The 57,671-nt window shown below is 60.0% G+C and carries 52 protein-coding genes, 1 tRNA gene and 1 riboswitch (1 of these 54 running past the window's edge); of the genes, 13 read left to right on the forward strand and 40 right to left on the reverse strand.

Translation table 11 applies throughout. The features are described from left to right. Window positions 1-161: 161 nt before the first annotated feature. Entirely contained in the window at window positions 162-1,634 is a 1,473-nt protein-coding gene (gene guaB, locus CMG77_RS02305) for an IMP dehydrogenase (RefSeq protein WP_286903546.1), read from the reverse strand. A gap of 144 nt (window positions 1,635-1,778) precedes the next feature. On the opposite strand from guaB, the gene xseA reads away from it, so the two are divergent. The 4 genes from xseA (at window position 1,779) to CMG77_RS02320 (ending at window position 5,501) form a co-directional block, all read left to right on the forward strand. Continuing rightward, window positions 1,779-3,122, forward strand: a complete 1,344-nt coding sequence (gene xseA, locus CMG77_RS02310; protein ID WP_286903547.1) for an exodeoxyribonuclease VII large subunit — start codon at window positions 1,779-1,781, stop codon at window positions 3,120-3,122. A gap of 112 nt (window positions 3,123-3,234) precedes the next feature. Continuing rightward, a riboswitch (TPP riboswitch) is annotated at window positions 3,235-3,340 on the forward strand. Window positions 3,341-3,407: 67 nt separating this feature from the next. Then, window positions 3,408-4,538, forward strand: a complete 1,131-nt coding sequence (locus tag CMG77_RS15725) for an FAD-dependent oxidoreductase (RefSeq protein ID WP_353743442.1) — start codon at window positions 3,408-3,410, stop codon at window positions 4,536-4,538. Further along, the gene (thiS, locus tag CMG77_RS02315) at window positions 4,504-4,707 is read left to right on the forward strand and encodes a sulfur carrier protein ThiS (protein ID WP_286903548.1); all 204 of its coding nucleotides are present in this window, start codon (window positions 4,504-4,506) and stop codon (window positions 4,705-4,707) included. Before CMG77_RS15725 ends, thiS begins: the two co-directional genes overlap by 35 nt. Before the next feature lie 2 nt (window positions 4,708-4,709). Continuing rightward, window positions 4,710-5,501, forward strand: coding sequence for a thiazole synthase (locus tag CMG77_RS02320; RefSeq protein ID WP_286903549.1), 792 nt, complete (start codon window positions 4,710-4,712; stop codon window positions 5,499-5,501). A gap of 141 nt (window positions 5,502-5,642) precedes the next feature. Here CMG77_RS02320 and CMG77_RS02325 read toward each other — a convergent pair whose 3' ends face one another. The 20 genes from CMG77_RS02325 to trmJ form a co-directional block, all read right to left on the reverse strand. Next, a complete protein-coding gene (locus tag CMG77_RS02325) occupies window positions 5,643-6,536 on the reverse strand; it encodes an AEC family transporter (protein WP_286903550.1) in 894 nt (297 codons plus the stop codon). Window positions 6,537-6,571: 35 nt separating this feature from the next. Next, window positions 6,572-8,020 (reverse strand): ribosome biogenesis GTPase Der, encoded by a 1,449-nt coding sequence (gene der / locus CMG77_RS02330; protein WP_024459867.1) that lies wholly within the window; start codon window positions 8,018-8,020, stop codon window positions 6,572-6,574. A gap of 137 nt (window positions 8,021-8,157) precedes the next feature. Continuing rightward, window positions 8,158-9,303: an outer membrane protein assembly factor BamB gene (bamB, locus tag CMG77_RS02335; RefSeq protein WP_286806692.1), complete on the reverse strand. Its 1,146-nt coding sequence runs from the start codon at window positions 9,301-9,303 to the stop codon at window positions 8,158-8,160. Then, a complete protein-coding gene (locus CMG77_RS02340; RefSeq protein ID WP_024459865.1) occupies window positions 9,300-10,001 on the reverse strand; it encodes a YfgM family protein in 702 nt (233 codons plus the stop codon). The genes bamB and CMG77_RS02340 overlap by 4 nt, the downstream gene beginning before the upstream one ends. A 30-nt stretch (window positions 10,002-10,031) precedes the next feature. Continuing rightward, window positions 10,032-11,321 (reverse strand): histidine--tRNA ligase, encoded by a 1,290-nt coding sequence (gene hisS, locus CMG77_RS02345; RefSeq protein ID WP_123637127.1) that lies wholly within the window; start codon window positions 11,319-11,321, stop codon window positions 10,032-10,034. A 181-nt stretch (window positions 11,322-11,502) separates the two neighbouring features. Continuing rightward, entirely contained in the window at window positions 11,503-12,627 is a 1,125-nt protein-coding gene (gene ispG, locus CMG77_RS02350; RefSeq protein ID WP_024459863.1) for a flavodoxin-dependent (E)-4-hydroxy-3-methylbut-2-enyl-diphosphate synthase, read from the reverse strand. A gap of 33 nt (window positions 12,628-12,660) precedes the next feature. Next, window positions 12,661-13,617, reverse strand: a complete 957-nt coding sequence (locus tag CMG77_RS02355) for a RodZ domain-containing protein (protein WP_286804552.1) — start codon at window positions 13,615-13,617, stop codon at window positions 12,661-12,663. Window positions 13,618-13,624: 7 nt separating this feature from the next. Next, entirely contained in the window at window positions 13,625-14,368 is a 744-nt protein-coding gene (gene pilW / locus CMG77_RS02360; protein WP_123637125.1) for a type IV pilus biogenesis/stability protein PilW, read from the reverse strand. Between the two features lie 71 nt (window positions 14,369-14,439). After that, complete coding sequence (rlmN, locus tag CMG77_RS02365) at window positions 14,440-15,612, reverse strand: dual-specificity RNA methyltransferase RlmN (RefSeq protein WP_123637124.1); 1,173 nt, start codon at window positions 15,610-15,612, stop codon at window positions 14,440-14,442. Window positions 15,613-15,660: 48 nt separating this feature from the next. After that, window positions 15,661-16,089, reverse strand: coding sequence for a nucleoside-diphosphate kinase (gene ndk, locus CMG77_RS02370; protein ID WP_123637123.1), 429 nt, complete (start codon window positions 16,087-16,089; stop codon window positions 15,661-15,663). Between the two features lie 185 nt (window positions 16,090-16,274). Next, entirely contained in the window at window positions 16,275-16,694 is a 420-nt protein-coding gene (locus CMG77_RS02375; RefSeq protein ID WP_123637122.1) for a SufE family protein, read from the reverse strand. A 25-nt stretch (window positions 16,695-16,719) separates the two neighbouring features. Continuing rightward, complete coding sequence (sufT, locus tag CMG77_RS02380) at window positions 16,720-17,256, reverse strand: putative Fe-S cluster assembly protein SufT (RefSeq protein WP_024459857.1); 537 nt, start codon at window positions 17,254-17,256, stop codon at window positions 16,720-16,722. A 15-nt stretch (window positions 17,257-17,271) separates the two neighbouring features. Continuing rightward, complete coding sequence (locus CMG77_RS02385) at window positions 17,272-17,643, reverse strand: HesB/IscA family protein (protein ID WP_024459856.1); 372 nt, start codon at window positions 17,641-17,643, stop codon at window positions 17,272-17,274. A gap of 21 nt (window positions 17,644-17,664) precedes the next feature. Beyond that, the gene (locus CMG77_RS02390) at window positions 17,665-18,915 is read right to left on the reverse strand and encodes a SufS family cysteine desulfurase (RefSeq protein ID WP_286804553.1); all 1,251 of its coding nucleotides are present in this window, start codon (window positions 18,913-18,915) and stop codon (window positions 17,665-17,667) included. An 8-nt stretch (window positions 18,916-18,923) separates the two neighbouring features. Next, window positions 18,924-20,237, reverse strand: coding sequence for a Fe-S cluster assembly protein SufD (sufD, locus tag CMG77_RS02395; RefSeq protein ID WP_286804554.1), 1,314 nt, complete (start codon window positions 20,235-20,237; stop codon window positions 18,924-18,926). Between the two features lie 3 nt (window positions 20,238-20,240). Next, entirely contained in the window at window positions 20,241-20,990 is a 750-nt protein-coding gene (gene sufC, locus CMG77_RS02400) for a Fe-S cluster assembly ATPase SufC (protein WP_024459853.1), read from the reverse strand. 155 nt (window positions 20,991-21,145) lie between these two features. Then, entirely contained in the window at window positions 21,146-22,585 is a 1,440-nt protein-coding gene (gene sufB / locus CMG77_RS02405) for a Fe-S cluster assembly protein SufB (protein WP_024459852.1), read from the reverse strand. Window positions 22,586-22,839: 254 nt separating this feature from the next. Next, window positions 22,840-24,024 carry an IscS subfamily cysteine desulfurase gene (locus CMG77_RS02410; protein WP_286903551.1) on the reverse strand — a complete coding sequence of 395 codons (1,185 nt, stop codon included), beginning with the start codon at window positions 24,022-24,024 and terminating at the stop codon, window positions 22,840-22,842. 42 nt (window positions 24,025-24,066) lie between these two features. Next, a complete protein-coding gene (gene iscR, locus CMG77_RS02415) occupies window positions 24,067-24,543 on the reverse strand; it encodes a Fe-S cluster assembly transcriptional regulator IscR (protein WP_286903552.1) in 477 nt (158 codons plus the stop codon). An 86-nt stretch (window positions 24,544-24,629) separates the two neighbouring features. Next, window positions 24,630-25,439 (reverse strand): tRNA (cytosine(32)/uridine(32)-2'-O)-methyltransferase TrmJ, encoded by an 810-nt coding sequence (gene trmJ / locus CMG77_RS02420; protein WP_286903553.1) that lies wholly within the window; start codon window positions 25,437-25,439, stop codon window positions 24,630-24,632. A gap of 227 nt (window positions 25,440-25,666) precedes the next feature. Between trmJ and CMG77_RS02425 the strand changes: the two genes are divergently transcribed. Next, window positions 25,667-26,467 (forward strand): inositol monophosphatase family protein, encoded by an 801-nt coding sequence (locus CMG77_RS02425; RefSeq protein WP_286903554.1) that lies wholly within the window; start codon window positions 25,667-25,669, stop codon window positions 26,465-26,467. A gap of 127 nt (window positions 26,468-26,594) precedes the next feature. On the opposite strand, the gene CMG77_RS02430 is transcribed toward CMG77_RS02425, so the two are convergent. From CMG77_RS02430 to queA, 5 genes are all read right to left on the reverse strand, one after another. Next, window positions 26,595-28,607: a PAS domain-containing protein gene (locus CMG77_RS02430; protein ID WP_286903555.1), complete on the reverse strand. Its 2,013-nt coding sequence runs from the start codon at window positions 28,605-28,607 to the stop codon at window positions 26,595-26,597. 70 nt (window positions 28,608-28,677) lie between these two features. Continuing rightward, entirely contained in the window at window positions 28,678-29,841 is a 1,164-nt protein-coding gene (gene secF / locus CMG77_RS02435) for a protein translocase subunit SecF (protein ID WP_286903556.1), read from the reverse strand. A 12-nt stretch (window positions 29,842-29,853) separates the two neighbouring features. After that, a complete protein-coding gene (secD, locus tag CMG77_RS02440; RefSeq protein WP_286903557.1) occupies window positions 29,854-31,731 on the reverse strand; it encodes a protein translocase subunit SecD in 1,878 nt (625 codons plus the stop codon). Between the two features lie 125 nt (window positions 31,732-31,856). After that, window positions 31,857-32,975, reverse strand: coding sequence for a tRNA guanosine(34) transglycosylase Tgt (gene tgt / locus CMG77_RS02445; protein ID WP_123638825.1), 1,119 nt, complete (start codon window positions 32,973-32,975; stop codon window positions 31,857-31,859). Window positions 32,976-32,990: 15 nt separating this feature from the next. Beyond that, the gene (gene queA, locus CMG77_RS02450) at window positions 32,991-34,070 is read right to left on the reverse strand and encodes a tRNA preQ1(34) S-adenosylmethionine ribosyltransferase-isomerase QueA (protein ID WP_286804560.1); all 1,080 of its coding nucleotides are present in this window, start codon (window positions 34,068-34,070) and stop codon (window positions 32,991-32,993) included. Between the two features lie 411 nt (window positions 34,071-34,481). Between queA and CMG77_RS02455 the strand changes: the two genes are divergently transcribed. Further along, window positions 34,482-34,568: transfer RNA gene (locus CMG77_RS02455), tRNA-Leu, on the forward strand. A gap of 241 nt (window positions 34,569-34,809) precedes the next feature. Here CMG77_RS02455 and CMG77_RS02460 read toward each other — a convergent pair. The 6 genes from CMG77_RS02460 to CMG77_RS02485 all read right to left on the reverse strand — a co-directional run bounded on the left by CMG77_RS02460 (window position 34,810) and on the right by CMG77_RS02485 (window position 40,218). Continuing rightward, on the reverse strand, window positions 34,810-35,760 hold the full coding sequence (locus CMG77_RS02460; protein ID WP_286804561.1) for a DUF2931 family protein: 951 nt from the start codon (window positions 35,758-35,760) through the stop codon (window positions 34,810-34,812). 61 nt (window positions 35,761-35,821) lie between these two features. Further along, window positions 35,822-37,141 (reverse strand): phospholipase effector Tle1 domain-containing protein, encoded by a 1,320-nt coding sequence (locus CMG77_RS02465; protein WP_286804562.1) that lies wholly within the window; start codon window positions 37,139-37,141, stop codon window positions 35,822-35,824. Continuing rightward, window positions 37,138-38,238, reverse strand: a complete 1,101-nt coding sequence (locus CMG77_RS02470; protein ID WP_286804563.1) for a hypothetical protein — start codon at window positions 38,236-38,238, stop codon at window positions 37,138-37,140. Before CMG77_RS02470 ends, CMG77_RS02465 begins: the two co-directional genes overlap by 4 nt. Window positions 38,239-38,452: 214 nt before the next feature. Next, window positions 38,453-38,959, reverse strand: coding sequence for a CC0125/CC1285 family lipoprotein (locus CMG77_RS02475; RefSeq protein WP_286804564.1), 507 nt, complete (start codon window positions 38,957-38,959; stop codon window positions 38,453-38,455). Between the two features lie 39 nt (window positions 38,960-38,998). Continuing rightward, window positions 38,999-39,730 carry an anti-sigma factor family protein gene (locus CMG77_RS02480; protein ID WP_286804565.1) on the reverse strand — a complete coding sequence of 244 codons (732 nt, stop codon included), beginning with the start codon at window positions 39,728-39,730 and terminating at the stop codon, window positions 38,999-39,001. Then, window positions 39,727-40,218, reverse strand: a complete 492-nt coding sequence (locus CMG77_RS02485; RefSeq protein ID WP_286804566.1) for an RNA polymerase sigma factor — start codon at window positions 40,216-40,218, stop codon at window positions 39,727-39,729. Before CMG77_RS02485 ends, CMG77_RS02480 begins: the two co-directional genes overlap by 4 nt. Window positions 40,219-40,349: 131 nt before the next feature. On the opposite strand from CMG77_RS02485, the gene CMG77_RS02490 reads away from it, so the two are divergent. Then, the gene (locus CMG77_RS02490) at window positions 40,350-41,714 is read left to right on the forward strand and encodes a S8 family serine peptidase (protein ID WP_286875460.1); all 1,365 of its coding nucleotides are present in this window, start codon (window positions 40,350-40,352) and stop codon (window positions 41,712-41,714) included. 6 nt (window positions 41,715-41,720) lie between these two features. Here CMG77_RS02490 and CMG77_RS02495 read toward each other — a convergent pair whose 3' ends face one another. The 6 genes from CMG77_RS02495 to CMG77_RS02520 all read right to left on the reverse strand — a co-directional run bounded on the left by CMG77_RS02495 (window position 41,721) and on the right by CMG77_RS02520 (window position 49,617). After that, the gene (locus CMG77_RS02495; protein ID WP_286804569.1) at window positions 41,721-42,716 is read right to left on the reverse strand and encodes a hypothetical protein; all 996 of its coding nucleotides are present in this window, start codon (window positions 42,714-42,716) and stop codon (window positions 41,721-41,723) included. A gap of 65 nt (window positions 42,717-42,781) precedes the next feature. Beyond that, window positions 42,782-43,579, reverse strand: coding sequence for a hypothetical protein (locus CMG77_RS02500; protein ID WP_286804570.1), 798 nt, complete (start codon window positions 43,577-43,579; stop codon window positions 42,782-42,784). 167 nt (window positions 43,580-43,746) lie between these two features. Continuing rightward, window positions 43,747-44,151: an FAD-binding oxidoreductase gene (locus tag CMG77_RS02505; protein WP_286804571.1), complete on the reverse strand. Its 405-nt coding sequence runs from the start codon at window positions 44,149-44,151 to the stop codon at window positions 43,747-43,749. A 19-nt stretch (window positions 44,152-44,170) separates the two neighbouring features. Continuing rightward, on the reverse strand, window positions 44,171-45,730 hold the full coding sequence (locus tag CMG77_RS02510; protein WP_286804572.1) for a DUF6351 family protein: 1,560 nt from the start codon (window positions 45,728-45,730) through the stop codon (window positions 44,171-44,173). A gap of 102 nt (window positions 45,731-45,832) precedes the next feature. Further along, a complete protein-coding gene (locus CMG77_RS02515) occupies window positions 45,833-48,472 on the reverse strand; it encodes an AAA family ATPase (RefSeq protein ID WP_286804573.1) in 2,640 nt (879 codons plus the stop codon). Next, the gene (locus tag CMG77_RS02520; RefSeq protein WP_286804574.1) at window positions 48,469-49,617 is read right to left on the reverse strand and encodes a metallophosphoesterase family protein; all 1,149 of its coding nucleotides are present in this window, start codon (window positions 49,615-49,617) and stop codon (window positions 48,469-48,471) included. The genes CMG77_RS02515 and CMG77_RS02520 overlap by 4 nt, the downstream gene beginning before the upstream one ends. Window positions 49,618-49,957: 340 nt before the next feature. On the opposite strand from CMG77_RS02520, the gene CMG77_RS02525 reads away from it, so the two are divergent. The 5 genes from CMG77_RS02525 to CMG77_RS02545 all read left to right on the forward strand — a co-directional run bounded on the left by CMG77_RS02525 (window position 49,958) and on the right by CMG77_RS02545 (window position 53,964). Then, window positions 49,958-50,926 carry a DUF2157 domain-containing protein gene (locus tag CMG77_RS02525; RefSeq protein WP_286804575.1) on the forward strand — a complete coding sequence of 323 codons (969 nt, stop codon included), beginning with the start codon at window positions 49,958-49,960 and terminating at the stop codon, window positions 50,924-50,926. Then, a complete protein-coding gene (locus CMG77_RS02530) occupies window positions 50,910-51,962 on the forward strand; it encodes a DUF4401 domain-containing protein (protein ID WP_286804576.1) in 1,053 nt (350 codons plus the stop codon). Before CMG77_RS02525 ends, CMG77_RS02530 begins: the two co-directional genes overlap by 17 nt. After that, window positions 51,955-52,476, forward strand: a complete 522-nt coding sequence (locus CMG77_RS02535) for a GDYXXLXY domain-containing protein (RefSeq protein ID WP_286903558.1) — start codon at window positions 51,955-51,957, stop codon at window positions 52,474-52,476. The genes CMG77_RS02530 and CMG77_RS02535 overlap by 8 nt, the downstream gene beginning before the upstream one ends. 84 nt (window positions 52,477-52,560) lie before the next feature. Beyond that, a complete protein-coding gene (locus CMG77_RS02540) occupies window positions 52,561-53,445 on the forward strand; it encodes an adenylate/guanylate cyclase domain-containing protein (RefSeq protein WP_286875166.1) in 885 nt (294 codons plus the stop codon). Between the two features lie 42 nt (window positions 53,446-53,487). Then, a complete protein-coding gene (locus CMG77_RS02545; RefSeq protein ID WP_286804579.1) occupies window positions 53,488-53,964 on the forward strand; it encodes an RDD family protein in 477 nt (158 codons plus the stop codon). A gap of 114 nt (window positions 53,965-54,078) precedes the next feature. On the opposite strand, the gene lptG is transcribed toward CMG77_RS02545, so the two are convergent. Together lptG and lptF are read right to left on the reverse strand one after the other, a co-directional pair. Then, on the reverse strand, window positions 54,079-55,140 hold the full coding sequence (gene lptG / locus CMG77_RS02550; protein ID WP_123637086.1) for an LPS export ABC transporter permease LptG: 1,062 nt from the start codon (window positions 55,138-55,140) through the stop codon (window positions 54,079-54,081). Next, window positions 55,133-56,248: an LPS export ABC transporter permease LptF gene (lptF, locus tag CMG77_RS02555; protein WP_286804582.1), complete on the reverse strand. Its 1,116-nt coding sequence runs from the start codon at window positions 56,246-56,248 to the stop codon at window positions 55,133-55,135. The genes lptG and lptF overlap by 8 nt, the downstream gene beginning before the upstream one ends. A 202-nt stretch (window positions 56,249-56,450) precedes the next feature. Here lptF and CMG77_RS02560 point away from each other — a divergent pair, with 202 nt between their 5' ends. Then, window positions 56,451-57,671 carry the 5' portion of a leucyl aminopeptidase gene (locus CMG77_RS02560; RefSeq protein ID WP_286903559.1) on the forward strand. The gene runs 267 nt beyond the window's last position, so only the first 1,221 of its 1,488 coding nucleotides appear in the window; its start codon is at window positions 56,451-56,453; the stop codon falls past the right edge of the window.

Raw genomic sequence — 57,671 nt, forward strand, 5'->3', positions numbered from 1 at the left:
GGGGTATGGCCTTTAAAGACCCGCCGTGAACCCATCCCTGGGGGCTTCTCGTCGGCTCCCTGCCTCCGAGAGTCTTTAAAGGCCATACCCCGCATCGGCCCTTGGTGTTGCGCAAGATTCACTGGCGACACCAGTAAGAACCTGAACCAGAATAATCTGTGTTACCGCCCTACCGGATAGTTCGGGGCTTCTTTGGTGATCTGTACGTCGTGGACGTGGCTTTCACCCATGCCGGCAGAGGTGACGCGGACGAATTGCGGCTGGGTGCGCATTTCGTCGATGTTGTGGCTGCCGGTGTAGCCCATGGCCGCGCGCAGGCCGCCCATCAGTTGATGGACGATGGCGTTGAGCGGGCCTTTGTAGGGTACGCGGCCTTCGATGCCTTCCGGAACGAGTTTTTCAGCACCCTGGCTGGCGTCCTGGAAGTAGCGGTCGCTGGAGCCCTGGGTCTGGGACATGGCGCCCATGGAGCCCATGCCGCGGTAGGCTTTGTAGGTGCGGCCCTGGAACAGTTCCACTTCGCCCGGGGCTTCTTCGGTGCCGGCGAACATGGAGCCCATCATGACGGTGTGGGCGCCGGCGACGATGGCTTTGGCCAGGTCGCCGGAGAAGCGTACGCCACCGTCGGCGATGATGGGGATGTCAATGCCTTTCAGGCCGTCCACGACATTGGCAATGGCGCTGATCTGCGGTACGCCCACGCCACTGACGATGCGGGTGGTGCAGATGGAGCCGGGGCCGATGCCCACTTTGACCGCGTCGGCGCCGGCTTCAACCAGGGCTTTGGCGGCGTCGCCGGTGGCGATGTTGCCGCCGATGACCTGCAGCTCCGGATAATCTTTCTTGATGCGACGGACGCCCTCGATCACGTTTTTGGAGTGGCCGTGGGCAGTGTCCACCACGATCACGTCCACACCGGCCTGAACCAGAGCGGCGACCCGGTCAGGGGTGTCCGGGCTGGTGCCGACNCTGGCGCCCACGCGCAGGCGACCTTCCGGGTCTTTNCAGGCGTTGGGGTATTTTTCGGCTTTGTTGATGTCCTTGACGGTAATCAGGCCCTTCAGCTCGAAGTTGTCATTGACCACCAGGACTTTTTCGATACGGTGCTTGTGCAACAGGCTGCGCACTTCGTCGTTGCTGGCACCTTCTTTGACGGTCACCAGCTTTTCTTTCGGCGTCATGATGCTGGAGACCTTGGCCTCCAGGTTGGTTTCAAACCGCACGTCGCGACCGGTGACGATACCCACCAGGTCACCGTTGTCCAGCACCGGCAAGCCGGAGAAGTTGTTCTGCCGGGTCAGGGCCAGCAGGTCGCTGATGGTGGCGTTCGAGTCGATGGTGATCGGATCTTTGACCACGCCGGCCTCGAACTTCTTGACCAGGCGGACTTCCTGAGCCTGCTTTTCGATNCTCATGCTTTTATGGATGATACCGATGCCACCTTCCTGGGCCATGGCAATGGCCAGGCGCGCTTCGGTGACGGTATCCATGGCGGAGGAAATCAGCGGAATATTCAGTTGAATGCCGCGGGTCAGCCGGGTTTTCAGTGAGACGTCTTTGGGCGTGACGTCTGAATAGCCCGGCAGGAGCAAAACGTCGTCGAACGTGAGGGCTTCTTCAGCAATACGCAACATACAGCCAACCTTTATCCTGAGATAAGTAAACCGTCAATTATACCGCCCACACGGCTGTGGGTAAACTGCCATCACCGGTTAAAAGTCATTGTTTTNCCAGTCATTTTCGACATAAGCCCTGTCCGGTTTGGGTATAATGCCAGCATGTTTGAAAATGACCCCACAACCACCTCCGAACGGCCGATTTTCTCTGTCAGCCAACTCAACCGGCGCGCCAAGCAGTTGCTGGAAACCCACCTGCCCCTGATCTGGGTGGAGGGGGAGATCTCCAACTTTGCCCGCCCCTCCTCCGGCCACTGGTACTTCACTCTGAAGGACGATCAGGCCCAGGTGCGCTGTGCCATGTTTCGCGGCCGCAACCAGCAGGTGCGCTTCAATCCACAGCAGGGCCAGCAAGTACTGTTACGGGCCCGGGTCAGCCTGTANGAGAACCGCGGCGATTATCAGCTGATTGCCGAGCACATGGAGGAGGCCGGCGCCGGCGCCCTGCANCGNGCCTTTGAGGCNCTCAAACANAAGCTCGCGCAGGAGGGCCTGTTCGACCCGGCCCGCAAGCGGCCCATTCCCGCCCTGCCCCGTCATATTGGCGTGATCACCTCGGCCAGNGGCGCNGCGGTNCGGGATATTCTCACCGTGCTGCAGCGCCGCNTCCCGAGCATTCCGGTCACCCTGGTGCCGGTACCCGTGCAGGGCAAAGAGGCCGCTCCCGCGATTGTTGAGGCCCTGTCGTTGGCNAACCGATCGGGGCTGTTTGATGTACTGATTCTGGGCCGGGGTGGTGGTTCCNTGGAGGACCTGTGGCCGTTTAACGAGGAAGTGGTGGCCCGGGCCATTGCCGCCAGCGACCTACCGGTGATCAGCGCCGTGGGTCACGAAGTGGATNTCACCATCGCCGATTTTGTCGCCGACCTGCGCGCGCCGACCCCCTCCGCTGCTGCGGAGTTGGTGGTGCCCGACGCCAGCGAATGGTTGGTCAGGTTTCGCNGCTACGAGCAGCGCCTGACCCAACTGACGCGTCGCCGCCTNCAGGCCGAGCAACANCATCTGCAACATCTCAGNAAGCGCCTGCGTCATCCCGGGGAGCGTTTGCAGCAACAAAGCCAGCGTNTGGACAGCCTGGAGCTGCGTTTGCGTCGCGTCATGCAGCAGCGATTGGGGCAGGCACGCCAGCGCCTGGACAATCTCGCGGCTCGCCAGAAAGCGCANCGGCCGGAGCCACAACTTCGCCAATGGCAAACCCGCATCGAGCAGCTTCGCCAGCGGCTGAACCGACAGATGCAACAGACCTTGAAGCAGCAGCGCCAGCGACTGAGCGAAGCCGGGCGATTGTTGCACGGGGTGAGTCCGCTGAACACGCTGGAGCGCGGTTATGCCATCGTGCACAACGACGCCGGTGAGGTGATTCGGGATGCGGCGCAGGTGAAGCCCGGGGAGCGGATCCGAACGCGGGTGGCGGCCGGGGAGATTCTCAGTCGGGTGGAGGAGTAGNGGTTTGNTTTNCGGCGGATGCGCCTTCGGCTTATCCGCCCTACGCGGNCTTGTACGCNCTNCGCATCCGCCGTAACCGTTGATTCTGGCTTTCGCTCTGGTTACTATAAATACGAACTTGTCGGGGTGCCCTGCGTAAGGGGCTGAGATCGGTCANACCGAAACCCGTTGAACCTGATCAGGTTGATGCCTGCGGAGGAAACAAGCGAGCCTGGCCCTGTCTGGCCCCCTTCCCCTGCTTCAAACTCCTGATCTCACACGCTNTACCTTTGTGTTTGAGGTCTTATGAGTCATGCAAAACTTTCCATCGGTATTGCCGGTGCGGGCCTGCTCGGGCGNNTGATCGCCTGGCAGNTGCTCCGCAAAGGGCACCGCGTCATGCTGTTTGANCGCGGCCCGGAACACGGCACCCAGGCCGCCGCCTGGACNGCGGCGGGNATGGTCGCGCCGCTTAGCGAAGCGGTCGTCTCCGACCGGTTTATCTACGATATGGGCCGCTACGCCCTGCGTCAGTGGCCNCAGTGGGTNAANCAGTTACCNGCGCACCGNCGNCCGCTGTGGCAATTCAANGGCAGCCTGGTGGTGGCCCATCCCCAGGANCAGTCNGAACTGACCCAGTTTTACCGGGACCTGTACCACGTCACCGGCGACACCCAGGGTTACCAGTGGTTGACCCGCCCNGCGCTTCACTCGTTGGAGCCAGATCTGAACGACCAGTTCCAGCATGGGCTTCTCCTGGAAAACGAAGGGCATCTGGACAATCNCACCCTGTTCACCGCGCTCGGGAATGCCCTGCGGGAGTTGGGCGGTCACTGCGTNTTTGATTGCGAGGTGGAGCTGGAGTCCGGCCTGATACACACNCCGTCGGGCCCNCGCCGTTTCGATCAGGTGATTGANTGCCGGGGCANGGGCGCCAAGTCCGGNTTCCCGGAATTGCGCGGNGTNCGCGGTGAAATATTACAGGTGCAGACNCGGGACCTGACNNTGAACCGGCCANTTCGGTTGATGCACCCGCGCTANCAGCTCTACGTCGTNCCCAANCCCGACCATCACTTTGTGATNGGCGCCACNCAGATAGAAAGTGAAGANCGCTCGCCCATGTCGNTGCAATCGTCACTGGAATTGAGCAGCGCGCTGTANACNNTGGCGCCGGCCTTTTCCGAAGCNCGAATCGTCGAGCAGTCCGTCAATCTGCGNCCCGCNNTGCCGGACAANAANCCNNGGATCACNCGNGAAGATCGCCTGCTACGNGTGAACGGCCTNTTCCGGCACGGNTATCTGCTGGCACCGGCGGTGGTCGATCAGGTGNTGGCGATGATCGACGNAGGCGCCGACACCGAATTNGCACCCCATTTATTGAANCTCTCCCGGAACGCTCTCAATGATANTNGTNAGTCTGAACAACGAGCGGGTTGAGNTGCCCGCCGACACGCCCCTGANCGANGCTCTGCAGCGGTGGCAGTATGCNGACCAGCCNGTGGCNGTTGCCATCAACAGTGAATTTNTNCCCCGGGCACAGTACCCGCAGGTGGTTCTGCAAANCAGCGATCAGGTCGATGTGGTTCGNCCCGTGGGAGGAGGNTGATCATGTCNCAGGATCNATTGGTTTTNTACGGNGAATCGTTCGACAGCCGGTTTCTGCTGGGGACCGCNCTCTACCCTTCACCACAATGCATGCTGGACGCNATTCAGTCCGGGCGCTGCGAGGTNGTCACNCTGGGGCTGCGTCGGCAAAACCCGACCGAGGGCAGCGGCGATGCGTTCTGGCAAATGATTCAGCGCAGCGGCTGTCGATTACTGCCCAACACCGCNGGCTGTAAAACGGTCAAGGAAGCCGTGACCCTGGCGGAAATGAGNCGGGAAATATTCAACACCGAATGGGTCAAGCTGGAGGTCATCGGCGATGATTACAATCTGCANCCGGACCCCTTTGGNCTCGTCGATGCCGCCGGACAATTGATTCAGAAAGGCTTCAAGGTNCTGCCCTANTGCACCGACGANCTGATTNTNGGCCANCGNCTGCTTGATGTGGGCTGCGAGGTNTTGATGCCCTGGGGNTCNCCCATCGGGACNGGTCAGGGGCTGCTCAATCGCTACAATCTGAGAACCCTGCGCGAGCGCTTGCCGGACACGCCGCTGATCATTGATGCNGGNNTGGGCGCCCCCTCGCAGGCTACCGANGCGATGGAGATGGGGTTTGATGGTGTGCTGCTGAACACCGCAGTGGCGAAAGCACACAACCCGCCCTTGATGGCCGAGGCGTTTGCCGANGCNATTGATGCNGGCCGAAAAGCCTTCANAGCCGGATTGATGACCCGCCGGCAGACGGCCAGCCCCAGCACGCCGACCATCGGGCAGCCGTTTTGGCATCAGGCGTAAATGGGAGGGAGNTGTCNGCTTAAGCGCGCCCGAGGTGGTTGTCGGCTTACGGCCTTTGGCCTAAGCCGACCTACGGAACGGTCTTCCTGAGCNNCGAGTAGGTCGGCTTAGCGCANCGCGCGTAAGCCGACAATCACACCCTTACAGCAACTGACTCCAAAGCGGCACGGTCACCAGCGACAGCAACANNCCGTAACCGACAATGGTNGACACCAGCCTCGGCGCCAAACCATGAGCCATAGCCACCACGCCCGCCGAAATCATCGCCGGCATTGCCGTCTGTAACGCGACCGCCTGCGCCGCCACGGAGTGCAGATCCAGCACGGCGAACACCGCAAACACAATCGCCGGAATCAATACCAGCTTATACCCCAGACCCACGGTCAGCGGGAGCAGGTGTTCCTTATCCAGTTTCAACTGCCACTGCAGCCCCACCGCCACCATCACCACCGGCACCAAGCTCTCCGCAATCCGTCCGGTGGCGTAAGTGAACCAATGCGGGTAATCCAGCGGGAAGGTCGCAAACGCGAGCAACAGCACCACGAACGGCGGAAAGGTAAAGATGGTGCGGCTGACTTTACGCCAGGAGGTGTCCTGCCCGCTATACCAGGCCGCCACAATGACCGCATAGGTATTCAGGGCGATCACCGTGCCGGTCTGATCGTAAAGCAGTGCGTAGGGTAGTGCTTCAGGTGGGAGCAGTGCCTGAATCAGGGGAATACCGACAAAGGAGGTATTGCCGAGCACGATCACCAGCATCAAGGCGCCGGTCACCGAACGGGACCAGCCGAACCCGCGCGCCGTCAGCCAGACCAGTGCGGCGGTCGATGCCATCACCACCCAGGTACTGATCACCGGCAACAGCGCCCGTTGATCCAGGGTCAGTTTGGGAATTTCGGTGAGGATCATTGCCGGCAGCGCGACATACAAGACGTAGAGATTGAGCGCACTGGCCGCATCCCGGGGCATCCGGCTCGATCGCTGCAATAGCAGACCGATACCAAGACACGCCAGAATCAGAAGCAGGTTACTCATTCGTCTACCCCGGGAATGATGTCACGCCGCACGCATCAAGGGCGTCGACCACGCGGCGCCTTGCGCTCTTTTCCGGGGCCTGAGGGCGACTTGCCTTTGGCGCCTTTACTGCCCGGACCGCGGTTACCCGGCCCTCGCCCGCCCTGGTTTTTGGGTTTGGAGGGGCGTCCGGCGAAGGGGTTTTCGCTGGATTTGAACTCGATCCGTACCGGCGTTCCCTCGAGCTTCAGAACCTGGCGAAAGGTCTTTTCCAGATAGCGCGCGTAGTGACTGGGCACCGCCTCGGTCTGATTGCCGTGAATCACCACAATGGGCGGATTGTGGCCACCGGGGTGAGCGTAGCGCAGTTTGATACGGCGCCCCTGCACCATGGGAGGCTGATGCTCGCGCACCGCATCCTGCAGGATGCGGGTCAGGAAATTCGTGGAGAACTTGTCCGTGGCGGACTTGTAGGCACCCTCTACGGATTCATACAAGTGCCCTACCCCGGTGCCATGCAAGGCGGAAATAAAATGGATTTTGGCAAAGTCCACAAAGCGCAACCGGCGCTCGAGTTCGTTGCGCACATATTGCTTGTGGCCATCGTCCAGACCATCCCACTTGTTCAGAGCAATCACCAGCCCTCGACCGGCATCAAGGACGTTGCCCATCAGGTGCAGGTCCTGATCCACCACGCCTTCACTGGCGTCCATCACCAGAATGGCGACGTGAGCATCGTCAATGGCCTGGAGGGTTTTCACGATCGAGAACTTCTCGACCGACTCGGACACGTTTTTGCGCCGGCGAACGCCGGCGGTGTCGATCAGGGTATAGTGCTTTTCAAACCGCTCGTAATGAATATAGACGCTATCCCGGGTGGTACCCGGTTGATCATAGACCACCACCCGATCCTCACCAAGCATCCGGTTGACCAGCGTGGATTTACCCACATTGGGCCGGCCCACCACCGCGATCTTGATGCCTTGATTGGTCGGGGCCGGTACCACTTCCTCAACCGGCAGCTCGGCCACCACATCGGACATCATGGACTTGACGCCCCGGCCATGGGTGGCCGTGGTCGGGAAAATCTCGCCCAGCCCCAACTCATAGAACGGCGCCAGGGCCAGGTCCGGGTCTACACCGTCAATCTTGTTGGCGACCAGATAGGTCTTTTTGTTCTGCACCCGCAGATGCCGGGCGATCATTTCATCCGCCGCGGTCAGTCCGGCCCGGGCATCCAGAATAAACAGCACAATGTCCGCTTCCTGAATCGCCTGCAGGGACTGGCCCGCCATGGCGCTATCGATGCCCTCTTCCTCGCCGCTGATACCGCCGGTATCAATCACCATAAAACGGCGGCCTTCCGCCTGCCCTTCACCGTATTTCCGGTCGCGGGTCAGCCCGGCGTAATTCGCCACGAGCGCATCCCGGGATTGGGTCAGACGGTTGAACAGCGTGGATTTGCCCACATTGGGGCGGCCCACCAGGGCAATAACTGGAATCATAATGGAGGCATCGAAGATCGGTAGAACGCAAAGGCGCCTAGGATAGCGGATTGGGGACTTTTTATACAGCCATAAACGAGATCGCCGCCGAAACCCCGGTCAGGAGGTCGGCGGCGAGGCAGTTAACGAGGGAACTATCAATCCCGAGGCTTGACCTCAAGTGCTACCAGGCGTCCGCCATCGGTCTGCACATACAGGGTGTCGCCATCGGTGACCATGGTGCCGGAAATACCGCCCCGATCAAGGCGGCGGCGGGCGGCGAAGCTGCCATCATCGCGCTTGAGCAGATGCAGGTAGCCGTCATAATCCCCCACCGCCAGGTAGTCACCAACGACCTGGGGGCCATTGATGAGGCGGCGCAGCAACTGATCGTTCTGCCAGCGCATTTCACCCGTCGCGGTACTGAAGGCCTTGACCACACTGTCGGCCTCGGAGAGGTACAGAGTGCGACCTTCAGCGGACAAATCCTTATGGGTCGAGGCCTCCTGACTCCACACGGGCCGGCCATTGTTGCGGCCCAAAGCAGTCACGTTGCCCTGAAAAGACGCGGCAAACACCACCCCTTCGTGCAGCAGCGGAGAAGCATCCACGTCAACCATGCGTTCAATCTCGGAGCGACCTTGCGGCAGAGCCACGCGGCGCTCCCAGAGGACCAGGCCATTATCCGGGTTGAAAGCCATCACCTTGCCCGTGGCGAAGCCGGCAATCACCGCCGAATCCGTCATGAGCGGCGAAGCAGTACCCCGCAGCGTCAGCACCGGAGGCGGGCTATCGTATGCCCAGCGGGTTTCTCCAGTCTCGGCATCCAGCGCGTGCAGTCGGCCATCCATGGTCTGGGCGGCCACCACAGTGCCATTGGTCTGGGGAACGGAAATCACTTCACTGCTCAACGCGGTGCGCCACAGCTCCTTACCGTCCTCATTGGCCAGGGCGACCACCTCGCCGTTGCCCGTGCCGTAGAGCAGCACGCCGGCATTGCTGCTCACGCCGCCGGTAATGGCATCATCGGTTTTCTGACGCCAGAGGCGCTTGCCGTTGGCGCGATTGAAGGCGAACACGCGACCCTTGGCATCAGCCGCGTAAATCCGGTCGCCATCAAGAGCTGGCTGCAACTTGACCACGGCCTTGTCGGTGCCCGAACCGACGCCGCTCCGCCAGACAATGTCCAGCTCCGCCGTCGGTTCGAAATCCACCAGTTCCACCGGCTCTGTACCGTCTTCTTTCGAAAACAGCGCACAGCCGGAAAACAGCAAAGCACAAAGCGCTACTGCGCATAACCTCATGAAGCATTCTCCTCGGAGCCCGACGTATCGTCCGCCGTGGCCGGTTGTACATTATCCAGTTTCATCTGCAGCAGCAGAACGCGGTTCTGTTGCTGCGCGTCAAGCGAGTCCAGTGCGCTCTGGTAGGCCTGAGCCGCCCCGTCGTTGTCACCCTGCTCGCTCAGAATGTCCCCGCGAGCTTCGGCGTATTCGGCCGCAATGCTGTCGGCGGGAGTGCCAGCCTCCAGGGTCGCCAGCGCGTCATCGAGTTGTCCGCGAGCTGACAGAACCCGGGCCAACCGCAGGCGAGCCAGCTGCTGGATTGCCTCCGCGGTTTCCTGTTCCAGAACCCAGCGCAACTCACTTTCAGCGGTTTCCAGGTCACCCTCATCGACGGCCCAGCGGGCGCGAATCAGCGCCGCATTTGCGCCGTAGGCACTGTTGGCATGCTCGGTTTTGAGCTGTTCAACAAGCTCGCCGGCCCGCGCACGATCGTCTTCCGAAACGGCGCTGCCTTCCTCGACCGCCAAAGTTTCCAACAGTTCAGAATATATCGCCGAGCCCGCTTCGGCCTTGGCCTGCTGCTGGTCCTGGTAGGTATTCCAGCCAAAATAGCCGCCCACCGCAATCACCACGGCGGTCACAATCCATTTGCCATTTTCCTTCCACCACCGCTTGAGGGCCTCAAGCTGTTCTTCTTCAGTCAGATGATCGCTCACGTTGTACTCCTGTTATTGTCAAAATTCGTTTCAGAGGTTGCTCAGCGCGGGCCAGTAGGCCCGTAGCTGCTCGATAGTCTGGTCCAGCGACAGTGTTTCCTGGGGCCGATCCTCACGCAGATACTTGAGTGAGAGTTGGCCGTTACGGGCTTCGTCCTCCCCCAGAATCAACGCAATGTCGGCGCCGCTTTTGTCCGCCTTTTTCATCTGGCTCTTGAAGCTGCCGCCCCCGCAGTGGGCCAGCAACTGCAGCCCCGGCAGCGCATCGCGCAACCGTTCGGCCGAACGCATGGCCGAGGATTGTACCTCACCCACCGCCACAAGATAGACCTGAGTGCGACGATCAAGGCCCTCGGGCAGTTGCCCGGTGGCCTGAAGCAGCAACAGCAGGCGCTCGAGGCCAATACCAAACCCGATGGCCGGCGTGGGCTTACCACCCAGTTGCTCGACCAACCCGTCATAGCGGCCACCGGCGCATACCGTACCCTGGGCGCCCAGGGCGTCGGTCACCCACTCAAAAGCGGTTTTCCCATAGTAATCAAGCCCTCGTACCAGACGGGGGTTGACCTCAAAGGGAACACCGGCTTCGGTCAGCATGGCTTTGAGGTGCTCGAAATGGGCGGCAGACGCTTCGTCGAGATGCTCAAGCAGTACCGGCGCACCATCCAGAATTTTCTGGGTGTCGGGGTTCTTGCTGTCCAGAATACGCAGGGGGTTGGACGTCAGGCGACGCTGACTGTCTTCATCCAATTGCTCGCGGTACTGGCTCAGATAGTCCACCAGCGCGGTTTTATAGGCGGCGCGAGCCTCGCTGCTGCCCAGGCTGTTCAACTGCAGCGTGACCTGGTCGGCCACACCCAGCGCGCGCAGCATGCGCGCACTGAGCAGCAATACTTCGGCATCAATATCCGGCCCGGTCATGCCGAACACTTCGACCCCCAGTTGGTGAAACTGACGGTAGCGGCCTTTCTGCGGACGCTCGTGGCGGAACATGGGGCCCATGTACCAGAGCCGCTGGGTCTGGTTGTACAACAGGCCATGCTGTTCACAGGCGCGCACACAGGAGGCGGTACCTTCGGGCCGCAGCGTGAGACTATCGCCATTGCGGTCATCGAAGGTGTACATTTCCTTCTCCACAATGTCGGTCACTTCACCGATGGAGCGCTTGAACAGCTCGGTGCTCTCGACGATCGGGAAACGGATTTCCCGATAGCTGTATTGCTGGAGGATGGACTTGAGGGTATTTTCCAGGTACTGCCACTGTCCGCTCTCATCCGGCAGCAGGTCGTTCATTCCTCGAATGGCTTGCAGTTTTTTCAAAGTGGGTTCCTAAAATCTTCTTTGGTGTTTGATGCTTTAGTTTGGGTTGCGGCGGACTTTCTTCGCTCAGGATCGTCGAACCCTGGTTACGGCGGATGCGCTTCGCTTATCCGCCCTACGCAACCTCCGCAGCCAAGCGTAGGGCGGATAAGGGCGAAGCCCGCATCCGCCGTCACCGGGTCTATCCCCGCACAATCAGATTCGCTTCCTCTTTTTCCAGGCGCGCTTTTTTCTCCTCGGCCTTGGCGCGGATCAACCGCTCCAGATCGTCCACCAGAGTGTCATTGGCGAGCTTCTGACTCGGTGCCCCGTCGATATACACCAGATTGTTGGGGGTACCGCCGGCGAGCCCCAGGTCGGCTTCTTTGGCCTCACCCGGGCCGTTGACCACGCAGCCAATCACCGCAACATCCAGCGGCACGGTGATGTCTTCCACGCGCATTTCCAGCTCGTTCATGGTCTTGATGACATCGAAGTTCTGCCGGGAGCAGCTTGGGCAGGCAATAAAGTTCACTCCCTTGTTACGCAGCTTCAGGCTCTTGAGCAGATCCCAGGCGACCTTAACCTCTTCCACCGGATCCGCTGCCAGGGAAATGCGCACGGTGTCGCCGATGCCATCCATCAACAGCGCGCCCAGGCCGACCGCCGACTTTACGGTACCCGCCCGTAGACCGCCGGCTTCGGTGATGCCGAGGTGCAGCGGCTGATCAATTTCCCGGGCCAGCTTGCGGTAAGCGGCGACCGCCATAAAGACATCCGAGGCCTTGACGCTGACCTTGAAGTCGTAAAAATTCAGTTGATCGAGAATCTCCACATGCCGCAGGGCCGATTCGACCAGCGCATCCGGAGTAGGCTCGCCGTACTTTTTCTGCAGATCTTTTTCCAGAGAGCCGGCGTTGACGCCAATGCGGATCGGGATATTCATATCCCGCGCTTTGTCCACCACCGCGCGAATGCGCTTTTCCCGTCCGATGTTGCCGGGATTGATGCGCAGACAATCCACACCCAAGTCCGCCACCCGCAAGGCAATGCGGTAATCAAAGTGGATATCCGCCACCAGGGGAATATCCACCTGTTTGCGGATGGCTCCGAAGGCTTCGGCGGCCTCCATGCTCGGGACCGAGACGCGCACGATATCCGCTCCGGCAAGCTGCAGGCGCTGAATCTGATCGACGGTCGCGGCCACATCGGTGGTTTCGGTGTTGGTCATGCTCTGCACGGAGATCGGCGCTCCGCCCCCAACGGGCACATTGCCAACCATAATCTGGCGGGACTGACGGCGTACAATGGGCGACTCACTGTGCATGATGCGATCCTGTGATGGTTCGGTTCAGGGGTATCAATTGACCGTCAGGGTCATCAGGCGACCACTGACCGGCGGAACAAAATCAAAACGCTCACCGTTGAGCTCAACCTGGGCCGCGCCGGCATTGCCGAGCTTCACCGTAAAGGGCGCCTCACCGGAGAGCAACAATTCCCGACCGGGCTGAAGCAGATCGGTTTCGAGCACGTCCCCACGGCTGTCGGTCACTTCTACCCAGCATTCTTCCGAGAAGGTCAAACGCAGCTGATCGAGCACTTCCGGGTCGTTCATTGACGCACCGGGACTGCTCACTTCCGTTGCTGCCAGAGGCTCCACGGCACCGCTTGACGCTGCCGGAGGTTCAGAGCCGGTCAACGCCGCGGCCGAGTTCGTCTCGGCGCTTGCGGTCGGCGCTGCCTCAGTCGCTTCCTCGGTCCCATCGTCCACACTGCCCGCTACCGCTTCTTGTTCAACTGCCGGCTCCTCAGTCAGGGCCGACGTCGGCGCTGGCGCCTTCAGTTCACTGATCGGGTCCACCATGGCGCTATCCGCCACGGGATCCTGCCGGTTGCCCAGAAACCAGACCGACAGTGCCCAGATGCCCGCCAGCAACACCAGAATCCAGAGCACAAATTTCCACAGGGACCGGGTCGGCTCGGGCACATTGATTTTCAACGGGCTTTCTTCGGGATCATCCGCCAACCCGGCCTGACGCCGAGCCTGCTTGTAGGCCTGAAGCAGGTCCTCGGGTTCCAGGCCGAGCAGTTTCGCGTAAGTACGCAGATAACCGCGAATGAACGTATCGGAGTGCAGCCGATCGTAATCGTCCGCCTCCAGAGCACGCACCTTGCTGACGGTCATCCGCAGCTCGCGGGCGACATCCTCTTCACTGAGCTTGGCCTTTTCCCGCGCGGCTTTGAGCAGCGCGCCTGGGTACGCCTCCGGGGCGAGCTCCGGAACCTCGGCCTCGGCGGGTTGTTCTTCAGTTGACATCAGGACCTCAACGACTCATTTCGCGTTTGTATTCCAGATACTCATCGGAATAAGGAAAGCGATTTTTCAATGCCAGCGCATAACTGGCTTCTTTGTCTTGGTTGCCGAAGATCCTTTCGATTTTAATACCCAACAGCAGCGAACGGGCCGACTGACGAGACACCTCGCCGTACTGATCCAGGTAGCGCTTGGCCTGCGCGTATTCTTTGTCCTGGAAACTGATGTCTGCCAGCTCCAACAGGACCGGCGCCAGGCGTCGATCCAGGGTAAACGCATGTTCAAACGCCGCACGGGCGCGCTCTTCACGCCCCAGTTGCTTGGCGGTGCGCCCCAGGCTGAGCAGCGCTCTAGCCCGATTGTCGTAGCTCAGATCTTCACTGACGATTGAGAACTGCTCATAGGCCTCTTCGTAACGCTGTTGTCTGAATAGAAAAGCGCCGTAGTTGTTACGGGCCTGAGAAAAGCTCCGGTCTTCCCGAAGCGCCGACTTGAAGCTGTCCTCAGCACGCTCCACCTCACCTTCCAGTTGAAGCAGCATGGCCTGTGCCGCGTAGGCTTTGGCCGAGTCATCATCGAGTTCAAACGCTTTCTCAATATGGTGACGAGCCGAGTCCCGGTTACGGTTGTCGATGTACGCCATGGCCAATCGATAGTGGGTATCCAGGGCTGCCTCGCGGTCCACTTGCGGACCGCTGGTCTGGGTCACGCAGCCGCCCAGCCCGAGCAACGCCAGCAATCCCAGCGCGGCCATTGAACGCCATACTCGGCGCGGGTTTCTATGTGCTTTTATCATCACCCTTACCTCTTGGTCACAGACGCTCGTCAGGGAGACGGCGCAATTATTTTTACGGTTTGCAGTTCGTCAAACTTCGCCCGGTACCGCTCACTGCGCTTGGTCATATCGTTGACCGTGCCCGCGAGCTGACCACAGGCGGCATCAATGTCCTCACCCCGCGTGGTACGGATGGTAGTGATATAGCCCGCTTCCATCAAAATGGTCTGGAACCGACGAATCGCATTGTTACTGGCCCGTTTGTAGTCGGACAGTTTGAACGGGTTGAACGGGATCAGATTGATTTTTACCGGTACATCCTGAAGCAGTTCCGCCAATTGGTGGGCGTGTTCCGGACGATCGTTGACATGATCAATCATGGTGTACTCGATGGTAATGCGCCGATGGGTATCGGGCAAACCCGCGATGTAGCGCTTGGCGGAATCGAGCAGCACGGCGATGGGGTACTTTTTGTTGATCGGCACCAGCTCGTTGCGCAGTTCATCGTTGGGCGCGTGCAGGGAAATCGCCAGGCAGGCGTCGGTGTACTGCCCCAGCTTGTCCAGCGCCGGCACTACGCCTGAGGTACTCAGGGTCACCCGCCGCTTGGAGATGCCGTAGGCGTTGTCCTCCATCATCAGGTTCATGGAGTCCACGACATTGTCGAAATTCAACAGCGGCTCGCCCATGCCCATCATCACCACGTTGGTCACCTTTCGCGGACCATTGGGCTGAAGCTGATTGAAGGACTTGGCCGCAATCCACACCTGACCGATGATTTCCGCTGCGGTCAGGTCCCGGTCAAAGCCCTGCTTGCCCGTCGCGCAGAAGCTGCAGTCGAGCGAGCAGCCCACTTGGGAGGAGACACACAGGGTGCCCCGATCGCCTTCGGGAATAAATACCGTCTCTACAATGCTGCCGCCGGTCACGCGAATCAGGAACTTGCGGGTGCCGTCGGACGAGTCCAACTGCTGGATGACTTCCGGTGCCCGGATTTCGGCCACTTCTTTGAGCTTCTCCCGCAGCGACTTGCTGATGTTGGTCATCTCGTCGAAGTTTTCCGCGCCGCGCTGGTGAATCCACTTCAGCACCTGAGTCGCTCGGAAGCGCTTCTCGCCAAAGGACTCGAAAAAAGCCACCAGCTTGGCCTCGGGCAGGCCCAGCAGATTGGTCCGCTCGGTCTTGGACGGGTCAGCGGTGTTGGCAGCGGGTACAGCGGTCATGTGAATACCTGTATGAACGAAATGAGCTCGGGAATCTCGGCGTCCGCATCAGCTGCGAGCGAAAATTTCCCCGGGTTCGAAAAAGTAGGCGATTTCCCGTGCGGCAGACTCGGGCGAATCCGAGCCGTGCGCCGCGTTGATGGACACGCTTTCAGCGTAGTCCGCGCGAATGGTGCCCGGCGCGGCCTCTTCCGGGTTGGTCGCCCCCATCAACTCGCGATTGCGGGTGATGGCGTTGTCGCCGGACAGCACCTGTACACAGACCGGGCCGGAGGTCATAAAGTCCACCAACCCCTCAAAAAACGGCTTGCCCTGGTGCTCGGCATAGAAGCCCTCGGCCTGGGCCCGACTCAGTTGAATCATCTTGAGTGCCACGATCTTGAGGCCAGCTTGCTCGAAACGGCTCTCAATGGCACCGATCAGGTTTTTCCGTACCGCGTCCGGTTTGATGATAGAGAGGGTCTGTTGTTCGGGCATCGAAGGCTCCAGTGTCAGTCGCGCAAAATGGTCTCGGATCAGCCCCGCCCCCTCGGGGGCGGAGAAATGCGGGAATTATACGCGGGTTGCGCCTATAAGCCACCCCGGCAGGCGCGATTGACCGCAAACTGTGCACCGATCGACGCCTCTGGAAACCGGGCTGCAGATCAAGCGGCACCGGCGGTTCAGGCGGCGCGAGCGATATCCTGGATTCGGGCCACCATGGCGCGCAGACCGTTACCCCGGGTGGGACTGAGGTGCTTCAGGAGGTTCAGCTCGTTGAAGTAGCCTTCAATATCAAAATCCAGCACCTCGGCAGGGCTTTTGCCGTTGTAGGCGGCCAGCACCACGCCGAGCAGGCCTTTGACGATAAAGGCGTCACTGTCGGCGTCGAACCAGAGCTTGCCGTCCTCTTCCCGATGGGTCAGCCACACCTGACTCTGACAGCCGCGCACCAGGTACGCCTCGGTCTGGTAGGCCGGGTCGAGCGGTGGTACCTCTTTCCCCAGGTCAATAATGTACTTGTAGCGATCCTCCCAGCTATCGAAAAAGCTGAGGGTCTCGACGATATCGTCGGCGCTGATGTCAGTTCCGAATTGGGACATACCACTGAATCCTGAGGGTTAAACCTTAAAAGAACATTCCGGTCTCGAGCTGGGCTTCTTCGCTCATCATCTCCCGGCTCCAGGGCGGATCGAACACCAGGGAGACCGCCACGTAATCGACGTTGGGCACCTTGGCCACCCGCCGCTCGACATCACCCACCAGCACCGGCCCCATACCACAGCCGGGCGCCGTCAGGGTCATCCTGATGCTCACCCGCTGTTCGCTCTGGTCGACGTCCACCGCGTAAATCAGCCCCAGATTGACCAGATCCACCGGAATCTCCGGATCATACACAGTGCCCAGAGCTTCCCAGACCTGATCTTCATTGATGCGCTGATCGGCGGGCGGCGGAAAGTTGAGCTCCTGGGCCTCCAGGCCCAGGGCGGCCGCGTCGGTGCCATCTACCCGCACCATCTGGCCGTGATAGGTCAACGTATAGTTGCCACCCAGAGATTGGGTGATCGTCACGAAGGTGTCTTTGGGAATGGTCAGGTGCGTGCCGTCGGGCACCCGGCGGGCCGGGCAGTCCGCCTGGGCCACCACCATACGTCGTTCACTCATCGGGGCCCCGGGCGTCTAGGAGGAAGCATTCACAACGCTGAAACTTTCCCCGCAGCCGCAGTAATCCTGAGCATTGGGGTTATTGAATTTGAGCTGGCGATTGACGCCTTCAATGACATAATCGATCTCGGTACCGCTGACCACATTGAGGCTGTCCCGGTCGATGTACAGCGAGACGTCGTCCGCCAGTTCATAGCACACATCGTTCTCGCGCCCGTCGGCCACCAGGTCCACCACGTACATGAAACCGGTACAACCGCTCTCTTTCACGCTCAGACGTACCGCCTGCGCCTCCTGGTTGAGGCCCAACTGACGCCGGAAGTGTTCCACTGCAGCCGGAGTGACCGCAACGGCCTGCCGAGTGGGATCAAATGACTCTACTGCCATCTCACTCTACTCCTGTGTTGTTCAAAAAAACTGCCGAGCCTTTTCAAGGGCCTCGAACAGCCGATCCACCTCATCAAAGGTGTTGTAAAACGCAAAGCTGGCGCGCACCGTACCCGGAATATGGTATTGCTCCATAATCGGTTGCGCGCAGTGGTGTCCGGTACGCACCGCCACACCCTGTTGATCCAGCAGAAACCCCAGATCGTTCGGGTGGGTGCCCTCGACCAGAAAGCTCAACACGCTGACCTTGTGCGCCGCCGTGCCCACCAGAGTGATACCCGGGGTCGCAAACGCCTTCTCTTCCGCATAGGCCAACAGGGCCCGCTCGTGCGCAGCGGCGGCTTCCCGGTCCAGCCCATTGAGGTAGTCAATGGCAGCGGCCAGGCCAATGGCACCAGCGATATCCGGGGTGCCCGCCTCAAACTTGTACGGCAACTGGTTGTAAGTCGTGCCGGCGAAGCTCACTGACTGGATCATCTCGCCACCGCCCTGATACGGCGGCATGGCTTCGAGAAGGTCGCGTTTGCCGTACAGCACGCCGAATCCCGTGGGACCAAACAGTTTATGGGCCGAAAACACATAGAAGTCGCAATCGAGCGCCTGAACATCGATGGGCCAGTGACTTACCGCCTGGGCGCCATCAATCAGCGCCAGTGCGCCGTGCTTGTGCGCCAGGGCAATAATGTCATCGATGGGATTGACCGTACCCAGAGCATTGGACACGTGCCCGACCGCCACCATACGCACCTGACCCTGCTCGAGCAGCGTTTCCAGCGCCGCCAGCTCCAGCGTGCCCGTCTCGTCCACCGGAATGGGTTCGACGGTTGCGCCGGTGGCCTCGGCCACCATCTGCCAGGGCACAATGTTGGAGTGGTGCTCCATCGCCGAGACCAGAATCCGATCACCCGCCTTGAGGTTATTGCGACCCCAACTGAACGCCACCAAGTTGATACTTTCGGTGGTGCCGCGCGTCCACAGAATCTGTTCGCGATGCGGTGCGTTGAGGAACTCGGCCACCGTTGACCGCGCACCTTCAAACTTTGCCGTCGCCCGCTCCGCCAGCGCATGGGCACCACGATGCACATTACTGTTGTCGTGCAGGTAGTAGTGACTGATCGCATCAATCACCGCCCGTGGCTTCTGGGTGGTCGCGGCGTTATCCAGATACACCAACGGATGCCCGTTCACCTGCTCCTGCAGGATCGGGAAATCCCGGCGTACCGCTTCCACATCGAAGCCGGCGGTGCTCTGTAGTGCTTCCGGTCTGTTCATGGTGAGGATCAGGCCTCTTCGCTCTGAATGTGTCTCAGAAGATCGCTGTTACTGCTGAACAGGCGGGCCAGGCGCGGGCCGAGGTAGTTACGCACGGCCGGCTCGGCGACATCCTGCAACAGCTCGTTGATAAAGCCGAAGTTCAGCATGACCTGCGCTTCCTCCCGCGAAATGCCGCGGGCCTGCATGTAGTACAGCGCGGTTTTGTTCAACTGACTCACGGTGGCACCGTGGGCACACTTCACATCATCCGCGTAAATTTCCAGCTCGGGCTTGGTGTCCACTTCCGCCTTGGGCGAGGTCAGCAGGTTTTTGTTGCTGAGCTCCGCCAGGGTTTTCTGGGCATCCTGGTGAATATGGATGCGACCATTGAACACCGCGTGCGCCGAGTCACCAATAATGCCCCGAAAGACTTCGTTACTGGTGCAGTGCGGCACCTTGTGCTGCACATTGGTGTGGTAGTCGATCAACTGCTTGTTGCGCGGGACATACACGCCCTGCAGATCCAGGTGCGCACCATCACCGCAATGGTTGATCTGATAATCAATACGCTTGAGCTTGCTGCCCTGGGCAACGGTAAAACCGCGCAACTGCGAACTGCGCTGCAGGTTGGCGTGAATGCCGCCCACGTGCAGCAGGTTCTCTTCTTCCAGATTGATCCGATAGTGGTGCAGGAACGCATTCTCGCCCACTTCAATTTCGGTCAGGCTGTTTACGAAGCCGTTCTGCTCGTCGTCGGTCGAGGCGAAATGCTCGATAATGCTCGCCTGAGCGCCGGTTTCCAGCACCACCAGCAACCGCTGGTTGGCGGTGGCCGGCGCACTGCCCGGCGTGGACACCTGCACCACATACAGCGGCTTGGCCAGCTTGGTGTCTTTCGGGACGTGCACCAGCACACCGTCCTCAGACGCCCAGGCGTTGCTGAGTGCGGCGAACAGATGGTGTTCGCTGTCGACGATTTTACCCAGATGCTGACCAATAACGGCCTGCTGCTCCGCACTGGCATCGCCAAAGCGAACCACTTCAGCGGGCAAAGCGTCCGACGCCTCGGGATCGAACACGCCGTTGACGAACACCAGACGCGTCGCATCCAGTTCCAACCATTCGATCTGGTCCTGCCACTGGGCGGTGGATTCGGCCCACTGCGCAAATTCGGTTTTCTGCAGCGGCGCGAGCGGGGTGTATTTCCACTGCTCGGTTTTGCGGTTTGGCCAGGGCGTTTTCAGCCACTGCCGGGCGCCACTGGTGCGCAGCTCGGACAGCCAGTCCGGGCTATCCTGCTGCCCGGCCAGTTGCAACGCCTGTTGCTGAAAATCACTCATCGCTTACACCACCTCTTCTTCGAGCCAGCTATAACCTTTCTCTTCCAGCTCATGCGCCAATTCTTTACCGCCGGACTTCACGATGCGGCCGCCAGCCAATACGTGAACCTTATCCGGGACGATGTAGTTGAGCAGCCGCTGGTAGTGGGTGACCACGATAAAGCTGCGATCTTCCGCCCGCATGGCGTTCACGCCATTGGCTACCACCTGCAGGGCATCGATATCCAGCCCGGAGTCGGTTTCATCCAGAATGCAGACGGTGGGCTTGAGCAGCATCATCTGCAGAATTTCATTGCGCTTTTTCTCACCGCCGGAGAAACCTTCGTTGACCCCGCGTTTTAGAAACGACGGGTCCAGGTCGACCGACTTGCAGGTCTCGCGGGCCAACTTCAGGAAGTCCACCGAGGAAATCGGGTCTTCACCGCGGTGTTCACGGTGCGCGTCCACCGCCGCTTTCAGAAATTCCATGTTGCTGACACCGGGGATTTCCACCGGATACTGAAAGGCCAGGAACAGGCCCTCGCGGGCGCGCTCTTCAGGCTCGAGTTCAAACAGGTCTTTGCCATTGAACTGCACGCTGCCGGCGGTCACTTCGTAGCCTTCGCGGCCGGTCAGCACATTGCCCAGGGTACTCTTGCCCGAACCGTTCGGGCCCATGATGGCGTGCACTTCGCCGGGTTTGATGTCCAGGCTCAGGCCCTTGAGGATTTCTTCATTCTCGACGCTGGCGCGCAGGTCTTTGATGGTCAGCATAGTGTCGGTTTCCAGTTTCATATAACGTAAATTCGGTTCGTCGTGTGCGGTGGTTTCGAGTTTGGGTGGCGGCGTTGGTTTGGGTAACGGCGGATGCGCGCTTCGCGCTTATCCGCCCTACGCAAACTGCGGTGCTATCCGCCGCTATCCAACGATTAACCCACCGAGCCTTCGAGGCTCACTTCCAACAGCTTGCCGGCTTCCACCGCAAACTCCATCGGCAACTCTTTAAACACTTCCCGGCAGAAGCCATTCACAATCATCGAGACGGCTTTTTCGGGATCCAGGCCGCGCTGCTGGCACAGGAACATCTGGTCGTCGCTCACCTTGGAGGTGGTCGCCTCGTGCTCCACCACCGCACTCGGATTCTTGCTCTCGATGTACGGGAAGGTGTGCGCGCCGCAGCGATCGCCGATCAGCAGTGAGTCACACTGGGTGTAGTTCCGTGCACCCTCGGCACCGGGGTTCATCCGCACCAGGCCGCGATAGGCGTTGGAGCTCCGGCCGGCGGAAATACCCTTGGAGATGATGGTCGAGCGGGTGTTCTTCCCGATGTGAATCATCTTGGTGCCGGTATCGGCCTGCTGGTAGTTGTTGGTCAACGCCACCGAGTAGAACTCACCGACGCTGTTGTCCCCGCGCAGAATGCAGCTGGGGTACTTCCAGGTAATGGCCGAGCCGGTTTCCACCTGGGTCCAGGAAATTTTGGCATTGGTGTGGCAGAGGCCGCGTTTGGTCACAAAGTTGTAGATACCGCCCTTGCCCTGTTCGTCGCCGGGGTACCAGTTCTGCACCGTGGAGTATTTGATTTCGGCGTTGTCCAGAGCCACCAGCTCAACCACCGCGGCGTGCAACTGGTTCTCATCGCGCATGGGCGCGGTGCAGCCTTCCAGGTAGCTGACATAAGCGCCTTCTTCGGCGACGATCAGCGTGCGCTCGAACTGGCCGGTATTCTGCTCGTTGATCCGGAAGTAGGTGGACAGCTCCATCGGACAGCGTACGCCCTTGGGGATGTACACAAACGAACCATCAGAGAAAACCGCCGAGTTGAGCGCGGCATAGTAGTTGTCTTTCTGGGGCACTACCGTACCGAGATACTTTTTGATCAGCTCTGGGTACTCGTGTACCGCCTCACTGATCGAGCAGAAAATCACACCCGCTTCTTTGAGCTTTTCACGGAAGGTGGTCACCACAGACACGGAGTCAAACACCATGTCTACCGCCACGCCCGCCAGCATCTCCTGCTCGTGGACCGGGATGCCCAGCTTTTCGTAGGTGCGCAACAGCTCGGGATCGACCTCATCCAGGCTCTTGGGCCGATCTTCCATACTCTTGGGCTGGGAGAAGTACGACAGCGCCTGGAAGTCGACCTTGGGGTAATGTACGTGGGCCCAATTGGGCTCTTCCATCTGCTCCCAGGCACGGAAGGCCTGCAGGCGCCAGTCGAGCATCCACTCGGGCTCACCTTTTTTCGCGGAGATAAACCGGACGACGTCTTCATTCAGACCGGGCGGCAAGGTATCCGTATCGATCTGGGTATGGAAGCCGGCGGCGTACTCGCGCTTGATCAGTTTTTCAACTTCTTGCTCTGCCATCACTTCACCTCTGTCTCCGCATTCGGAGTGAGTTAGCTAAAATTCGGTTGTTCGATTCCGCGATTGTTCGCGTTGTTCTGTCGGATTACGCTTCGCTAATCCGACCTACGGGTACTTTGGTGCCCTGTTTCCGCATCCCTTGCGTTAAGTCGGATTACGCTTTGCTAATCCAACCTACTTGTTTTGTTCGGTGCTGGTGTTCACCCTCTCGTAGGTCGGATTAGGCCGCAGGCCGTAATCCGACGTCCGCCTATTTAGGCGCTGGCCTTACGTTGCAGCTTTGGCACCACGTCGCGAATGTGCTGGATCGCGAACTGCACCTCGTCCTCGGTGGTCAGGCGCCCCAGACTGATACGCAAAGAGGCCTGGGCCAGATCGTTACTCAGGCCAATCGCCTTGAGCACATAGCTCGGCTCCAGACTCGCCGAGGTGCAGGCCGAGCCGGTCGCCACCGCGAGTTGGCGCAGCGACAGCAGTAGCATTTCACCATCGCAACCGCCGAACGCAATATTGAGGTGACCGCAGGCCGTGTGAGCCAGGTCCGTGTTCAACTGGATGCCCGGCAGATCGGCAATGCCCTGCCACAACTCATCCCGCAAGGCGGCAATACGCGGCGGATCTTCCGCCAGGCGATCAGCGGCCAACTGGGCCGCCGCCCCCATGCCCACACACTGATGGGTGGGCAAGGTGCCGGAGCGCATGCCCCGCTCGTGACCACCGCCGTGAATCTGGGCGCTGATTTTCACCCCCGGATCACGGCGAACATACAAAGCACCAATGCCTTTCGGGCCGTACATTTTGTGCGCCGAGAGGGACATCAGGTCCACGTTCTGTTCCGCCACATTCAACGCCAGCCGCCCGCCACTCTGGGCTGCATCAACGTGAAACAGGATGTCCTGCTCCCGGCAAATGGCGCCGATCCCGGCAATATCGTTGACGCTGCCAAGCTCGTTGTTCACATGCATCACGCTGACCAGAAACGTATCGTCCCGCAGCGCGGCGCGTACCACTTCCGNCTCAATCCGTCCGCTGGNATTNGGGGNCAGATANGTGACCTCAACGCCCTGCTCCGCCAACCAGTGAGCAGGATCAAGCACCGCCTTGTGTTCAATCGCGGAGACAATCAGGTGGCCTGCGGGCAANCCNGCCCGGCGGCGCGCTTCCCAGACGCCTTTNAGCGCCAGGTTATCCGCCTCGGTNGCGCCNCTGGTCCAGACAATTTCGCGGTTATCCGCGCCGATCAGGTCCGCCACCTGTTGACGGGCATTCTCCACCGCTTCTTCCGCCTGCCATCCATACAGATGGGAGCGCGAGGCCGGGTTGGCAAAATTGCCCTCCCGCGTCAGGCAGGCCGCCATCTGCTCGGCCACCGCCGGGTCGACCGGCGTGGTGGCGGCATAGTCCAGATAAATGGGCTGACGTGGAGCGCTCAACGTCATCGATTACTCAAACCTCGTTGCTAGACGATACCGGAACGGCGTCTACAGCTGGCTGCACAGAATCTGCTCAGCCGAGAGCTGCTGTTGGTGGTCCTGACGGGCCCGAACCGCTTGAATGTCGCGCCGTTCGACCAGATCCGCCAGGCTGATATCACTTAAAAACTGATGAATTTGGGCACTGAGATCTTCCCAGAGGTGGTGCGTCAGGCATACTTTGCCGTTNTGGCAGTCCCCTTTGCCCTCACAGCGGGTGGCATCGAGGGACTCACTGACCGCNTCCACCACTTGNGCCACCGANATGGCTTCAAGGCGCTCCGCCANGCGGTAACCGCCGCCGGGGCCGCGAACACTGCTCACCAGCTTCTGCCGNCGCAGCTTGGCAAACAGCTGTTCCAGATAGGACAGGGATATACCCTGGCGATTGGAGATATCCGCAAGGCTCACTGGCCCCTGCTCACTGTGCAGGGCCAGGTCCAGCATCGCGGTGACCGCGTATCGACCTTTGGTAGTCAGTCTCATGCCCGGATTGTCGCCTCTAGCCTTGGTGGANNGTGGNTACCGAGCTGTCGGAAACCCACCCGTCTATAACCAAGTATTTTACTCAACTATTCNCCATTATCCAAGGGCTTTTCGTTCTCCGGCGCCGCCTCNAGGGATTTCAGGCGNTTATCCGTGTNGTAAATGTAGTTTTGCGTGGCCGTCAGCACGCCGCGCAGAATGCTCAGCTCCATCTCATCCGGGCGGATGCGGTGGTACAGGCGGCGCAGCCGGGTCATGGTCTGGCGGGGGTTATCCGGGTTGAGGAAATCCAGGGTTTCCAGCGTCTGCTGAAGGTGCTCGAAATACCGCTCNANNGCCTCGCTTTTNGCGGGGGGCATATCCCATTCGGTTTTGCCCAACGGGCCGCCCTCTTGCTGCGAGAGGTGGGCCATACGNAGCTCGTAGCANAGCACCTGCACGGCGGTNGCCAGNTTCAGGGAGCTGTATTCCGGGTTGGCGGGAATATGCACNTGGTACTGGCACTTGTGCAGCTCCTCGTTGGTCAGACCCCGGTCCTCGCGCCCNAACAGCAGTGCCACCTCGTGCTCGCCCGCCTCCTGCCAGCACCGCTCGCCGCACTGGCGTGGGTCCACCAGCGGCCAGGGAATCCGGCGTTCGCGGGCNCTGGTGCCGACCACCAGGCCACAGCCCTCAATGGCCTCATCCAGCGTTTCCACCACCACGGCTTTATCCAGCACATCCAGTGCCCCGGCGGCCCGCCAGACGGCCTTTTCCGAGGGAAACTCCTTGGGCTCCACCAGATAGAGGCGGGACAGCCCCATATTCTTCATGGCCCGGGCGGCACCACCGATGTTGCCCGGATGAGAGGTATTCACCAGAACGATGCGGATATTGTCAAAAGGGTTGGCGGTCATAACGGTCTCTTGATCGATAGCGATTGCGTGGGCGCGGGGCCCCTAAAGGCCGCGCATTCTATCATGAACCACCCGGCCCGGGTTCACGGCGGCCCGCCCCGGCCAAGATGGGNCAATTGCNCCATGGCGCTGGCGAGCCGGCGCGCTTGCCGTTATACTGTGCGGCCTTCGCGAGGCCNGCCCTCGCCCCGTTCTTTCCCATTTTTCACGAAAAGACTGATTGCCCTATGGAACCCATGTTGACGATGGCTTTGCGCGCGGCGCGCAAGGCGGCAGAACTGATTGAACGCGCCTACGAACGCCCGGACACCATCAAGGTTGAAAACAANAGCCCCAACGACTTCGTCACCGAAGTGGATCGGGGAGCCGAACAGGCGATCATTCAGGTGTTGCGCAAGGCCTACCCGGACCACAGTTTCCGCGGTGAAGAAAGCGGGACCACNCAGGGCAAGAACCCGGACTATGTCTGGGTGATCGATCCNATCGACGGCACCACCAANTTCGTGCANGGCATGCCCCATTTTTCNGTCTCCATTGCCTGNTTNTACAAAGGACAGGTNGAGCACGCCGTGGTACTCGACCCCGTCAAGCGCGAAGAATTTACCGCCAGCCGCGGCCGCGGCGCGTCACTCAACGGCCGTCGNATCCGNGTNTCCANCCGTCGCGGCCTGGAAGGNGCCCTGCTGGGTACCGGCATNCCNTTNGANGGNCCNGCNCTNGCCAAAATNCANCCTTNNNTNGCCNGCATCNNTGANCTNGCAGGCCAGACCGCNGGCATTCGNCGNGCNGGCTCAGCGGCNCTNGATCTGGCCTANGTGGCNGCNGGNCGCTANGACGCNTTCTGGGANATGCATCTGAACGAGTGGGATTTCGCGGCGGGTGTGCTGCTGGTGAAAGAGGCCGGCGGCTTGATCAGCGACTTCCGCGGCGGCACCTCGTATATGGATACCGGCCACATCGTGTGTGGTACACCGAAGGTGTTCAAGCCGGTGTTGCAGGTGGTACAGAAGCATTTGGGGCACGTTTGAGGTAAAAGGCTGGTGTCTGGTGGANGCGGTNGGTATTGGTAACGGCGGATGCGCGCTTTGCGCTTATCCGCCCTACACAACCGACCGTAGGGCGGATAAGCGCGCATCCGCCGTCACCTGGCGTTACCTAAGCCAAAAGCTTCTTGAGCGTCCGAACCAGGTGATTGATTTCCACCGGCTTGGTCAGATAATCAAAGAACCCCGCCTTGCGGCCCCGCTCCACATCGTAGGCCATGGCGTTGGCCGACAGCCCCACCACCGGAATATCCGCGGTCACGGGGTCACGCTTTAACACCGACAACGCCTCGTAGCCATCCATCCCCGGCAGATTGATATCCAGAATGATCACGTCCGGCCGCTCACTGCGAGCCTTGTAAATCCCGAGGAACGCCTCTTCGGCCACTTCCAGCGTCAACATCGGGTAGCGACTCAGAATCTGTTGCATCAGGCGGATATTGGACGGGTTGTCCTCCACGTACAGAATGGTCCGAGGCTCTTCAAGCACCAACGCTTCCGGCTCCTCATCCGCCTTCGGGTCATGCTCGCGGCGGTTGACCACCAGGTCCTGATTCCACTCCGTGGACAGAGGCAGATCCACCCAGAACTCGGTGCCCACCCCTTCGGTACTCTCGAAGGACAGCTTACCGCCCATCATCTCGACCAACTGCTTGGTAATCACCAGCCCGACACCAGACCCCTCGACTTTTGAGTACTCCGCGTTGAGGCGATTGAAGGGCTGAAACACTTCGTGCTGACGGCTGGCCGGTATACCCTGGCCGGTATCGCGAACCGTGATGCGCAGGCGGTTATCGTCCCGCTCCGACAAACTGACTGCCACTTCACCACCGACCTGATTGTATTTCACCGCATTGCTGACCAGATTGAGCAACGCCTGCTTCAGACGGGTGTTGTCGGCCACCACGTAAGTGCTCTCAAGGCGCTTCAGGTCCGCGCTTAGCTTGATGCCACCGGCGTCGGCCTGGGGTTGAATCAGCGTAAAGCACTCGGCGACGACCCGGGACACCAACACCGGCTCCAAGGAGAAAGTCATTCGGCCGGACTCGATCTTGGCCAGATCCAACACATCATTGATCAGTTGCAGCAGATGCTCGCCCGCCTTGCGGATTTCCCGGGCGTTATCCATCTGACTGTCGGTNAGGTTGTCGTCATACTGAAACAGCTGNGCATANCCCAGAATGGCATTGAGCGGCGTGCGCAGCTCGTGACTCATGCTGGAGAGGAANTCGGACTTGGCCTGATTGGCTTTTTCCGCCGCGTCTTTGGCCTGCACCACCCGCTCTTCAGCGCGCTTGATGTCGGTGATATCCATATTGGTGCCGGACATACGCACCGGATTGCCTTCGGTGTCAAAACTGGCTCGCCCTCGGGCGCGAATCCAGCGGATGTCGCCGTCTTTGCCGAAAATTCGGTACTCAATATCAAACGGNGCCCGNCCGGCCATGTGATCNGCCAGGGTCTGNTCAAACTTGGGNAGGTCTTGCGGGTGAATNTGAGAGCGCCANACCGACAGGCGGTTCTGNCCCCGGATCACCACATCGTCTTTCTCGTCGTAGCCGGCGTGCTCCCAGCAACGNTTGGAAAANTGGAAACCCTTNCGGTCTGCGTACCACTCCCAGATNCCGTCATTGGACGCCTGGATGATGCGAGCCTGACGCGCCTCACTTTCACGCAGGGCCGCTTCGACATTNTTCAGCTCGGTGATGTCNAAGTTGACCCCGGAGATGTACATGACNCGGCCGTACTTGTCGCGAATGGAGTTCGCTCGGGCCTGGGTCCAGACGTAGTTGCCTCGNTTGGTGAGGATCCGGTANGCGGTGTTGAGAGGTTCGCCGCTGCGCAGGTGTTCGCGCACGGCTTCGAGCATGTGNTCCCGATCGTCGGGNTGGATGTAATCCGGCAGCGCTGTGGCGTCGCTGATGCGGATTTTATCTTCGTCNTTGAACCCCAGCGANTCCCAGAANCCGCCGGACCAGTCAATGCGGTTGGAGGTGAGGTCCCACTCCCAGAAGCCGTAGCCGCTACCGTTGAAAATCCGGCGATAGCGNGCCACCAGGTCGCGCAGCTCGTCGCTGTTTGCCTGGCTCAATTCTTCATCGCTGATGGTGATGCCTTTCGACATAAGCTCTGCTCATCGATCGGGCGGATACCCTCACCACTGGNATCCGCACTTTTTCAGCGGTTCACGAGGCTCAGGGAGCCAACTCTTCCTGCTCCTCGCCCTCTTTCGGCGGTGGCATGAGGTCTTCTTTGGTCAGGTGCATTGCCGACAGAATGTTGGCCGAGACATAAACCGANGAGTAGGTACCGACCAGCACNCCGACAATCAGCGCAAATGCAAAGCCACTGATCAACTCGCCACCGAAGAAGTACAACACCAGCAACACCAACAAGGTNGTCAAGGAGGTCAGCAGGGTCCGCTCCAGCGTCTGGGTCAAGGAGGTATTGATCACCTCGTTGGTGGTGCCCCGACGCATTTTGCGGAAGTTTTCCCGCACCCGGTCAAACACAACGATGGTATCGTTCAGTGAATAACCGATCACCGCCAGNACTGCGGCCAGCACCGTCAGATCGAAATCCAGGCGCAGGACCGAGAANACNCCCAGAACAATAATCACATCGTGAACCAGGGCCAGAACCGCGCCGATGGAGAATTTGTACTGGAAGCGGATCGCCACGTAGATCATCACCACGGCCAAGGCGAACAACATGCCCAGCCCGCCCTGNTCGCGCAGCTCTTCACCCACCTGCGGNCCGACAAACTCGCTGCGCCGCAGATTGATGCTCGCTCCGGTCGCCTNTTCCAGNGCGTCAATCAGAAATTGGGAATAGACATTGTCCAGAGCGTTTTCAACGGCAACGGTGACGGCCTCACCCTCNGTCGCGATCTGTGTGCGACCGTAGTANCGCGGGTCAAACAGGTCCGCCGAGCGCAGCGCTGACTCACTGACGCCATTGAACACCAGCACTTCGGAGAACTGGGTCTGGTCGCTGGCGGCGTTGCGCACATCGGCAATGGTCGCACTGTCGGACAGGGACGCGAGCCNCTCTTCCAACTGCTCCAGTACACCGTCACTCAGAGCATCCTGNGTGCGGATCAGAACTTCCGAGTCCGAGCCGAACAGAATCGCCACGGGGTTCTCAAGGCCCTGCTCGCCCAGCACCGAGCGGATGGTGGACAGATCCGCCGGGCGATCGAAGCCCAGCTCGACCTGGGAACCGCCNGTAAAGTCCAACCCAAACTCCAGACCACGCGTCGCCAGAGAGACGATGGAAGCCAGCAGCAACACGATGGAAATGGTGGCGCAGGTTTTGCGCCAGCCCATAAAATTAATCACTTTTGATTCCGGTAGCATAGTGGCGCTCTCTTAGATCCAGATCTTCTTCAGGTTGCGACGGCGGCCGTACACCAGNTTGGCCAGCGCCCGAGTGCCCATGATCGCGGTAAACATGGAAGTCAGAATACCGATGGACAGGGTGACCGCAAAACCCTGTACCGGACCGGTGCCAATGGCATACAGAATGACCGCCACCAGCAAGGTGGTGATATTGGCANCCAGAATACTGACGAAGGCCCGCTCATAACCGCTGTAAATAGCNGACTGGGGCGAAGCGCCCTCTTTCAGCTCTTCCCGAATCCGGGAGAAAATCAGNACGTTGGCGTCCACCGCCATACCCACGGTCAGCACGATACCGGCAATACCCGGCAGCGTCAGAGTGGCGCCCAGCAGGGACATGACCGCCACCAGCAGAAGGATGTTGGCCCCCAAGGCCAGGTTGGCAAAGATGCCGAACACCCGGTAGTAAATCAGCATAAAGACCAGCACCAGCGCCAACCCGAGCACNACCGAGTTCAGACCGGTCTGAATGTTTTCTGCCCCGAGAGATGGTCCAATGGTGCGCTCTTCCACAAAGTACATGGGCGCCGCCAGAGCACCGGCGCGNAGCAGCAGCGCCAGTTCGGAGGCTTCCGCCGGGGACTCCAGACCGGTAATCCGGAACTGCTTGCCCAGCGCACTCTGAATGGTCGCCAGACTGATGATTTCCCGCTCGACGTAGTTCTCCCGCACCTCGACGGTTTCGCCCGCCTCATTGGTGGCATATTCAGTGCGGGTTTTGTGTTCAATGAACAGTACGCCCATGCGCCGTCCGACATTATCCCGGGTCGCGCGGTGCATTTTGGTACCGCCCAGGCCGTCCAGGGTAATGTTCACCTGGGGCATATTGGTTTCTGCATCGAAGCTNCTGGTGGCGTTGGCCACATGGTCACCGGTCAGAATGATCTGACGTTCCAGCTCNGCACCGCCAAAGCGNTGCTTGTCNGCTTCACTGCGGTAAGGGAACTCTTCTTTCATGGATACCAGCGTATCCGGGCCGGCCTCNAGGCGGAATTCCAGGTTGGCGGTTTTGCCGATCACCCGCTTGGCTTCGGCGGTGTCCTGNACCCCCGGAAGCTGCACGATAATCCGGTTACCGCCCTGACGCTGCACGACCGGCTCGGACACACCCAACTCATTCACCCGGTTGCGCAGGGTCACCAGGTTCTGGCCGAGGGCGTAGTCTTCAATTTCAGAAATCGCCGTTTCGCTCAACTGCGCGGTAAAGCGGAAGTCCTCTTCCCCGGCATCTTCGGTCTGGAATACCAGCGTGTCGTATTCATCTTCCATCAGGGCGAGCGCCTGGTCCCGCAGCTCGGCCGAACGGAAGCGCGCCAGAATGCTCTGGTCGTCTTCAACCTCCAGCGCGTTGTAGCGGATACGCTCTTCGCGCAGCGTGCCCTTCATTTCGTCGGCAGTGATTTCCTGACGGGTTTCAATGGCCGAGGCGGTATCGACTTCCAGCAGGAAGTGCACACCACCGGAGAGGTCCAGACCCAGGCGCATGGGGGCACCGCCCAGAGACACCAGCCAATCCGGTGTGGTCGGCGCCTGATTCAGAGCGACCACAAAATCACCACCCAGAGATTCCTGCAGGGTGCGGCGGGCGGTCATCTGCTCATCTTCACTGGCCAGGCGCACCAGAACGGCATTTTCGCCCAGCTCTACGCCGACATATTCAATGCCCTGTGACTGAAGTTGCCGTTCTACCTGCTCCACCGTGGAAGCATCCATGGTGGTCGCCCCGGATTGACCGGAAATCTGTACGGCGGGGTCGGGCGCATAGAGGTTGGGCAGCGCGTAAATGAATCCCAGGGTAACAACCCCCAGAATCAAGAGGTATTTCCAGAGCGGGTAGCGGTTATGCATAAACGGTTCCGTGGCTTATTCGACGGTATCGGATACGGATGAAGGCCCGGATTATACCGATTTCCCCCAAGACAACAATGAAAGTAGGGTAATGAACGGGGCGCAGCCGCACCCCGCCCGGTGATTTATGGCGTCAGCGGCGGCACGTCCTTACCGAGGGCCCGATAGAAGTCGGCCACGAAAGCCTCCAACTCGCCGGCGGCAATGGCCTCCCTCAGCCCGGCCATCACCAGCTGGTAGTAGCGCAGGTTGTGGATGGTCTGCAGCTGAGCGCCGAGGATCTCACCACACTTGTCCAGGTGATGCAGGTAAGCGCGGCTGAAGTTCTGGCAGGTGTAGCAGTCACATTTGGGATCGAGGGAGCCGGTATCGTGGCGATGTTTGGCATTGCGGATCTTGATCACCCCCTCATGGGTGAACAGGTGGCCATTGCGGGCGTTGCGGGTGGGCATCACGCAGTCGAACATATCCACGCCTCGGCGCACGCCCTCCACCAGATCCTCCGGCTTGCCCACGCCCATCAGATAGCGGGGCTTGTCTTTGGGCATATGGGGCGTCAGGGCCGACAGTACGCGCACCATATCTTCTTTGGGCTCGCCCACCGACAGGCCGCCGATGGCGTAGCCGTCAAAGCCGATTTCCTCCAGCCCCGCCAATGATTCCCGGCGCAGGGACTCATACATGCCCCCCTGCACAATGCCGAACAGCGCGGACGGATTGTCACCGTGGGCATCCTTGGAGCGCTTGGCCCAGCGCAGGGACAGCTCCATGGACTTGCGCGCCTCATCCTCCGTGGCCGGGTACGGGGTGCACTCATCGAAGATCATCACAATGTCCGACCCCAGATCCCGCTGGACCTGCATGGCCTCCTCAGGGCCGAGAAATACCGGGCTGCCATCAATGGGCGAGCGGAACGACACGCCCTCTTCGGTGATTTTGCGGATATCCCCCAGGCTGAACACCTGAAAGCCACCGGAGTCGGTCAGAATCGGGCCGGACCACTGCATAAAATCGTGCAGATCGCCGTGGGCCTTGACCACCTCGGTGCCCGGACGCAGCATCAGGTGAAAGGTGTTTCCCAGGATTATCTGAGCGCCAATGGCCTCAATATCCCGAGGCAACATGCCCTTGACCGTGCCGTAGGTGCCCACGGGCATAAAAGCCGGGGTTTCCACCACGCCCCGGGGGAACTTCAGGCGGCCGCGTCGGGCCAGGCCGTCTTCCCGGTCCAGTTCAAACTGCATAAAGGAAGACATCTTTTATCCCTCGGAAGGACTACCCGGGAGATCGCGCGGAGCGTCCGGGTTGCGGGTGATAAACATGGCATCGCCGTAACTGAAAAAGCGGTATTCCTGAGCCACGGCTTCTCGATAGGCGTCCATGATGTGTCGGTAACCCGCAAAGGCGGACACCAGCATCATCAGCGTGGACTCGGGCAGGTGGAAGTTGGTCAGCAACGCATCCACCGCTCTGAATTCAAAGCCGGGGGTAATGAAGATATCGGTCTCGCCCTGGTAGGCGGCCATGCCCTGTCCCGGTTCGGCACGAGCGGCGGCGGTTTCCAGGCAGCGCACGCTGGTGGTGCCCACGGCAATCACTCGACCGCCGGTCGCGCGGGTGGCGCGCACCTGCTCGGCCACCTGCTCATTCAGGTCCATGACCTCGCTGTGCATTTTATGCTCGGCAATATTGTCCACCCGCACCGGCTGAAACGTGCCCGCACCCACATGCAGGGTGACAAAGGCCAGATTGACGCCTTTGGCCTGCAACTGGGCCAGCAGGTCATCATCAAAGTGCAGACCGGCGGTAGGCGCGGCGACAGCGCCGGCCTTGCGACCGTACACCGTCTGATAACGCTCCCGATCCAGTTCCTCATCTTCCCGGTCGATATAGGGCGGCAGCGGCATATGCCCCAGGCGCTCCAATACCGACAGCGAGGTTTCCTCTGGCGGGAAGTTCAGCTCGAACAGGTCGTCGCGCCGCCCGGTCACCGCCAGGCGGGTGCCGTCTTCCAGCACGATCAGACTACCAATCTTGGGGGACTTGCTCGCCCGGGTGTGGGCCAGCACCCGCGCATCGGTCAGCAGGCGCTCCACCAGAATCTCAACCTTGCCACCGGTGTCTTTCATCCCGAACAGGCGGGCGGGAATCACCTTGGTATCGTTGAACACCATCAGATCCCCGGGGCGCACCTGCTCCAGCAGGTCCGGGAATTGACCGTGGGTCACCTTCCCGGTCGGGCCATCCAGCCCCAGCAAGCGACTCCCGCGTCGCTCGGCAGCCGGTTCACGGGCAATCAGGGATTCGGGCAGATCGTAGTAAAAATCCTGGCGGCGCATAAGACGTATATTCAGGCAGGTTCAAAAGCCCGCAAGGGTACCGGAAAACCCCGAAAATGACCACCAGATCGCGGGGTTTTACGGCGGATGCGGGCTTATTAATACCGCTGCGCTCGGCCCCTACGCGACCTGCTGTGCTATCCGTAGGGCGGATAAGCCGAAGGCGCATCCGCCGCAACCCAAAGCCCCACACCCACCACCACCAAAATCCTTGGTTGACGAACCCCCGCACGCTGCTATAATCCCGCCCCGCAACGCAGTAAACCTGTGCCAGAGTGGCGAAATTGGTAGATGCCGTGCAGGATGCACAAATGTCGCGAAGGGCAGGAGCCCGAGAGCGACCGCAGGGCCAGCGCAACGCGCTGGTAAAGACCTGAAACCCGCACTAAAGCACATAGCGGCTTATACAGTGCCAGAGTGGCGAAATTGGTAGACGCAGGGGATTCAAAATCCCCCGCCCGAGAGGGTGTGCCGGTTCGAGTCCGGCCTCTGGTACCACTTCTTTCTTGTGATCCGCCTCCAAGATACAGCTCAGCAAAGCCTGTAGGAACAGTCATCATCGTTGGGCTACGGCGGATGCGCTACGCTCCGATGCGTCGGACCGATCCGCCCTACTCAAGCCTCACTCCTATCCGCAACGCACTCGCCGTCCCCAACTCGCGTAGGGCGGATAAGCCGAAGGCGCATCCGCCGTATGGTGTTTCGGGCAACGGTCCACGTCCGATGGCTCGATGTGGGGCTAATTGATCTCCTCCACGGTAAACCTCTCAAGGTCGATATGCTCATCGTCCCGGTTTCTCACCCGGATGGCGGTTTCTGACCGGGGGATTCCCGGCGCGATATCCAGATAGAGGGGGTTATCACCTTCCGCCATCTTTTCGAACACGCTCAACATCTCGTCCTCATCGAAATGGATGATGAAAAGATACTTGCCGCTGTGGAAACTCATGCGCTTGGGTAAGGGCCTGGGCTTGGCGGCGTCTTCCTCGGTGAGGGGGTAGCGTAAGTGATAGAGCTCGCCGTTGAGGTAATTGATCGTTCCCGGAGAATCCGGCCCCGCCATACGGAAGAACTCGGGCTGCCAATGGTAGTGGGTGCGCATTCGCTCCCATTTGTCGAAGGGTATGCCTTCGGTTTCGAGGCGTTTTCGCTGCTCGGGTGTCAGGTAAAGCTCAAGCGCCTTCTCGACGTACTGCTCTCTCGGCTTTGGATGATCGCTCATAAAAGCGTCAGACCAGTATTTCTTCCAATCGTAATCAATGGGCTCAGCTTTCCCAAAAAATATTTCTGTGGTTTTGCCAATACCGACCAGCCAAACCGCGACGCTGCCTCCGGGAGCCATGCCGACGGTCAGTTCGTCATAGTACATAGTTGCTGGAGGCGTCTTATGATTTGGATAGCCCTCATTAACCATCTGCACAATGCTCTCATAGGGCAGTTCAAATTCGCCCCGATAGAACTGATCTTCCAAGTACGAATAATAGGTAATCCGCAACCTATCCGGTAATGGCTTTTGATCCGGCCCTACCACATGGGTGGAAACGGGATATCCCCAGCCGTGATGGACTGTTTTACCGTCGGGGACGTAAAGCCCATGATCGTCGCCTGGATACAGAAAAGTTCCGGAAATCACCTCCATCGGGTAATCATTGGGCGCCGACTCCGACGCCAGCCAATCCGCTTTGGTCATAGAATCCTCACAACCGAGTAACAGTAACAGTGCCGATAACAGAGTGTATCGGCGCCGGGCTTTAACCTTCATGGTATTTTCGCCTACGTTGGCCCTCGTGAAGTCTGGGCGCCATACCCACACTCGAATAATGCGCAGAAAGATGCAGGTACTGATGGCGAATAATACGAAGCAAGGGGTCACGACCCTGCCAGTGTTCTGGCCTGGATTCATTACCCGATGCCACATAGGCCTGTATGCGACCCTGCAGTTCCTGCAACTCGTCGGACTCTTCGCTCAAATCAACGAGCTCCGGGAATTTCTGCTCATTCATACTCACCCCCTCATCCTGAATAAACTCCGCCATCAGCTCCAACGGGATTTTGCTATAGCTGGTTTTCACCAGTTCTCGCTCGGCATGAATAACGTGGCTCAACGTATTGCGGGAAGTGGGTAGCCTAAGTTCCTCTGGGCGGTACCAACCTTGCGCCAGAAGCCAGTCACGATCGATGTGGCGGTCCCGCTGATGCCCTCGATAGACGACCTGAGCCTCGGGGCCAGAGCGGTAGCCTCCACCCACATCGCTATGGGCGCCGGGCAGACATATGCGCTGCCCTTTCCCTCCAGCACTATCAATAGTGGTCAGGGAGAAGTTACTCCGGTACTCCTCCGAAGCCTCCAATTGAACAACGCGATTGGCCCTGCGAATCGAATCCAGCTTGAGTGTCTTCACATCGTTATTGAACGACATCCCGTGGGAGGAAACAGTATCAAAGAGCCCGACCAGGTTGATCTCGATTTTATCGGCGGGAAATCCCTCAACCTCCAGCTGCTCGGATATTGGCTCACCGCCTGCGTCCATGAGCTTATGGATGCAATAGCGGGCACTCGCAGCGCCACGGCTAAATCCAAACAAATCAATAGCCAATTGCTTCAGCGTGGTGTCTTCGTCCGCACTCTGGAAAAGCTTCCTCAATTTTGACACCGCTTTCTCAATACCTTTTTTGACCTTCGCGTCTATACCGGTAGACCCTGTTCCCATTGCCAACCCTCTGCGATAATCGGCTTCCCGGTCTTCGGTGCCAGCGCCTTCAACATACAATTTGAGAGCATGCTGAAAAGGTTCAGGCGCCTTCTTGTCATCGACTTGCGCCTCCAACAGAGCGATATTGGACTTGCCATTGTTATAGCTTTGATAGGCCTTCAGCCCCACCCACTGATCGGCCAACGCCTGGTACACCTCAGTATTCTTCTCCCGCTCCTCCACATTGGTACGGTTATTGGCCGTCCCATCAAAAAACAACAGCAGCCGAACACTGATCTTTTTCTTGCCCTCGTCATCTTCATCGCCGCCGCTATTGGGCGGCTGGGGCACAAACACGCCCTCGCCTACCTGTGTCATATCGCTTCTCCTTTGCTGATTTCCATTGCCTTGGGGCGTTTCTCTACGATCAACGCACCGCGCAGGCCAGCATCGGATGAGCTGTACACCAAATGACTCTGCGCCCTGGTGTTTTTCAACAGATCAAATGCAGCCAGCGCCAGCAGCGAGGGGGCCGTGGCACTGCCCAGGTCGCCGTAATACTCGGAGGGGTGCACCAGCTGGACGTCATCGCCCAGCCGTTCCCAGCTGCGGGTCATGGCCACACCGTACTCCTTGGCCCAGTAACGTTCGCCGTTCATGCTGCTGTAAATACTGTGAATGGCCGGGCCGTTGTAGTCCGCCAGCGCCGCTTTGAATGCGGCGTCCAGCCCCTCGCCCCGATAGGGTTCGTCGCTGAACCAATGCCCGACTTCCCGCGCCAGGCCCGGCGGATGTACCACGATGATTTGTCCGTTCTCCTCCAGAGCCCTCGCCGGGTCTGCGGTCAGCACCACAAACGCCGCGCCCTCCCCCGGCGCGTAGCCATCGTTTGGGCCCAGGGTCAGCAGCCGATTCTGCTGTTCCGGTATGCGCAGGCGGGTGTAGTTATTGGGTGAATCGCTGGCCCCAATGACCATGCCTTGCGGGTAGGCCTCCGCCAGGTAGTCATAGCCGAAAGCCACAGCCTCCAGGCCCGCCGCACGACCCGTGTGCAGGCTTCGCAGTAATTCCGGCAGCAGCCAATCGTGGCCGGACAGGGCCAGGTTGGTTTTGAATTTATTCAGGGGAAGGCAATCGGCGCACAACTCGGGCTCGTTCATGGCCAGAATCAACGGCGCCTGCTCGGGAAAGGCGCCCTGCTCCGCCAACTGACCCAAAGCGTGAAGCGCCATTTTGATCGCATGGTCTTGCGGTTCGCTGTGAAAGTCTCCCTCATCCAGCGCCCAGCCCGGGTGGTCAAACACTTCATCGGGCACCGGCGCCAACCGGATGGGGTTGCCGCTATCATCGACAAAGCGGGAGAGGGTGTAGCGGTTAATACCGGCACCGGCTGCCGCCCAGACCATGGAAACGGAGCCACCAATGGCGTTTACCATGCCCATGCCGGAAAGATAGAGTTGTGGCGCGTCGTCCATATACGCATCGTCCTTGGTCAGACATTGGAACCAGACCGAAGTCTAATCAGCAGACCGAAAAGCCGCAAGTTAAGCGGAACTGACGGTTACCGTTTTGTGAATCGGCTCACAACGGTGGCGCGCGACATCAGGAAGCGCTTGATAACCATTTTCGGACAGGCCCAGAATCCAGACAGCCCAATCAACATGCCCGATCTGGACCACCGCCTCTTCCCTAATTCACACGCTTGCGCAGATTGTTCCGCACTTCCAAGGCATCGTAGCTGTCGACTTCGGTGGGGCGTACGCCCTTGCCCAGACGGATTTCCAGAATCACTTCCGACTCTGCCCTATTACCCGAATTGATCTCGGCGCCGAAAGTCGTGGAGGGACGGGAGCTTGTGGTGCAGCCGAGCAAGCCGCAGCGGCGCTCCACCTCCCGGGTGCGGCTTGCGCTTACTTGACTGCCTGACTCCCGCTTCTCACCATCGACTTGCCGGTCGGCAACAACAAACCAGTCGTAGTCCGCCATCAACGTTAGCTCGGCGGCGCGTAGCAGGGCGTAGTCCATGGCTTCAAACTGGGTGTCGCCGCGCATTTTGAACGATACACGGTACCGGTTATCGGCAATCTGGCTTTCCCGGTAGCCGTAGCCGCCGTCTGAGGCGGGCTGGTAAACCTCGGGTGCCGCACAGGCACTGATAAACAGAACCATCATCAAGGATGCTATTGGCTTTTTCATACATTACCTCCCGGTTTCCTGGTAAATGACTGGTGATGGCTATTGCTGCCAATCTCGCTCAATCAATTGTTTTTCCTGTTCCGGCTCAATGATGCCGCCGGCCATCATCTGATCGAGTGCGCTGTCCAGTAATGAGCCACCACTGGCGGTCTGATAGCTGCCGGGCTCCGTCGCCCGCTGACGAATGCTGGCCAACTCTTCCCAGCCGGCCTCGGTCTGTTGAGCTCGGCAGGCGATATTCTCCGACCGTTCGCCCGCGCCGGTTACCCGGTACTGCCGGCAGTGCTGCCCATCCCGATTAACAAAGGTGAGGCGGGGGGTAATTTCCCGTCCGTCGGGCAGAGCTTCGGTGGTGCCGCTGGGCAGCGTTTCCAGGCGCTCGGCGACCGGCTGAAATGCGTCGATTTGCGGACTTCCGACATTGTCGGTGACCTCGGCCAGTCCGAACCCGAACGCCAACGCAATAGCCGCCGCAATGCCGGTTTGCGCGTTCAGTGCCTGACGGGCCCGGCGCCAAAGGGGAAAGGCAATCACCTGCGCGGACTCGGGCTTAGCGTCATCTTCCGCCAGCATCTGTTGAATACCACTCGGCAATGGCCGTTCATCAATGGCGTGGGCCCGCTCGCTCACCAGTTTGTCCACGGCGCTCAGTTCCGCCAGGCGGTCTGCCAGTGCCGGATCTTCGGCCAACCGGACGCGAACCTGCTCCATTTCGGCCGGGGGCAGCTCGCCGTCCAGAAAGGCCGACAGGGTTTCATCGTTGATATTCATGAGCTGGTCCTCGCTACAGGTAAGTTCAGGCTTTCTATAAGAGCGGTTCGGGCACGAGCCAGGCGGCTCATCACGGTGCCCGGGGGTATTTCCAGCGTGGCGGCCGCCTCCTTGTAGGACAGGCCCTGGACGGCCACCAGCGACAGCACCAGACGCTGGTCGTCCGGCAACCTGTCCATGGCCCGGCTGACCTGATCGAGCTCAACTTCGCTCGCCATGGCCCGCTCTCCGTCGACAATTTCGCGCTCCTGCAATTGCGGCTGCAAGGTCGCTTCCTGGCGGACCTTCTGGGCGCGGTAACCGTCGATCCACAAATTCCGGCAAACCCGGAACAGCCATTTCGTCAATTCCACTCCTTCGGGTACAGTACGGTTCAGCGCCCGCTCTACCGTGCTCTGCAGCAGGTCGTCGGCCTCATCCATCGACCCGGTGAGCGAGTAGGCAAACCGCCTGAGCTGAGGCAATACCTCGGACAATTCGCTTTTCATAGACAGCACCTTTCTGTTGTACCCTGTTAACGGGCCAGCCGGGTTTTTTATTCCCGGCCCCAGGAATTTTTATCGGGTGAGGCCGTTATAGTAACAGGTACCCCACTAGCTCCTTCACCGGATATGCGATTATGAAAGCCAAACCCCGACCGACCCGGCTGCGCCCGCTGGTACTGTGCCTGCTGGGCCTCAGCACTGTCGCCCAGGCCCAACTGGGTTTGCCCTCCGCGGTGACCGACCGGGTGGACCGCTCCATTGATTCTGTAGAGCGCGTGCACCGGGATACCCTTCCCGCCGATGTCACCAGCGCCCTGGAGCGCCGACTCACGGCCGCTTTGCCGGAGCAACTGCCAGACACCCTGCGCCCACCGGCAGAACCCCTGGATGCCCTTCCGAGCCGCGTGCCGATACTGGACTCCCGGGGCGCCACCCTGTTTATGGACGTGGAAGTGGAGGACGGCTGGCGAGCCGTGCAGCACGAATGGCTGCTGATGCTCGCCCCCGGGGAACTGGCGTTGCTGGAACCCCTGAATGTTGAGATTCTGGAGCAGAAACGCCTACCGAAACTGGGGTTGGAGATGGTGCGCTTCCGGGTGCCGGCACGGCTGGACTCCTACGCCGCGCTACAAAACACCTTGCCGGCCGACCTGGCCGAACGGCTGGACCGAAATCACATCTACAATCCCCAGGCCGCCAACCCGTCATCGGAATCCGCCGAGCGACCGCGCAAGCCTCTGTGCGAACAGCCGGTGAAAGTCGGCATGGTCGATACCGCCATCGCCACCGAGCACCCAGGGCTGATCAACAGCCGCATCGTGGAACGGAACTTTTTACCAGACCCCGAGGGTACCGACGAAAAGGGCCCGCCCACCGGGCATGGCACGGCGGTAGCCGGACTGATGTTGGGGATCATTGACGAGACGCCGGCGCGGTTGCCGGGGGCGACGCTCTATAACGCCTCGGTATTCTACAGCCGCAACCAATACGCCCAGGGCGCCACCATGATGCATCTGGTGTCGGGTCTGGAATGGCTGATCGGGCAGGAAGTCAGCGTGATCAATATGAGCCTCACGGGGCCCGACAATCGCGTGCTCGCCACCGTAATGGAGCGTCTTACCGCTGGCGGTATCGCCGTAGTCGCGGCAGCGGGTAATGAAGGCCCGGCAGCCCCACCGCTTTACCCGGCGGCCTATAGTGGCGTGATCGCCAGTACCGCGGTAGATGCCGACGGGCAGGTGTATCGCTGGGCCAACCGTGGAGAGCATATCGATTTTGCCGGCCCCGGCGTGTCGGTACGCACCACCCGGGGCACGGGGGAGTTTGGTCATGAGAGCGGCACTTCCATGGCCGCTCCGACGGTGACCGCCCATGTGGCCTGTGCTTTGGCCAAGCAACTGGCCTCAAGTGGGAACGTGGTGCAATATCTGGCCGGGCAAGCGAAAGATCTTGGGGAGGCAGGCCGCGACCCGATTTTCGGTCACGGCCTGCTGCAATAACAGTAATCAGAACTCCACACTTAGCAGCGCCGATACGCCGGTTTCCCGGTAGTCCGCCGCATCAAAGTTCGAACGGTAGTTACCGTGCTCGACTTTGGTTTCCAGCGCCAGCCACTCCAGAAAACTGAGTGTCCAGATTGCTTCGACCACATGACTGCGGTCGTGCCGGGTGCCCGTGCCGGTTGGCGACATGGGGTCACCGGTTCCGGGCAGCCCTTCTCCGGTTTCATTATCGGTAACTGGCAGCGACTGCTCGTTGCCGTAATCCCGATCCTGGTAACGCCAGCCCAACTGAATCCTGCTTTCCTGACCGGCGATCGACCCTGTATGGGAATAGCGGGCCCGCAGTTTAAGCGCGGTATTGTCGAACGCCGGCGAGTAAGCTTCTTCCTCTTGGCGGCTAACGCCCAATGACCAGAAAGTGCGTGCATCATTGAAAAAGTAATACACATCGCCGGCCAGCTCCTCACCATCGGCATTGCGATCGCGGTTGTTCTCGAACCGCTTTTCGCTCTCGGTGTAGGCACCGCGAACATAAACACCCGAACTAAAAAGTTTGGCAGCATAAAAGCTGTCCTTGGTCAGATCCAGCAAGGGCTCGGACGCGAGCTCGGCGTCCGCGACGTGTCGACTCAGACCCCAGGTAATGCCCGCCAGATCAATGGCACCATCAAGCGAAGCGATACCCAGGTCCTGGTCGAATTCGCTGACCTCGTGGTATCGACGCGAGGACAGGCTGTAACTGCCTTTCAGGGTAATACGCTCGGTCGGATAAAGCTCACCACCGACCCGGCCGTAAAACACATTTGCCCAGTCGCCCTGGTTAGATGTCTGGTCCAGCGACGCAACCGACAGCGTCGAATCATAGGCACCGCCAGCGTGGAGCTTCACATTGAAATCAGCCTTGTTATTCGACGCCTCATCGTTTTGAGCACAAGCGGTAACACTGGACAAAGCGGCGGCAAGGGTCAGTGCCATTCGGGGTAGTGTATTCATATTCATGGGAATGACTCCGTAAAAAAACACCGGTCGGGCCGAGGCCCACCGGTGCCAATGAACAAGGGATATTAGCGAGTGATATTGGCGTTCAGTGCCTGATTGACGGAGGCTTCAACGGCCCCGGCCGCTTCAGTGGTCACCTGGTCGGCCACCGCCGCACTCACCTGTTGGGCCACTTCCGCATCCACCGCGGTCGCCGCTGCCGAGCTCACGGAATTGGACACCTCATTGCTCACCGTTTGGCTGACTTCGGCGGCCACATCGGCGCCAGCCTCTGCGGCAACACTGGCCGACTCCACCGCCGAAGCGGCTTGCGTCTCAACCTGGGTGCGGACGTCCGAAGCGGTATCAATGCCACTCTGAACGGTAGCCTCAGCAACGTCCTGCGCCTGTTCCACACGGCTCTGTGCGTCTTCACGCGCGGAGACCGCTGTGTTCAGCCCGGCTTCGGCCCGCCCCTCAGCACTTTGTGACGCTGACGTAGTGACCTCACCAGCACCTTCCACTAGGGCGCGGGACTCGCCCGCCAGGTTGGTAGTGCTATCTGAGGTGTCGTCGGCACCGTCGTTGATAGAATTTCCGGTGTCGACTACCTCAGTCTCCGTTTCAGCCGATTCATCCTGAGTGGACGACTCTTCGCGCTGCAGGCTCTCCGCTCCAGAACCACCCGCATTGCCGCGGGCGCCCACAGACGAACGATTCTGCCGACCCTGTTCGCCCGCTGGCTCACTGGCTTCACGAGCCCCGGACGTCTGCATCTGGGCGTTAGCGCGAGCGTCAGCCTCGGCATCAGCATTGATGGATTGGGCCGAACTTGGCAGAGCCAGAACAGAAGCGATGGCGAGTACAAGTGTTGATTTTTTCATGACTAAGACCTCCTACTGATTGGGTTTCAATCAGTTAACGTCTCAGCAGTAGATTTATTCCTTCGACATACGACTTGGCCGCCGCCTCGGCGTCAAGCCGGCCGAGAGGGACTGATGTACCTGCTCGATACCAATAGCATCTCGGAATTCCGCAAAGCGGCCAGCGGCTAAAGGGAATCACCTTCTCCTTCCAACGCCCGTATTTGGTCCAGCTCATTCTCAGTCAGAGCTTTGTAGCCTCTCAGAAACGGCCAACCGTACCCCCAGCGAAACTCCGTGGGCAGAAAGGGGGTGCCCCCGACCCTGACCCCAGCCAGCATAAGCATTGCGATTTCAGGCTCCCCGACATCGGCAACGCAACGCTTGAGTTCATTATCCGCGTCAAGACGATCCCGATAGGTGCCGCCTATCCAATAGGCATAATCGTGGGCAATGCAGCAGGATAACCAGAGTTCGTTATTCTGGACTGTGCCGTCCGGAAAGGAACTGCACCCATCGGTTTCAAAAGGCTGAAGGTCGCCGGCAACGGCACCAAGCGGAAGAAACAGTAGCGTTGCCAGAACTCTTTTCATCACACCCAACGCTGACTCGCTACCGGCGGCACTCATAGCTATCGGCAGACGTCTTGTCACCGCCAATATAGTGCGGGTGCATTGGATAGGCGCAGAGCTTGCGGTTGCCGGGCTCCGGGTTTTCGCGCGAAGCGATGATACCCTCCGGCGCTTCGCCGTTTTCCACCCAATCGACGACCGCGCTCAGCAAATCGAAGGAATCATAAGTATTGGCCCCACCGGCGCAATGGCCCATGCCGGGCACATGATAGTAACGGCTGGCATCGCTCCAGTCTTCATTGGCTTCGCCGGCCCGCTGATAAAACTCGAGCGTGTCGTAGGCCGAGAACCAGGCGTCGCTGACGCCGTGATAGAACAGGATTTTTCCACCCCGATGGAGAAAAGTGGAAAAGTTGGTCCAACCGTAGCTATCGGTGCGCGACTGCATCGGGTCATTGCGCAGCTGTGCATCTTCGGCATCAATATCAATTGCGGTCTGCTGGGCGCTGGCGCCGGGAGAGAAGAAATTCTCACCCGGAATATAAGTCATATTCCCCTCGATCATGCCGGTATCGACCGGAAAAGCGGGATAGATCTCGTAGCCGGCACTGTTGACCAGCGGCGCAAAGGCCTTGTCGAGCGCGTCCGCTTGCGCCGGTGAGATACACGAATCGTCGCCCTCTTCCTCGCAGACGAGCAGGCTGGGATCGAAGTCGCAACCACGGACATTGGCGACCACCCCGTCTTCAAGGCCATCCAGGCCGTCGCATTGCGCCAATAGCCCATCATGCACCGCGCGGCGTTCTGCCGGAGAAAAAGCGCGGCCAACCTGCGGATTGCCCTCGTCGTCACGGGGCGCTATTTCGTTAAAGGCCACCACCGCCTTACGCAGGGCGAAATTTGAGTTTCCTGTGCGCATGGCCGGCGCACCGACCACGGCACCATCGAACAGCATGGGATAGCGCTGCGCGGCCAGCATGCTCTCGCGCCCGCCGGTCGAGCAGCCGGAAATATAGGTATGATGCGCGGCCCGCCCGTAATGGGCCTTCACAATCTCCTCGCCCAGTTCGGTGACCTTGGCCACGGATTGTCCGGAAAAATCGAGCGCGGCCTGCTGATCGGCCATAAAGGACGCATCGAAACCGTGCTCGCCCTTGTGTCCACCATCGGTGGAAATCACCGCAAAACCCCGCGCCAAAGCTGGCTTATCACCAGCCGCATTGCCGCCCAGCGGCGGATGCACTGTGCCATTCAGCCCGCCGCCACCCTGAAACAGGAACCGACCGTTCCAGTCCGCCGGCATGGCCAGCGCGAAACCAAGGCCATAGGTCTTGCCGTCCGCTCCTGTGCGTTCGTTGCTGATGCCTTCGACATAACAATGAGTGGGCAGCTCCACCGAAGTGCTACCGGGACCGGCTCCGAAGCTGAAGGAGCCGGCTGGCTTTTCCTCGGAGCGGGTGATTTCGGTGTTCGCCATTTCAAGTCCGGTCAATGCTGTGCAGGCATTGTTAGCCACTGCGGCATCGCCGTCGGAAAGATCGTGCGTCCCACATCCTGCAACGGCCAAAGCCGCCAACCCAATTGTCAATCGGTTCATCATTTTCGTTCCTTTTATCGCTGCCCCAACAGCCGAGGCAAATGAGTTATAGCAATTCAAGTAAGGGTAGATGTATCTTCACCGTTCGAAGATACAGAATGTCCTCTACCCCATCTTCAACCCCTGCAAATCCCTCGGCGTAGCCCCCAAATCCCTCCAATTCTCGGGATGGCAGGAAAACAATAGCACCTGGTGTCGGCGGGCGGCGTCGAACAGGATGCGTTTCATCTGGTCCAGGCGCTGAGCGTCGCTGTGGACCAGGGCGTCGTCCAGGATGATGAGTGTGGGCTTGCCAGCTTCGCGCAGCAGGTCGGCGTAGGCCAGGCGGCTGATCAGGCCCATTTGTTCCCTTGCGCCGTAGCTGAGTGATGGCAGGTCGCCCTGCTCTTCTCCCGTGCCTTGAGGGCGCGTGAGGGTGGTGGGCATGAGGTTTTCATCCACACTCAGGTGGGCTTGGGGAAACAGCAGTTTCAGGTAGTGGTTCAGGTGTTTTTGCAGGGGCGCCTGCAGCTGACGGGTCAGGGCCTGACGTTTGTCTTTGAGCAGGTTGAGTAACAGGTCCAGCGCCTGGGCACGTCGGGCCAGTTCATCCCGGCGTTGGGCCAGGCGTTGGTTGATCTGCGCCTCTTCATCGCGTTTTTCTTCCAGGCCCTGGGCGCCCTGCTCTTCCAGTCGGACTTGCAGGTCGCGGATGCTTTGGGCCCTGTCCCGCGCTTGGGTTTCCATGGCGTTCGCGGACTTTGTAAAGCGTTCGATATCCTGCTCAAGCACCTCGGGTTGTTCGGCATCAATTTTCTTTTGTCGGGCGTCGATGGCGGTGGTGAGCTGATGCTCACGGGCTTTGAGGTCGGTCAGCTCCTTATTGGCCTGCTCTTCGCGGGCTTTGCGATCCGGCGCCTGAAGTTGGGCGTTGAGCTTATCCCATTCGGCGTGGGCGTTGGTGCTCTTTTGCTCTGCCAGGCCCTCTTGTTGTTGGTGTTGAGTGAGCGCGTCTTCGGCTCGTTTCAGTTCCGCGCGGGCGGCTTCCAGTTCCGCCTCAGCGTTTTCTTCCGAGGGCACGTCCGTTTGTGCTTCGGGCACTTCTGCCAGCTGTACGCGTAGCGCTTCCAGGCGGGCGTCGTCCTGCTCGGCGGCCGAGCGCAGGGCGTCCACGCCTTTGGGGGCGAGGGCGTCCAGTCGTACTTGCTCGCGTTCGATGGCTTGTGCGAGCCTCTGATTGTCGGCGGCACGTTGCTCGCCTTCCTCCAGACTGGCGACGCCGAGGCGTCGCAACAAACTGCTCTGCTCGGCTTGTAGGGTTTCCTGCTGACGCTGGAGGTCGGCGACGTCAGTGCCGCCGGGCTGAATGCTCAAGCGCCCGACACCGGGGATGCGCAGTTCGGTGGCCTCGACCAACAGGGTTTCACCCTCACCGGTGACCGTCTCTTCGCCGATGGTGATGGACTGTTCCGTTTCCAGCTCGTAGTTCAACCGGGTCGCGAGGGCTTTCTGTCGGATGATCAATTCCGCCAGGGCCTGCTCGATGCGCTTCAGTTGGGCCAATGCGGTTGGGTCCATGTCTTTGGCGGGCTGTTCCGCATGCAGTTTCTTTAAGGCCGCATGCCGTTCGGTGGCCTGCTTGAGTGTATCCGCTTGTTGGCTTTGGCGTTCGGCCAATTGGTCGACCTGTTGTTGCAGCCGGGCGCGTTCCGCCTGGTGACGGGCTTGCTCACGTCGGGCTCGGGCCTGCTCGTAAGTTTGCTGGGCGTCGGCCCGGCGTTTTTCCAATTGGGGCCGGCGGTCGCGGCATTCCTGCCACTGTGCGTCGGCCTTGGCTTTTTCTTCGGCGCGTTGGGTCAGTTGGTACTGCTGGTTTTCAAAGTCTTTGAGTTGCTGGCGATACACCGACTGGCTTTGGCGGCAGCTGTCCAGGACTTGCTGGTCCTGTCGCTGTTCGCTCTGCCAGCGTTGGACTTCGCTCAGTTGGGTTTTTGCGGCGTCGGCTTTTTTACGCTGCTCTTCCCAAGGGCGGACGGCATCAATGGTCTGTTTTTGTTCGATCAATGAGCCTAACTGATCCACCTGTTGGCGGTACTGTTCGACGGACTGGTTCAGGGCCTCAAGGCGTTCCTGACTGTGCCGGTAATCCTCCAACACTTTTTTGTAGTCTTTGGTTTCCTTGCCGGTGCTGGTCAGCAATTCGGCACGCTCTTTTTCCACTCGGGCGATCAGCTCGTCGCCGCCGCTGCTGGCCACTTCGCCCAGGCTCTGGCCCAGCGCCGATTGCAGGTGTTCCCCGGCGTGGTTGACCGGGCCCTGAATGTCCTGCACCGCGCCCTGCTCTACCCACAACAGGCCGGGAATGCCCCAGTGCTCGGCTTTGCTCGCGCCGCGCCCGGGGAATTGGTAGCCAAGCATCTCGGCCAGTTTTTCCTCTGCCTCTTCACCGCTGAAGTGTTGGCTGCCGACTTTGAGGTCGCAGCGCTTTTTGCCAAGGAAGCGTTTGTTGAGCGTCCAGTGCTCGCCCTGCCAGTCGAACTCCAGTTCGATTTCGGGGGTGGCCGAGGTGTCGCCCCAGGGCTGCAGGTCGTCCACGCTGCTGGATTTGTAGCGCTCGAAAAAGGCGGCGCGAATGGCGCGCACCAGGGTGCTTTTGCCGGACTCGTTGGGGCCGACAAACAGGTTGATGCCGTCGGTGAGATCGCGGATTTCCAGGGGCTGGCGGAACTGTTTGAGTTGGTCGAGACGCAGACGGGTCAACTTCATTGGGCGCTCTCCACCTGTTCGCTCTCGGAAGTCGTGCCATTTTCACGCAGCATGCCGGCCAGTATCGCCAGGGCCGTGCGGGCGGTATCGGCTTCCTCGCCCTGGCCTTCCTGCCGCTCGCGCAGCTCGCCAATAACCTCGCCCACGTAACCGTCCGCGTGCAGTGCGGCGATGTCCTCCTCGGTGGGTATCAGGTTCAGGCCGGACAGGTGAGATTGAAAGCTGCGGTGACGGGCCTCGGCTCCACCGAGGTAGTGCAACAGCGTCTGGTGACCGGACAGGTCCACTTCGCCGTCCACCGTCAGGTCCACTACCGAACGCGGCGGCAGGGCGTCCAGCTCGGCGATTAGCCGATCCAGATCGCTGGCCACGGCCAGGGTGCCCTGGTGCTTTATCCATTGGAACTGGCCGGTTGTGTGGGGCTGCACCTGGGGCTCGGCGCCGGGCTGCTCAATATCGACGATCAATGCCTGGCCGGCGCCGTTGTCCTTGAACCGCTCCTGCTCAGGCGTGCCGCTGTAACGCGTGCGGGCGTCGATGGTTTTGTAGCCATGCCAGTCCCCCAGGGCCAAATAGTCCAACCGGGCGGTGGCGGCCCGGTCGGCGGCAATGGGGTTGGTGGAGTCGATTTCCTCGGCCAGCTGGCCTTCGACGCTGCCGTGGGCGAGGCCGATGCGCGGCAGGCCGTCTGGAGTATCGGCACGGTCGAACCACTCGGTGAGGTCGTTGTAGGTCTGCCGTTGGGTCAGGGGCGCGGGCAGCACGGCGAAGCCCAGGTCCTGATAGACACGGACTTCCGGTGTCAGGAGCAGATCGACGTTGTCCGGCACGGCACTCAGGCGCTGGGCGTGAGTCCAGACGCTTTCCGCCAGGGCGGCGTCGTGGTTGCCGGGGAGGAGCAGCCAGGGGCCGGTAAAGCCGGCCATGGCCTGAAAGGTGCGGTGGATGGTCCGGTCCGATAAGTTCTGGGCATCGAACACATCCCCGGCGACCAGGACGGCATCGACGGCCTGCTCGGTGGCCAGCGCGGCCAGCGTCTCAATGGCGGTAAAGCGGGCGTCCGCCAGGATTGAGGCGTCTTCTTCGGCGAAGCGGCTGTATTGGCGGCCGATCTGCCAGTCGGCGGTGTGGAGAAAGCGGGGCATGGGGCCGGGTCCTTTCTGCTTGGTTCGATCATAGAGGGAGGGAGTCTACCGAATTTAAGCGTTGAGCGGCACCGTGTGGGTGGCTTAGGACTCGAGAGCGGTGGATGACGGCCTCCGGCCTTATCCACCCTAACTGCTGGGCTACAGAACTTGGGTGGTTTTAGGGCGGGGGCGGTGGATGTGGTTGGGGTGGGTTACGGCGGATGCGCGCCTTTGGGCGCTTATCCGCCCTACGCAGATTTCGGGTGTTAGCCGCACGATGGACAACGGGCGGTATGGGTGCTTGACGGTGTTGGGTGGCTTGTGGATACTGCCTGAAAACGAACACGGACCTGCTTTCATGGATACGGCGCGCCGACAATTGGATCATCTGATTGAGCAGGAGGAACTCGCTCCTGCTGATTACCAGCGTGCGGCCACGTTGCTCGGCCTCTATCCTTCCCTGCCCCGCTGGCAACGTTTCCTCGATCATCTTCTGCTCTGGCTCAGCGCTTTGGCGCTTGGCTTTGCGCTGCTGTTTTTTATTGCCTACAACTGGACCGAGCTGGGTCATCTGGGTCGGTTCGCGCTGGTTGAGCTGGCGTTGCTCATCGCCGTGAGCGCCTATTTCTGGAAAGGTGGAAGGGGGCTGGCGGCGAAAGCGGCGCTGTTTGCCGCGGCACTGGTGGTGGGCGGTTTGCTGGCCCTGTTCGGTCAAACCTATCAGACCGGCGCGGACCCCTGGCAGCTGTTTTTTACCTGGAGCCTGATGATTCTGCCCTGGGCGCTGATTGCCCGGTTGCCCGCACTCTGGGTATTGGTGATCGGGCTTTGGAATCTGGCCACAATGCTCTATCACGGCACCTTCGGCTCGGTCTGGATTCTGACCGGGGACACCAGCCTGGCCTGGGCGCTGCTGGTCATCAATACCCTGAGTTTGATTGGGTGGGAGCTGGCGGCGCGCCGATTGACCTGGCTCGATACCGGCTGGGCTCAGCGCCTGATTGCCGCCGGCGTAGGGATGGCGGCCACCATACTGGCGTTGATAGGCAGCTCGGACACCCTGATCAGTGGCGAGCTACTGATCTACGCGCTGGTGTTGGCGGCCATTTACGGCGTTTACCGGTACCTCAAGCCCGACCTGTTTATGCTCGCCGGCGGCTGCCTCTCCGTGATTGTGGTCATCGACGGGTTGTTCATTGCGCACACCGACCTGCAGGAAGACGGTGTCTTCTTTCTGCTTAGCGCCATCACCATCGGCTCGACCACGGCCCTGGTGAAGTGGCTGATTCATCTGAACCGGCTTATGCACCATGAACCAGAACACTGACGCAAAGCGCCGCCTCGCCGAAGCCGGTATCGGCCTTCAACCGGGCAATGATCAAGGGCCGGTGATTCCCTGGTATCTGCTTGTTCTTCAGGGAATCGGTGGCTGGCTGGCCGCGCTGTTTCTTCTGGGTTTTCTCGGCCTGGGATTCATTCAGGCACTGGATAAGCCGATCATCGCCCTGGTGCTGGGTTTACTGCTGATCGGTGGCGCTTTTGGTTTATTGCTTCACCGACAGAGTGTTTTTCTGGAGCAGCTGGTATTGGCCTCCAGCCTCGCCGGTCAATTGCTGGTCGCCTATGCCATCGCCTACTGGCTCGATGATATCAACGCCCTGTTCTGGGTGGGAATGTTGATTCTGCATTCAGCCCTTGCCGTGCTGATGGCGAGTCAGTTGCACCGAATATTTTCCGCGTTGTTTGCGGGCTTATCCCTGTTTTTTCTCGGCGTGGAAACCGGAGCCGTGTACGGTATTCCGCCCGTCGTTTTGGGTATCACCTGTGTATTTTGGCTGAACGAATTTCACTACCCTCAGCACCGCAACGCCCTGAAAAACATCGCCATGGGACTGACGCTCGGGCTGCTGGTCATGCAGTACCTGATCCGTTTTCCCGAGCTGGTGGAAGACAGCCTCGCAATCGCCTGGTTTCCCCACTGGCTGGGCGAGTGGCTGACCGGCGCCGCGCTTGGCTATCTGGCCTACCGGGTGATCCGCGTGAACCCAATGGCGCTGACTGGACGCGCATTGATTATCAGTGCGGTCACCTTGGTGCTTCTTTGTCTGGCCTCCTCTTATGCTTTCGGTCTGACGCAGGGCGCAGCACTGATTGCCCTGGGGTTCGCCATCAACCACCGGATCGTGATGGGGCTGGGCGTACTGTCTCTGCTGTTTTCCATTTCCACCTACTATTACCGTCTGGACCTGACCCTACTGGAAAAATCCTTCACTCTGCTGATTCTCGGACTGTTTTTTTTCGCTGTGCGCTATGGCCTGAATCGTTGGTCGGCCAGCCTCTCTGGAGACATGACCGATGCGTAGGGGAATCGCACTGGTCACCGCCCTGGCCATATTGGTGCTCGTCAATTTTTCCATTTATGAGAAGGAGCAGCATCTGGCCCAGGGTGAAATCATGTATCTCGAGCTCGCCCCGGTGGACCCGCGCTCGCTGATGCAGGGGGATTACATGACGCTCCGTTTTGAAATCGGCAATCAGATCCGTGACGCCGTCCGCTCAAACGGCCAGGCCGACGATGAACCCGACGACACTTCCGAAGGCTACGCCATCGTGCGTCTGGATGAGCAGAGTATCGCGCACTTTGTCCGACTCGCCGCTTCGACCACCGCCCTTGAGGAAGACCAGCGCGCCCTGTTCTATCGTCAACGTAACGGCCGGATTCTGTTCGCCACCAACGCCTTCTTTTTTCAGGAGGGGCAGGCCGAGCGTTATGAGGCTGCCCGGTATGGGCGGTTTCGAGTGAACGAGGAAGGCGAGCCGCTTTTGGTGGGGTTGCATGATGAGGGGTTGGTGAGGTTGGATCCGGTGGATGGGTAGGGATTTTGCTGGGTACCTGTGTTTTCGGGGCGCCAGGCGTTATCATTCACCTTTAAGAGTCGTTCTGGAGCAGCCTACCGTCTCATGACCGCCATCAATCGGACACTAGCCATCATGTTTGCCGACGTTTCGGGCAGTTCAGCCCTGTATAAGCGTCTTGGCAACCTGTTAGCGAAGCGCTCAGTAGACGGTGCCATCGACATCATGACTCACGTGACCGAGAGCTATCAGGGGCATGTGGTCAAAACCCTCGGGGACGAGGTCATGGCCCGCTTCGATACCGCTCAGGCCGCCTGCGACGCTGCCGTTGCCATGCAGCGGGAAGCCCGCCATGCCGGGGTCGCGCTACGTATCGGTATTGCCTTCGGCCCGGCCCTGCTGGATGACAATGATGTGTTTGGGGAGGCGGTCAACGACGCGGCTTTTGTCGCCAAGGTGGCCCGGGCCAACCAGATTGTGCTCACCCAAACTCTGGTGGATGAGCTTCAGGGGGTTACCCGGGAGCACTGCCAGGAGTTTGACCGCGTGGCGGTCAAGGGCGAAACCCGGCACAGCCTGATTTACCGCCTGCAGTGGGAAACCCCGACCCAGAGCCACAGCGCCACCACGGTGATGTCGATCGAAGAGATCGCCGGAAAAATGAGCCGCTACCAGCTACACCTGACACTCGGTAATGAAGAACTGACCATTCACCCCGAGCAGACGCCCTATATTATCGGCCGAGACCCGATCAAGGCTCACCTGCACATTCAGTCCGGGCTGGCCTCGCGGGATCACTGCCATGTGATTTTCCGGCGCGGCAAGTTCGTGCTGGTGGATCACAGCACCAACGGCACCTACGTCTCGGGCCCGGATCAGCCGGAAATGTACCTGCGACGGGAAGAGTTTCCGTTGTTCGGTTCGGGCACCATCTCCATCGGACAACCGGCGGAGCGCGCCGGTGAATGGCTGATTCACTACCGACTGTAACTCCAATCACCTGACATTCATCGACCGCCGGACCCTATCATCGTGACCGATTCCCAAAACACACCGCGCCCCGCCGGACTGCTTCGCCGTTTTGCCGCCATGGTGTATGACAGCCTGCTGTTGATTGCCGTGGGGCTGGCCTACGGTGCGCTGGTGACGCTGCTTAACGTACTGATTCAGGGCGCGCCGACCGAGCGCGAAGCCATTGAGTGGGGTTATTGGCGATTTCCCGTGTTCATCGGACTGATTGCGGTATGGGTGGGCTTTTTCTATTATTTCTGGGGCCGTTCAGGACAGACTCTGGGGATGCGGGCCTGGCGATTGAAATTGACCGACGCGGCTTCCGGCCAGTTGCCGGCGCCCCGGCAACGGCTGATGCGAGGACTGCTAGCGCCTTTGTCGCTGTTTCTTGCGGGGCTGGGTTATTTCTGGTTGTGGGTCGATCCGAAAGGCCACACCCTGCACGGGCGCCTTAGTGGTACTCGTGTTTGGTTGATGCCGAAGGAGCCCAAGGCGTAGTCGTGCCGGATTGCCGCTTGGTTAATGGTGGATGACGGCCTGCGGCCTCCGAGGCGTCGGACCGATCCACCCTACCTCGGGGTAATGGGAGCGTTCCCCCCGGCAATGAGAGCGTTAGCGGGTGCGGCTTAGGAGGAACAGGCCGAAGGCGGCGCAGGCGGCGATGGGAATCAACACCGCCAGCACCGGCGGGAAGCCGAACACCAGGCTGGAAGGCCCGAGCAGGCTCTGGGTCAATTGGAAGGCAATGCCGAATACCACCCCGGTAAAAATACGCTGACCCATGGTCACTTCCCGCAGCGGACCAAAGATGAACGAAATCGCCACCAACACCAGGCTGATGGTCGCCAGCGGTTGCAGGGCTTTTTCCCAGAAGGCCAGACGGTATTCGCTGTTTTCAAGTTTCTGCTCTGCCAGATAATCCACGTAATAAACCAGATTGCGGATCGAGAGGCCTTCCGGAGGCAGAGCGATGATGTTCAATATTTCCGGGGTCAGGTCCGTCTTCCAGCGCCGCAGCGCGTAGGCATCCACCCGGGTACCCTCGTCTTCAAAGTGGGTGACCGACACGCCCTCTTCCTGCCAATACCCCTGCTGAAACGTGGCCTGCTCGGCGTAGCTGGCCTGTTCGAGTTGCCGCTCGTCATTGAACCGGTAACGGGTGATACCGTGCAGTATTCCATTCGGTTGTACCGCGTTGAAATACAGAAACTCGTTGCCTTCACGATGCCAGAGACCGCGCTCGGTATTCAGGGCCCGCTGCCCGCCCAACGCGACCGCGCGCCGGCTTTCCGCCACCTGATCCGTGTAAGGCGTGACGTACTCACCCAACACCAACCCGATGGCGATAAACACAAACACCGGCTTGAGCACCAGCCATGTAATCCGGACCACCGACACACCGGCAGCCCGCATCACCACCAGCTCACTGGAGCTTGCCAACAGACCAAGGCCGGCCAGACAGCCGATCAGGCTGGCATAGGGAATGTATTCATAGATGCGCCCGGGCATGGTCAGTGCGATATAGATCAGCGCTTCGGACACATCATAGTCGGCGCGCAGGTCGGCCACTTCGTCGATAAACCCACCGATCAGGTCCAGTGACAGGACCACCAGCAACACCAGGGCAATGGCTGCGAATACGGTCCGGGCGATATAGCGACTGATCTTACGCATGTGCTGCCCTCCTTGACCGCCGCTTCTGACGCCCCAGCTTGAGGTTCTGCCAGCTCAGCATCAGTAACGCAATGGCCAGAAACACCCCATGCACCAGCCAGAAACCGGGCATCAAGGGGAAGCTGCCGGATTCCAACGCGCCACGCAAACCGCTCAGCGTCCCGAGGTACAACATGTACAGCACAATGGCTGGCAACATTTTGGCGTAGCGACCGCGACGCGGATCGGTGCGGCTGAACGGCACCGCCATCAGGGCCACCACCAATACCAGCACCGGCAGTGACAGCCGCCACTGCAGGGTGGTGCGTCGCTCCAGGTCCTCTGCCCCGATCAGCTCCGCCGTGCTCCAGGTGTCGGATTGACCGCGCATGCTCGCTTCGATGTTCGGTGGCTTCATGTGCTGGGCGAAAGTCTCGAACTCGGTCACCTCGTAGTCCGCTGCACCGGGCTGCCCTTCATAGCGGCGACCGTTATGCAAGTACAAGTAACGCTGCTCATACTCCGGATGCATGGCCTGCTCTGCATAATCGGCCACCAGAACTGAATGGCGCTCAGCTCCTGCTTCCCGGCCGCCCTGAGCCACAAACAGCGTCTGCAATCGGGTGCGATCATCGCTGACTTCGGTAATGTAGGCCATGGAGTTGGAGTCGCCCAGCGCCTGAAAGCGCCCGGGCTGGATGGTGTCGAACTCGCTGCGGGTTCGCTGCTCGGCCAGAATGGTTTCGGTGGCGCGGGCGCCAGTTGGGCTGACCCAGAGGCTGAGAAAACCCACCACCACAGAAAGCATGAAGGCGGGTATCAGGGTAATGACGACCAACTGCGCCTGACTGATACCACAGGCCGACAGTACGACCATCTCACTGTCGGTATAGAGCCGACCGTAGGCCAGCAGGATGGCGATAAAAAAGCCCAGCGGAATGATCAGCTCGAGAAAGCCTGGCAGGCGGTAACCCATGATGGAGAACAGCACATCCACCGCCAGCTCACCGGCGGCCGCATCGGCCAGGTATTTGACAAAGCGGCCACTCATGAAAATCAGCAGCAGTACGCTGCTGACCGCCAGAGTGGTCACCAGAATCTCACGATTGAGATAGCGAAAAATAATCACACACGCATCCCGTCTGTCGCTCAAGCGGTCACTCTCGCCATGAGCGACCGCGAAAAAAAGACCGGCAACCCGCCCGACACAATTTGCCCTGCGTCGCGGATCGCGTAAACTTGAGACATCAGCCTGCGGCCGATTCCGAGGGGAGGCATTATCCCCTACTCGACCGCATTTGTCTCGACCCCTAACGCAATGGAGTACCGCCATGCAAACCACGGCCAAAGTCGTCAACGCCCTTACCGACCGCAGTGACTGCCTGATTGTGACCGCTTTCGAAAATCAGCAGTGGTCTCCCGCCGCAGAGGCGCTGGAGAAGCAGGCCGGGCAGTTGGCCGCATTGTGCAAGCGCGACGGCTTCAAGGGCAAGGAGGGCGAAACGCTCCTGCTGCCCACACCGGAGGGAACGACGGCCAAACGCGTTCTGGTGCTCGGCCTGGGCAGTGCAGCCCCCAAGGCCGCCAGTTTCCAGCGCGCCCTGGGAAAAGCGGTGGAGGCACTGAAAACCACGCCGGCAAAATCCCTCACCCTGTGCCTCAACGGCGTGACCGTCGAGGNCCGGGANCTGCGCTGGACGGCCCGTCAGGTGACCTACACGCTGGGGCTGAGCCAGTACCGGTTTACCCGCTGCAAAAGCCAGAAAGGTGAGGCCTCGCCCTTCGCACCCACCAAAGTGACACTCGGCTGCGCCAAAAAATCCCAGGCGGCGGAAATCAANGCCGGCCTGAGCGAAGGCGTCGCCCTGGCCAAGGGCACCAACTTCACCCGCGAGCTGGGTGACCTGCCCGGTAACATCTGCACTCCCAGTTACCTCGCCACCGANGCGCGCAAGCTGGCGCGCAACCAGAAAAANCTGAGTGTGAAAGTGCTCGATGAAAAACAGATGAAAGAGCTGGGCATGGGNTCGCTCCTGTCCGTCTCCGCTGGCAGCGACGANCCGGCCAAGCTGATTGTCATGGAATACAAGGGCGCCGCCAAAACCGAAGCGCCGGTGGCGCTGGTNGGTAAAGGCATCACTTTCGATACCGGCGGNATCAGCCTGAAGCCCGGCGCCGGTATGGACGAGATGAAATTCGACATGTGTGGCGCGGCCAGCGTGTTCGGCTGCATGCAGACGCTGATCGAGCTACAACCCAAACTCAACGTGGTAGCGGTGGTGGCCGCCGCCGAAAATATGCCCAGCGGTGGCGCCACCAAGCCCGGGGATATTGTCACTTCCATGTCGGGTCAGACCATTGAAGTGCTGAACACCGACGCCGAAGGCCGTCTGGTGCTGTGCGACGCACTCACTTACGTGGAGCGCTTCAAGCCCAAAGCCGTGGTGGACATCGCTACGCTTACCGGCGCTTGCGTCATCGCGCTGGGTAACCACGCCACCGGCCTGTACAGCAACCGGGACGAACTGGCGGAGGCCCTGCTCTCGGCCGGT

The organism is Marinimicrobium sp., from assembly GCF_002695945.1.
In the GTDB taxonomy this organism is placed as follows: Bacteria; Pseudomonadota; Gammaproteobacteria; order Pseudomonadales; family Cellvibrionaceae; genus Marinimicrobium; species Marinimicrobium koreense.

Excerpts from the sequence above, each read along its gene's own strand:
- der (WP_024459867.1), bottom strand. The coding sequence starts at position 8,020 with ATGATTCCAGTTATTGCCCTGGTGGGCCGCCCCAATGTGGGCAAATCC.
- CMG77_RS02390 (WP_286804553.1), bottom strand. The coding sequence starts at position 18,915 with ATGAACAGACCGGAAGCACTACAGAGCACCGCCGGCTTCGATGTGGAA.
- CMG77_RS02485 (WP_286804566.1), bottom strand. The coding sequence starts at position 40,218 with ATGAAAAGCGAATTGTCCGAGGTATTGCCTCAGCTCAGGCGGTTTGCC.
- CMG77_RS02520 (WP_286804574.1), bottom strand. The coding sequence starts at position 49,617 with ATGCCCCGCTTTCTCCACACCGCCGACTGGCAGATCGGCCGCCAATAC.
- pilW (WP_123637125.1), bottom strand. The coding sequence starts at position 14,368 with ATGGCCGCGCTGGGATTGCTGGCGTTGCTCGGGCTGGGCGGCTGCGTG.
- sufB (WP_024459852.1), bottom strand. The coding sequence starts at position 22,585 with ATGGCAGAGCAAGAAGTTGAAAAACTGATCAAGCGCGAGTACGCCGCC.
- sufD (WP_286804554.1), bottom strand. The coding sequence starts at position 20,237 with ATGAGTGATTTTCAGCAACAGGCGTTGCAACTGGCCGGGCAGCAGGAT.
- sufT (WP_024459857.1), bottom strand. The coding sequence starts at position 17,256 with ATGAGTGAACGACGTATGGTGGTGGCCCAGGCGGACTGCCCGGCCCGC.
- CMG77_RS02500 (WP_286804570.1), bottom strand. The coding sequence starts at position 43,579 with ATGAAAAAATCAACACTTGTACTCGCCATCGCTTCTGTTCTGGCTCTG.
- tgt (WP_123638825.1), bottom strand. The coding sequence starts at position 32,975 with ATGCAGTTTGAACTGGACCGGGAAGACGGCCTGGCCCGACGCGGCCGC.
- lptG (WP_123637086.1), bottom strand. The coding sequence starts at position 55,140 with ATGCGTAAGATCAGTCGCTATATCGCCCGGACCGTATTCGCAGCCATT.
- bamB (WP_286806692.1), bottom strand. The coding sequence starts at position 9,303 with ATGAGGTTATGCGCAGTAGCGCTTTGTGCTTTGCTGTTTTCCGGCTGT.
- CMG77_RS02465 (WP_286804562.1), bottom strand. The coding sequence starts at position 37,141 with ATGACACAGGTAGGCGAGGGCGTGTTTGTGCCCCAGCCGCCCAATAGC.
- CMG77_RS02505 (WP_286804571.1), bottom strand. The coding sequence starts at position 44,151 with ATGAAAAGAGTTCTGGCAACGCTACTGTTTCTTCCGCTTGGTGCCGTT.
- CMG77_RS02375 (WP_123637122.1), bottom strand. The coding sequence starts at position 16,694 with ATGTCCCAATTCGGAACTGACATCAGCGCCGACGATATCGTCGAGACC.
- CMG77_RS02355 (WP_286804552.1), bottom strand. The coding sequence starts at position 13,617 with ATGTCAACTGAAGAACAACCCGCCGAGGCCGAGGTTCCGGAGCTCGCC.
- CMG77_RS02495 (WP_286804569.1), bottom strand. The coding sequence starts at position 42,716 with ATGAATATGAATACACTACCCCGAATGGCACTGACCCTTGCCGCCGCT.
- ndk (WP_123637123.1), bottom strand. The coding sequence starts at position 16,089 with ATGCCCGAACAACAGACCCTCTCTATCATCAAACCGGACGCGGTACGG.
- CMG77_RS02525 (WP_286804575.1), top strand. The coding sequence starts at position 49,958 with ATGGATACGGCGCGCCGACAATTGGATCATCTGATTGAGCAGGAGGAA.
- sufC (WP_024459853.1), bottom strand. The coding sequence starts at position 20,990 with ATGCTGACCATCAAAGACCTGCGCGCCAGCGTCGAGAATGAAGAAATC.
- CMG77_RS02480 (WP_286804565.1), bottom strand. The coding sequence starts at position 39,730 with ATGAATATCAACGATGAAACCCTGTCGGCCTTTCTGGACGGCGAGCTG.
- CMG77_RS02530 (WP_286804576.1), top strand. The coding sequence starts at position 50,910 with ATGAACCAGAACACTGACGCAAAGCGCCGCCTCGCCGAAGCCGGTATC.
- ispG (WP_024459863.1), bottom strand. The coding sequence starts at position 12,627 with ATGCACAGTGAGTCGCCCATTGTACGCCGTCAGTCCCGCCAGATTATG.
- CMG77_RS02515 (WP_286804573.1), bottom strand. The coding sequence starts at position 48,472 with ATGAAGTTGACCCGTCTGCGTCTCGACCAACTCAAACAGTTCCGCCAG.
- CMG77_RS02475 (WP_286804564.1), bottom strand. The coding sequence starts at position 38,959 with ATGAAAAAGCCAATAGCATCCTTGATGATGGTTCTGTTTATCAGTGCC.
- CMG77_RS02460 (WP_286804561.1), bottom strand. The coding sequence starts at position 35,760 with ATGACCAAAGCGGATTGGCTGGCGTCGGAGTCGGCGCCCAATGATTAC.
- CMG77_RS02490 (WP_286875460.1), top strand. The coding sequence starts at position 40,350 with ATGAAAGCCAAACCCCGACCGACCCGGCTGCGCCCGCTGGTACTGTGC.
- CMG77_RS02510 (WP_286804572.1), bottom strand. The coding sequence starts at position 45,730 with ATGATGAACCGATTGACAATTGGGTTGGCGGCTTTGGCCGTTGCAGGA.
- rlmN (WP_123637124.1), bottom strand. The coding sequence starts at position 15,612 with ATGACCGCTGTACCCGCTGCCAACACCGCTGACCCGTCCAAGACCGAG.
- queA (WP_286804560.1), bottom strand. The coding sequence starts at position 34,070 with ATGCGCCGCCAGGATTTTTACTACGATCTGCCCGAATCCCTGATTGCC.
- CMG77_RS02535 (WP_286903558.1), top strand. The coding sequence starts at position 51,955 with ATGCGTAGGGGAATCGCACTGGTCACCGCCCTGGCCATATTGGTGCTC.
- CMG77_RS02470 (WP_286804563.1), bottom strand. The coding sequence starts at position 38,238 with ATGGACGACGCGCCACAACTCTATCTTTCCGGCATGGGCATGGTAAAC.
- CMG77_RS02385 (WP_024459856.1), bottom strand. The coding sequence starts at position 17,643 with ATGGCAGTAGAGTCATTTGATCCCACTCGGCAGGCCGTTGCGGTCACT.
- CMG77_RS02540 (WP_286875166.1), top strand. The coding sequence starts at position 52,561 with ATGACCGCCATCAATCGGACACTAGCCATCATGTTTGCCGACGTTTCG.